The 54,888-nt window shown below is 64.0% G+C and carries 53 protein-coding genes, 1 pseudogene and 1 riboswitch (1 of these 55 only partly in view); of the genes and pseudogenes, 21 read left to right on the top strand and 33 right to left on the bottom strand.

The genetic code is table 11. The annotated features are described in order from the left end of the window. On the bottom strand, positions 1–753 hold the 5' portion of the coding sequence (locus AC0L2D_RS13290) for a DMT family transporter (protein WP_024504827.1). 141 nt of this gene lie to the left of the window's left edge; only the first 753 of its 894 coding nucleotides appear in the window; the start codon lies at positions 751–753; its stop codon lies beyond the left edge, outside the window. 91 nt (positions 754–844) lie between these two features. Between AC0L2D_RS13290 and AC0L2D_RS13285 the strand changes: the two genes are divergently transcribed. Continuing rightward, positions 845–1,771, top strand: a complete 927-nt coding sequence (locus tag AC0L2D_RS13285) for a LysR substrate-binding domain-containing protein (protein ID WP_337122489.1) — start codon at positions 845–847, stop codon at positions 1,769–1,771. 39 nt (positions 1,772–1,810) lie between these two features. Here the strand turns inward: AC0L2D_RS13285 and AC0L2D_RS13280 are convergent, their stop codons facing one another. After that, a complete protein-coding gene (locus AC0L2D_RS13280; RefSeq protein ID WP_473541279.1) occupies positions 1,811–2,398 on the bottom strand; it encodes a hypothetical protein in 588 nt (195 codons plus the stop codon). Positions 2,399–2,523: 125 nt separating this feature from the next. On the opposite strand from AC0L2D_RS13280, the gene AC0L2D_RS13275 reads away from it, so the two are divergent. After that, on the top strand, positions 2,524–2,757 hold the full coding sequence (locus AC0L2D_RS13275) for a DUF2093 domain-containing protein (RefSeq protein WP_013532341.1): 234 nt from the start codon (positions 2,524–2,526) through the stop codon (positions 2,755–2,757). Here AC0L2D_RS13275 and lpxK read toward each other — a convergent pair. From lpxK to AC0L2D_RS13245, 6 genes are all read right to left on the bottom strand, one after another. Beyond that, on the bottom strand, positions 2,754–3,779 hold the full coding sequence (gene lpxK, locus AC0L2D_RS13270; protein WP_473541277.1) for a tetraacyldisaccharide 4'-kinase: 1,026 nt from the start codon (positions 3,777–3,779) through the stop codon (positions 2,754–2,756). The genes AC0L2D_RS13275 and lpxK overlap by 4 nt on opposite strands. Position 3,780: 1 nt before the next feature. Continuing rightward, complete coding sequence (waaA, locus tag AC0L2D_RS13265; RefSeq protein ID WP_013532343.1) at positions 3,781–5,097, bottom strand: lipid IV(A) 3-deoxy-D-manno-octulosonic acid transferase; 1,317 nt, start codon at positions 5,095–5,097, stop codon at positions 3,781–3,783. Beyond that, complete coding sequence (locus tag AC0L2D_RS13260; RefSeq protein ID WP_013532344.1) at positions 5,094–5,885, bottom strand: lysophospholipid acyltransferase family protein; 792 nt, start codon at positions 5,883–5,885, stop codon at positions 5,094–5,096. The genes waaA and AC0L2D_RS13260 overlap by 4 nt, the downstream gene beginning before the upstream one ends. 5 nt (positions 5,886–5,890) lie before the next feature. Then, a complete protein-coding gene (locus tag AC0L2D_RS13255) occupies positions 5,891–6,136 on the bottom strand; it encodes a DUF4170 domain-containing protein (RefSeq protein ID WP_013532345.1) in 246 nt (81 codons plus the stop codon). A gap of 103 nt (positions 6,137–6,239) precedes the next feature. Further along, positions 6,240–7,043: a 3'(2'),5'-bisphosphate nucleotidase CysQ gene (locus AC0L2D_RS13250; RefSeq protein ID WP_473541274.1), complete on the bottom strand. Its 804-nt coding sequence runs from the start codon at positions 7,041–7,043 to the stop codon at positions 6,240–6,242. Continuing rightward, positions 7,030–8,373, bottom strand: a complete 1,344-nt coding sequence (locus AC0L2D_RS13245) for a TldD/PmbA family protein (protein ID WP_063171858.1) — start codon at positions 8,371–8,373, stop codon at positions 7,030–7,032. Before AC0L2D_RS13245 ends, AC0L2D_RS13250 begins: the two co-directional genes overlap by 14 nt. Positions 8,374–8,539: 166 nt before the next feature. On the opposite strand from AC0L2D_RS13245, the gene AC0L2D_RS13240 reads away from it, so the two are divergent. Beyond that, positions 8,540–8,956: a VOC family protein gene (locus tag AC0L2D_RS13240; RefSeq protein ID WP_013532348.1), complete on the top strand. Its 417-nt coding sequence runs from the start codon at positions 8,540–8,542 to the stop codon at positions 8,954–8,956. A gap of 23 nt (positions 8,957–8,979) precedes the next feature. Here the strand turns inward: AC0L2D_RS13240 and AC0L2D_RS13235 are convergent, their stop codons facing one another. Both AC0L2D_RS13235 and epmA read right to left on the bottom strand, forming a co-directional pair. Further along, the gene (locus AC0L2D_RS13235) at positions 8,980–10,230 is read right to left on the bottom strand and encodes an NAD(P)/FAD-dependent oxidoreductase (RefSeq protein WP_473541272.1); all 1,251 of its coding nucleotides are present in this window, start codon (positions 10,228–10,230) and stop codon (positions 8,980–8,982) included. A 112-nt stretch (positions 10,231–10,342) separates the two neighbouring features. Further along, positions 10,343–11,383, bottom strand: coding sequence for an EF-P lysine aminoacylase EpmA (epmA, locus tag AC0L2D_RS13230; RefSeq protein WP_473541270.1), 1,041 nt, complete (start codon positions 11,381–11,383; stop codon positions 10,343–10,345). Between the two features lie 117 nt (positions 11,384–11,500). Between epmA and efp the strand changes: the two genes are divergently transcribed. Next, positions 11,501–12,070 carry an elongation factor P gene (efp, locus tag AC0L2D_RS13225; RefSeq protein WP_013532351.1) on the top strand — a complete coding sequence of 190 codons (570 nt, stop codon included), beginning with the start codon at positions 11,501–11,503 and terminating at the stop codon, positions 12,068–12,070. A gap of 73 nt (positions 12,071–12,143) precedes the next feature. Here efp and AC0L2D_RS13220 read toward each other — a convergent pair whose 3' ends face one another. Then, positions 12,144–13,043 (bottom strand): HNH endonuclease, encoded by a 900-nt coding sequence (locus AC0L2D_RS13220; RefSeq protein WP_224673020.1) that lies wholly within the window; start codon positions 13,041–13,043, stop codon positions 12,144–12,146. A 224-nt stretch (positions 13,044–13,267) separates the two neighbouring features. On the opposite strand from AC0L2D_RS13220, the gene AC0L2D_RS13215 reads away from it, so the two are divergent. Next, complete coding sequence (locus AC0L2D_RS13215) at positions 13,268–13,810, top strand: dihydrofolate reductase family protein (protein WP_473541268.1); 543 nt, start codon at positions 13,268–13,270, stop codon at positions 13,808–13,810. A gap of 41 nt (positions 13,811–13,851) precedes the next feature. Here the strand turns inward: AC0L2D_RS13215 and AC0L2D_RS13210 are convergent, their stop codons facing one another. From AC0L2D_RS13210 to AC0L2D_RS13190, 5 genes are all read right to left on the bottom strand, one after another. Continuing rightward, a complete protein-coding gene (locus tag AC0L2D_RS13210; RefSeq protein ID WP_473541266.1) occupies positions 13,852–14,721 on the bottom strand; it encodes a patatin-like phospholipase family protein in 870 nt (289 codons plus the stop codon). Continuing rightward, a complete protein-coding gene (locus AC0L2D_RS13205; protein WP_473541264.1) occupies positions 14,718–16,088 on the bottom strand; it encodes a M16 family metallopeptidase in 1,371 nt (456 codons plus the stop codon). Before AC0L2D_RS13205 ends, AC0L2D_RS13210 begins: the two co-directional genes overlap by 4 nt. Positions 16,089–16,237: 149 nt before the next feature. Next, entirely contained in the window at positions 16,238–17,626 is a 1,389-nt protein-coding gene (locus AC0L2D_RS13200) for a M16 family metallopeptidase (protein ID WP_473541262.1), read from the bottom strand. A 135-nt stretch (positions 17,627–17,761) separates the two neighbouring features. Beyond that, entirely contained in the window at positions 17,762–18,316 is a 555-nt protein-coding gene (gene rsmD, locus AC0L2D_RS13195) for a 16S rRNA (guanine(966)-N(2))-methyltransferase RsmD (protein ID WP_013532356.1), read from the bottom strand. Next, complete coding sequence (locus AC0L2D_RS13190) at positions 18,313–20,430, bottom strand: pseudouridine synthase (protein ID WP_473541260.1); 2,118 nt, start codon at positions 20,428–20,430, stop codon at positions 18,313–18,315. Before AC0L2D_RS13190 ends, rsmD begins: the two co-directional genes overlap by 4 nt. A 182-nt stretch (positions 20,431–20,612) precedes the next feature. On the opposite strand from AC0L2D_RS13190, the gene AC0L2D_RS13185 reads away from it, so the two are divergent. Continuing rightward, positions 20,613–21,062: a nucleoside deaminase gene (locus tag AC0L2D_RS13185; RefSeq protein ID WP_013532358.1), complete on the top strand. Its 450-nt coding sequence runs from the start codon at positions 20,613–20,615 to the stop codon at positions 21,060–21,062. 36 nt (positions 21,063–21,098) lie between these two features. Here AC0L2D_RS13185 and AC0L2D_RS13180 read toward each other — a convergent pair whose 3' ends face one another. The 3 genes from AC0L2D_RS13180 to AC0L2D_RS13170 form a co-directional block, all read right to left on the bottom strand. After that, positions 21,099–21,770: a hypothetical protein gene (locus AC0L2D_RS13180; RefSeq protein WP_013532359.1), complete on the bottom strand. Its 672-nt coding sequence runs from the start codon at positions 21,768–21,770 to the stop codon at positions 21,099–21,101. Positions 21,771–21,982: 212 nt separating this feature from the next. Then, positions 21,983–24,946, bottom strand: a complete 2,964-nt coding sequence (ileS, locus tag AC0L2D_RS13175; protein ID WP_473541258.1) for an isoleucine--tRNA ligase — start codon at positions 24,944–24,946, stop codon at positions 21,983–21,985. 234 nt (positions 24,947–25,180) lie between these two features. Next, positions 25,181–25,987 (bottom strand): MipA/OmpV family protein, encoded by an 807-nt coding sequence (locus tag AC0L2D_RS13170; RefSeq protein WP_063171846.1) that lies wholly within the window; start codon positions 25,985–25,987, stop codon positions 25,181–25,183. Between the two features lie 194 nt (positions 25,988–26,181). Between AC0L2D_RS13170 and AC0L2D_RS13165 the strand changes: the two genes are divergently transcribed. Then, the gene (locus AC0L2D_RS13165) at positions 26,182–26,736 is read left to right on the top strand and encodes an HdeD family acid-resistance protein (RefSeq protein ID WP_013532362.1); all 555 of its coding nucleotides are present in this window, start codon (positions 26,182–26,184) and stop codon (positions 26,734–26,736) included. Between the two features lies 1 nt (position 26,737). Here AC0L2D_RS13165 and AC0L2D_RS13160 read toward each other — a convergent pair whose 3' ends face one another. Both AC0L2D_RS13160 and AC0L2D_RS13155 read right to left on the bottom strand, forming a co-directional pair. Beyond that, on the bottom strand, positions 26,738–27,718 hold the full coding sequence (locus AC0L2D_RS13160; RefSeq protein WP_473541256.1) for a bifunctional riboflavin kinase/FAD synthetase: 981 nt from the start codon (positions 27,716–27,718) through the stop codon (positions 26,738–26,740). Positions 27,719–27,724: 6 nt separating this feature from the next. Then, positions 27,725–28,585 carry a TIGR01459 family HAD-type hydrolase gene (locus AC0L2D_RS13155; RefSeq protein ID WP_473541255.1) on the bottom strand — a complete coding sequence of 287 codons (861 nt, stop codon included), beginning with the start codon at positions 28,583–28,585 and terminating at the stop codon, positions 27,725–27,727. A 230-nt stretch (positions 28,586–28,815) separates the two neighbouring features. Here AC0L2D_RS13155 and AC0L2D_RS13150 point away from each other — a divergent pair, with 230 nt between their 5' ends. Beyond that, positions 28,816–30,801, top strand: coding sequence for a TadE/TadG family type IV pilus assembly protein (locus tag AC0L2D_RS13150; protein ID WP_027163218.1), 1,986 nt, complete (start codon positions 28,816–28,818; stop codon positions 30,799–30,801). A gap of 128 nt (positions 30,802–30,929) precedes the next feature. Continuing rightward, positions 30,930–31,562: a LysE family translocator gene (locus AC0L2D_RS13145; protein WP_473541254.1), complete on the top strand. Its 633-nt coding sequence runs from the start codon at positions 30,930–30,932 to the stop codon at positions 31,560–31,562. An 8-nt stretch (positions 31,563–31,570) separates the two neighbouring features. On the opposite strand, the gene AC0L2D_RS13140 is transcribed toward AC0L2D_RS13145, so the two are convergent. Beyond that, complete coding sequence (locus tag AC0L2D_RS13140) at positions 31,571–32,395, bottom strand: DUF2189 domain-containing protein (protein WP_013532367.1); 825 nt, start codon at positions 32,393–32,395, stop codon at positions 31,571–31,573. Positions 32,396–32,695: 300 nt separating this feature from the next. On the opposite strand from AC0L2D_RS13140, the gene AC0L2D_RS13135 reads away from it, so the two are divergent. Continuing rightward, positions 32,696–33,919 (top strand): TadE/TadG family type IV pilus assembly protein, encoded by a 1,224-nt coding sequence (locus tag AC0L2D_RS13135; protein ID WP_027163217.1) that lies wholly within the window; start codon positions 32,696–32,698, stop codon positions 33,917–33,919. Here the strand turns inward: AC0L2D_RS13135 and AC0L2D_RS13130 are convergent. Further along, positions 33,903–34,157, bottom strand: coding sequence for a hypothetical protein (locus AC0L2D_RS13130; protein WP_064994135.1), 255 nt, complete (start codon positions 34,155–34,157; stop codon positions 33,903–33,905). The genes AC0L2D_RS13135 and AC0L2D_RS13130 overlap by 17 nt on opposite strands. A 59-nt stretch (positions 34,158–34,216) precedes the next feature. On the opposite strand from AC0L2D_RS13130, the gene AC0L2D_RS13125 reads away from it, so the two are divergent. Next, the gene (locus AC0L2D_RS13125; protein WP_024504847.1) at positions 34,217–34,675 is read left to right on the top strand and encodes a CAP domain-containing protein; all 459 of its coding nucleotides are present in this window, start codon (positions 34,217–34,219) and stop codon (positions 34,673–34,675) included. Positions 34,676–34,724: 49 nt separating this feature from the next. On the opposite strand, the gene AC0L2D_RS13120 is transcribed toward AC0L2D_RS13125, so the two are convergent. From AC0L2D_RS13120 to AC0L2D_RS13110, 3 genes are all read right to left on the bottom strand, one after another. After that, on the bottom strand, positions 34,725–36,257 hold the full coding sequence (locus AC0L2D_RS13120; RefSeq protein ID WP_013532370.1) for a DHA2 family efflux MFS transporter permease subunit: 1,533 nt from the start codon (positions 36,255–36,257) through the stop codon (positions 34,725–34,727). 305 nt (positions 36,258–36,562) lie between these two features. After that, entirely contained in the window at positions 36,563–37,744 is a 1,182-nt protein-coding gene (locus AC0L2D_RS13115) for an HlyD family secretion protein (protein ID WP_013532371.1), read from the bottom strand. Next, on the bottom strand, positions 37,741–38,220 hold the full coding sequence (locus AC0L2D_RS13110) for a MarR family winged helix-turn-helix transcriptional regulator (RefSeq protein ID WP_183453612.1): 480 nt from the start codon (positions 38,218–38,220) through the stop codon (positions 37,741–37,743). The genes AC0L2D_RS13115 and AC0L2D_RS13110 overlap by 4 nt, the downstream gene beginning before the upstream one ends. Before the next feature lie 195 nt (positions 38,221–38,415). Here AC0L2D_RS13110 and AC0L2D_RS13105 point away from each other — a divergent pair, with 195 nt between their 5' ends. The 6 genes from AC0L2D_RS13105 to AC0L2D_RS13080 are packed head-to-tail and all read left to right on the top strand — an operon-like array spanning position 38,416 to position 44,225. Then, positions 38,416–39,024, top strand: a complete 609-nt coding sequence (locus AC0L2D_RS13105) for a CDP-alcohol phosphatidyltransferase family protein (RefSeq protein WP_473541251.1) — start codon at positions 38,416–38,418, stop codon at positions 39,022–39,024. 51 nt (positions 39,025–39,075) lie between these two features. Further along, positions 39,076–40,860, top strand: coding sequence for a bifunctional alpha/beta hydrolase/class I SAM-dependent methyltransferase (locus AC0L2D_RS13100; RefSeq protein WP_473541444.1), 1,785 nt, complete (start codon positions 39,076–39,078; stop codon positions 40,858–40,860). Between the two features lie 5 nt (positions 40,861–40,865). Next, positions 40,866–42,191: a phosphatase PAP2/dual specificity phosphatase family protein gene (locus AC0L2D_RS13095; protein WP_224620293.1), complete on the top strand. Its 1,326-nt coding sequence runs from the start codon at positions 40,866–40,868 to the stop codon at positions 42,189–42,191. Next, on the top strand, positions 42,188–42,631 hold the full coding sequence (locus tag AC0L2D_RS13090) for a hypothetical protein (RefSeq protein ID WP_013532376.1): 444 nt from the start codon (positions 42,188–42,190) through the stop codon (positions 42,629–42,631). Before AC0L2D_RS13095 ends, AC0L2D_RS13090 begins: the two co-directional genes overlap by 4 nt. Continuing rightward, a complete protein-coding gene (locus AC0L2D_RS13085) occupies positions 42,628–43,290 on the top strand; it encodes a lysophospholipid acyltransferase family protein (RefSeq protein WP_013532377.1) in 663 nt (220 codons plus the stop codon). Before AC0L2D_RS13090 ends, AC0L2D_RS13085 begins: the two co-directional genes overlap by 4 nt. Continuing rightward, positions 43,290–44,225, top strand: a complete 936-nt coding sequence (locus AC0L2D_RS13080; RefSeq protein WP_013532378.1) for a phosphatidate cytidylyltransferase — start codon at positions 43,290–43,292, stop codon at positions 44,223–44,225. Before AC0L2D_RS13085 ends, AC0L2D_RS13080 begins: the two co-directional genes overlap by 1 nt. Before the next feature lie 25 nt (positions 44,226–44,250). Here AC0L2D_RS13080 and AC0L2D_RS13075 read toward each other — a convergent pair whose 3' ends face one another. Genes AC0L2D_RS13075 through AC0L2D_RS13065 form a run of 3 tightly spaced genes read right to left on the bottom strand, consistent with a single transcriptional unit; the run spans position 44,251 to position 47,052 of the window. Then, positions 44,251–45,237: a FecCD family ABC transporter permease gene (locus tag AC0L2D_RS13075; RefSeq protein ID WP_081714386.1), complete on the bottom strand. Its 987-nt coding sequence runs from the start codon at positions 45,235–45,237 to the stop codon at positions 44,251–44,253. Positions 45,238–45,266: 29 nt separating this feature from the next. Next, positions 45,267–46,214, bottom strand: coding sequence for an ABC transporter substrate-binding protein (locus AC0L2D_RS13070; protein WP_473541249.1), 948 nt, complete (start codon positions 46,212–46,214; stop codon positions 45,267–45,269). A 49-nt stretch (positions 46,215–46,263) separates the two neighbouring features. Continuing rightward, positions 46,264–47,052: an ABC transporter ATP-binding protein gene (locus tag AC0L2D_RS13065; RefSeq protein ID WP_473541248.1), complete on the bottom strand. Its 789-nt coding sequence runs from the start codon at positions 47,050–47,052 to the stop codon at positions 46,264–46,266. Positions 47,053–47,217: 165 nt separating this feature from the next. Then, a riboswitch (cobalamin riboswitch) is annotated at positions 47,218–47,424 on the bottom strand. Positions 47,425–47,659: 235 nt separating this feature from the next. Between AC0L2D_RS13065 and AC0L2D_RS13060 the strand changes: the two genes are divergently transcribed. Then, positions 47,660–48,493 carry an AraC family transcriptional regulator gene (locus AC0L2D_RS13060; RefSeq protein ID WP_473541247.1) on the top strand — a complete coding sequence of 278 codons (834 nt, stop codon included), beginning with the start codon at positions 47,660–47,662 and terminating at the stop codon, positions 48,491–48,493. Between the two features lie 5 nt (positions 48,494–48,498). Here AC0L2D_RS13060 and AC0L2D_RS13055 read toward each other — a convergent pair whose 3' ends face one another. From AC0L2D_RS13055 to AC0L2D_RS13045, 3 genes are read right to left on the bottom strand one after another with little or no spacing between them, the layout of a single operon-like run. Next, the gene (locus AC0L2D_RS13055; protein ID WP_473541245.1) at positions 48,499–49,638 is read right to left on the bottom strand and encodes an alanine racemase; all 1,140 of its coding nucleotides are present in this window, start codon (positions 49,636–49,638) and stop codon (positions 48,499–48,501) included. Continuing rightward, on the bottom strand, positions 49,638–50,915 hold the full coding sequence (locus AC0L2D_RS13050) for a D-arabinono-1,4-lactone oxidase (protein ID WP_473541243.1): 1,278 nt from the start codon (positions 50,913–50,915) through the stop codon (positions 49,638–49,640). The genes AC0L2D_RS13055 and AC0L2D_RS13050 overlap by 1 nt, the downstream gene beginning before the upstream one ends. A gap of 12 nt (positions 50,916–50,927) precedes the next feature. After that, the gene (locus AC0L2D_RS13045) at positions 50,928–52,115 is read right to left on the bottom strand and encodes an MFS transporter (RefSeq protein ID WP_127369381.1); all 1,188 of its coding nucleotides are present in this window, start codon (positions 52,113–52,115) and stop codon (positions 50,928–50,930) included. A 123-nt stretch (positions 52,116–52,238) separates the two neighbouring features. Here AC0L2D_RS13045 and AC0L2D_RS13040 point away from each other — a divergent pair, with 123 nt between their 5' ends. Continuing rightward, entirely contained in the window at positions 52,239–52,865 is a 627-nt protein-coding gene (locus AC0L2D_RS13040; RefSeq protein ID WP_473541241.1) for a TetR/AcrR family transcriptional regulator, read from the top strand. An 8-nt stretch (positions 52,866–52,873) separates the two neighbouring features. Here AC0L2D_RS13040 and AC0L2D_RS13035 read toward each other — a convergent pair whose 3' ends face one another. Next, positions 52,874–53,842, bottom strand: a complete 969-nt coding sequence (locus tag AC0L2D_RS13035; protein WP_224620299.1) for an ATP-grasp domain-containing protein — start codon at positions 53,840–53,842, stop codon at positions 52,874–52,876. On the opposite strand from AC0L2D_RS13035, the gene AC0L2D_RS13030 reads away from it, so the two are divergent. Together AC0L2D_RS13030 and AC0L2D_RS13025 are read left to right on the top strand one after the other, a co-directional pair. Then, entirely contained in the window at positions 53,841–54,638 is a 798-nt protein-coding gene (locus AC0L2D_RS13030) for a class I SAM-dependent methyltransferase (protein WP_013532388.1), read from the top strand. The genes AC0L2D_RS13035 and AC0L2D_RS13030 overlap by 2 nt on opposite strands. A gap of 164 nt (positions 54,639–54,802) precedes the next feature. Next, positions 54,803–54,888: pseudogene (locus AC0L2D_RS13025) on the top strand (co-chaperone GroES); the annotation flags it as partial.

Here is a 54,888-nt window from a genome sequence, read left to right as displayed (position 1 = left end):
ACGTGCCGCCGGCAGACGCGACAGCGCGGTCGCCCAGGCGGCATAGGCGATGAGGCTGGGCACGATGCCGAGAAAGATGACGGCGCCGAGGCCTGCTGTGTCGGCGACCGCCGCCTGCGAAAAGGCCGACGGCAGGAAGGGCGCCAGGCATAGTGCGCCGAGCACCATGTTCGAAGCCGAAATGGTCAATGGATGATGGCGGGCAAACAGCGGCTTCTGGACGATGGTGTTGACGGCCGAGCACAAGGCCGAACCAAGCACCAACAGAGCACCGGTGTTGAACGACAGGCCATGCCCGTCGGCCATGGCGATGATGCCTATGCCGGCGAAGGAAATCACCGTACCGATCCAGGCCACGCCTGAGAAGCGCTCGCCCAGCAATGCCATCGCCATGATGGCGGTGAAGATCGGGCTGACATTGATGATGAAGCCGGCGGCACCGGCCGAGACGGTCAGTTCGCCGAAATTGAGCATGACGGTGTAGAGCGCGACGAAGATGGCGCCGCCAAAGACCAGGCGCCACACTTCGTCGAGCCTTGGCAGCGCCGGGCGCTTGACGGCCAGGAAGATCGCCGCCGGCACAGCGGCGATGGCAAAGCGCAACGCACCCAGTTCCAGTGGGCCGAAGGCGGCGAGACCGGCTCGGATAGCGGGAAAGGCGGAGGCCCAACCAACCACCGTCAGCGCCACCGCGATGGCTGCCGTGGTGTCCATTCGCTGTGTCGAATTCAACGTGCCCGTTATCTCGCTCATCTCACCGCCCCGTATTTCTTCGGTCCTGAAAGGCAGAAAACGCCTTTTCACCCCGGTTGACAAACGACGAAATCGAGGATCACCTGTGAGTATGGATCACAGCTCGGACACAATGGTGCCGCTCGAAACGCTGCGCGCCTTCGATGCGGCGGCGCGGACAGGCAGCTTTTCAGCGGCCGCCGAAAAGCTCAATATCACCCATGGCGCCGTCAGCCGGCAGATCGCCAAGCTCGAGGACTGGCTGGGATTGAAAGTCTTCGACCGTGGTGCGCGCGGCGTCTCGCTGACGATCGAAGGCAACAGGCTGCATCTGCGCACGGCGGAAGCCTTTGCGCTGATATCGACCCATTCCGACCGCTGGGTAGAGCCGCGTGGCACGGCGGTGGTGCGGCTGACCTCGATTCCCTCGGTCAGCGGACTGTGGCTGATGCCGCGCATGGCGGCTCTGGAAAACAATCCCTCGAAGCTGCGCATCGTGCTCGATGTCGACATCCGCCAGGCCGACCTTGCCGATGAAGGCATCGACCTCTCGATCCGTTGTGGACGCGGCGGCATTCCGGGCCGCATCTCGGTGCAGCTTTTCGAGGAACATGTCTTTCCCGTCGCGTCACCCGATCTTGCCCGCGAGATCGGCCGCGGCGACCCTGCCCGGCTGCTCAAATATCCGCTGATCAACGATTCCGACGCGTCGGCCTGGCGCGCCTGGTTTGCCGCGCAAGGCATGGATTACCGCCCGCGCCCGCAGGACCGCCGCTTCGAGGACTACAATCTGGTGCTCGACGCCGCCGCCTATGGGCTGGGCATCGCGCTGGCCCGCCCGCCGCTGACCGGACATCAATTACAATCGGGCCGCATCACTCCCGTCGATGAGCGCACAGCCCTCAACCCGGTATCCTACTGGCTCGACCGGCCGATGGGGCGGCCGCGTGCCGCCGCCGCCGACCTCGCCCGCCGCATCGCGGCAGAGGCCGGGCTGGCCCAGGAAAAGATCGAGGCGTTTATCGAAGCCGAGCGATAGGCCTTCCGGACCTATATGGAAAACCGGCCGATTCGAAGCTCAGCGAAGCAACAACAAAACGAACCCAAGGATCACCGCTCCTAGCAAACCGGCCATTATCGAAACAAAGCCAATTTTCACCAGCAACTGCTCAGGGTTCGGCACCGCACCATGGGATTGATTGGCCGGCCTGTGCCTGCCCGCCGGCGTACCCAGGGCGGCAGCGTTGCGCGGGACTGGAGCCTGCGGCGGGATAAGCGACAGCAATGACAGCCCCGCAACCCTGGCGGAGGCATTGTCATTGGCGGTTGTCGAAGGCGGCAAGAAGGCTCGCAGCGTTTCGGCTTCGGGTTTTGCCTTTCTCGCCACGACTGTTGCCAACGCCGCCTCTTCGCCCGTCTCAAGCTGGGCAAGATAGGCATCGACGATGCCAGCGGATGCGATCTGCTGCGATTTGACGGCCATCGGCGCCACCGGCAAAATCAACAGCGCCGGCGCTGTCTGCTGCGCGAGCAGAGACGGCGCCGGCGGTTGGACCAGCGCCTTGACCAGTGCCGTCATCACTGGATCAGCCTGCCCCGAGGGCACGGCTTGCGGCGTCATCACTTCCCTAAGCAGGGCGGGAAGACGAGTGGAGGAAACGTCCATTGCGGCCCACCAACGACATTTTTCCGCTTCACAATAAGCGTTCAGCATTGTCTCAGGCTTGTCTCATGCTTGACCTCGCCGGGAATTTATGGCGATGAAATCCTCATGAACCCTGGCGTCCCCGCATGATGAACCGTTTCGAAGGCCCCGGCGGCAAGGAAGCCCGCATCCGCTACCTGGATGGCGACTTCCAGGTTACCAGCCCCGGCGCGTTCGTGCGCTGCGCGGTGACAGGCGAAAGCATTCCGCTCGACGAGTTGAAATACTGGAGCGTCGCAAGGCAAGAGCCCTATATCAGCGCCACCGCCTCGCTGCGCCGTGAAATCGAGATGCATCCGGAGCTGCGTAAGCGCAGTTAACCCTTCAGCTTGCGCTGGCGCCAGGCATCGAGCGTCTCGTAGATGATGCGCTCGGGAACGTGATCGAGTTCGAAGACCGTGTCGATCTCCAGCACCTCGAGCCGGTCGAGAAAGTCCTGTGAGGCGCCGTGGCGCAGCCGGGCGGCGTCCTTGGCGGTGGTGATGAGCACCAGCCCCTCAGTGCGTGCGGTCGCCGCCAACTCGGCAAGTTCGTCCTCCGCATAGAAATGATGGTCCGGAAACGGCCGCGTCAATGCCAGTTCGCCGCCGGCCTCGCGCACCGTGTCGAAGAATTTCTCGGGATGGCCTATACCGGCGAAGGCGAGGAACCGCTTGCCGGCAAGCCCTGCCTTGCCGCGTGGCTCTGTATGGGCCTCGAAGATCGCCCGGCCGGCGCGTGCCGCCTGGCGGACCACGCTGTCGGCGGCAGTGCCCTCGCCCATTTTCAACAACCCGCTGGTGAAAACCAGCTGGTCGACGATTTTGGCCCTGAGCGGCCCCCCTGGAATGACGCGGCCGTTGCCGATCCCGTAGCGCGCATCGACTACGACCAGCGCATAGTCGATGTGGATGCGGGCGCTCTGGAAGCCATCGTCCATGATCAGGAAATCGCAGCCATTCCGTTCCAGCAGCAGCCGGGCGCCGGCGGCGCGGTTCGGCGTCACCGCCACCGGCGCGTGTTCGGCGAGCAGCAGCGGTTCGTCGCCGACATGCCGGGCGCTGTCGTGGTCGATATCGACCACGTGCGGCTCGGCGAAGGAGCCGCCATGGCCGCGCGACAGGAAGCCTGGCTTGAGATGCATGCGCTTGGCCTGCTTGGCGAGCGCGATGGCCACCGGTGTCTTGCCGGTGCCGCCAACCGTGAAATTGCCGATGCACAGAACAGGTGCTTCGATCTTCCCACGCTTGGCCCGCCGCATGCCGCGGCCGGCGGCAGCCGCATAGATGGCCGACAGCGGCGACAGTGCCAGGACCCGCCAGTCCGGCTCTTCCCACCAGAATGGTGGTGCTTCCGAGGCCACGCTAGCGCCCGTTCGCGCCCTTCAGGCGCGACTTGACGACCAGCGGCTGGATGTAGGGCTCAAGCGATTTCAGCGTACGCGCCAGCGCACCGCGCATCTCGTCGACGGTCGCAATGCCTGCCGCCATCATCTCGTGGCGCGCCACTTCGTTGGTCAGGAGGAAATTGACGGCGCCGGCCAGCATGTCGCGATCGCGCACCAGCTTGGCGCCGCCGCTGTCGAGGAGACGCTGGTAGGCCTCGCGAAAATTCTGCACATTGCGCCCGGCGAGAACCGCCGTGTCGAGCATGGCCGGCTCCAGCGGGTTCTGGCCACCCTCGGAGGTCAGCGAGCGGCCGACGAAGGCGATTTCCGTCAGCCGGAGATAGAGCCCCATCTCGCCGATCGTGTCGCCAAGCAATATGTCGGTGTCGGCCGTGATCCTGTCGCCCTTGCTGCGCCGCGCGACCTTCAGGCCCATGCCGGAAATCTGCGCCGCAAGCGCCTCGGCTCGATCGGGATGACGCGGAACGACGATCGTCAGAAGACCATGGTGGCGCTTGTGCAGCGTCGCGTGGACTTCAGCCGCGACCACTTCCTCGCCGTCATGGGTCGAGATCGCCGCCCAGGTCGGGCGCGTGCCTATCTGCCGCCGCAGTGTCGCCAGCGCCCGTTCGTCGACCGGAGGCGGCGACGTGTCCACCTTGAGGTTGCCCGACACCGTCACCGGCCGCGCGCCGAGCGCGAGAAACCGCTCGCCATCGACATCCGACTGCGCCACGACGTGAGCCAGGTTCTCGAACAGCGCCTCGGCGATGTTGGCGCGTTTCTTCCACGATTTGAACGAGCGGTCGGACAGCCTGCCATTGACCAGCACCTGCGGCACGCGTCGCGCGCCAAGCTCGAGGATGGTCATCGGCCAGATCTCGGATTCGGCGATGATTGCCAGATCCGGCTGCCAATGATCGAGGAACCGGCTGACCGCCGGCTTGAGATCGAGCGGTACATATTGATGGATGATCCGGTCACCGAGCCGCTCGTCGGCGACCTGCGCCGAGGTGACCGTGCCGGTCGTCAGCACGATGTTGACGCCGTAGTCGAGAATGCTTTCGACCAGCGGCACGACGGCTATGGTCTCGCCGACGCTCGCGGCATGGATCCAGATCACCGGCCCGTCGGGGCGCGCGCGGCCGGCGACGCCATAGCGCTCGCGGCGGCGGTAGCGGTCTTCCTTGCCGCGCGAGGTGCGCCAGGCAACGTAGGGCCCGACCAGCGGATAGGCTGCCGCACCCGCGAATCGGTAAGCCGACAGCATGGCCCGTGCCCAGCGGCCGCTCATCGCGGAGCATCCACGAGACGGTAAGCCTCGGCGGTCGCGGCATTGAGCGCTGTCGTCACTTCCTGGCGCTTGCGCTCCATTTCGGCGTCATCGGCGCCGGCCGCCACGAAGATCGGCTGGCCGATGACGATCGACGAACGGCCGAACGGCAGGTTGATGGTGGTCTTGTCCCAGCTCTTCTCCAGCACCTTGCGGCGGCTGGTGGTGATGGCGACGGGCACAAGCGGCCGGCCCGAGAGGCGAGCCAGGAGAACGATACCAAGTCCTGCGTCTCGCGGCGTGCCGTGCGGAATATCTGCGATCATGGCGACGTTCTTGCCGACGGCGAGCGACTTTTTCAGGGCGATAAGCGCTTTTGCCCCACCCTTGTCGAGGTGCCTGGCATTTTCCCGCCCGCCCGAGCCGCGCACCGCCTCGATGCCGAATTTTTCCAGCATCAAGGCGTTGAGCTCGGCATCGGCGCTGCGCGAAACCATGGCGACCAGCGGCTTGCGCTTGGGATAATAGGCAGGCGTCAGCAGATGCTGGCCGTGCCACAAGGCGATGATGCCAGGCTCGAACTCGGTATAGGCACCGCCCGAAAACCGTGCCGATCCCTCGACGACGCGATTGGTGAGGCGCACGAAGCGGACGAACTGGGCGAACAGGCTGGCGATGGCGTTCTTGACGAATCGCGACTGCGCAAGCGGTTGGCGAATCTTGCGCCAGAAGGCCTTGGTCGTGCGGCTGCGTCCCCTGCCCGTGGGCGCGGCATCGCTTGCTGGCCCTTTCGCCAGGTCATGCTCCATCGAAGTCAACCGGCAGCCTTGTTGTCGGGGTCCAGCAGCCGGTGCAGATGAACGACGAAGTAACGCATGTGAGCGTTGTCCACGCTGGCTTGCGCCTTGGCTTTCCACGCCGTGTGCGCGGATTGATAGTCGGGATAGATGCCGACGATGTCGAGCCCGTCGAGATCGCGGAATTCGGTGCCGCCAAGCTTCTTCAGTTCGCCACCGAACACCAGATGCAAAAGCTGTTTCTTTCCGTCTTCCGCGGCCATGTCGGTCCTTCACATATCGTGAGTTTGTCACAGGTCTAGACCAAAGCCGCCGACTTTGGAACCTTTAGGGCGAGATGAATTCATCTCGCCGGGGAAAACGCTTTCACGTGTCCAGACCGGCGATGACGCCGGCGAGCACGGCCAGCAATTCACCGCTGCCGGCAGCAAGGGCGCCGTGACGAGTCACCTCGCCGGCATAAAGTGGAGCGCGGCCATGCTGGTCGAGCAGCTGGCCGCCGGCCTCGCGCAGGATGAGGTCGGCCGCTGCAATGTCCCAGTCATGCGCGTTCGGCTTGACGAAAGTGGCGTCCAGCGCGCCATTGGCGATCATGGCCAGCCGATAGGCGAGCGAAGGGCTGTAAGGCGCCCGCTTCAGCCGCGCCTGCCATTCGGCAGGCATCAGGTCGGTCAACTGCTTCAGCCCGGAAATCTCGGCCGTTTCGGCCAGCTTGCGAACCGCAATGCGCTTGCCGTTGCGGAAAGCACCCTGGCCGGGCAGCGCCCAATAGGTCTCCTCCATCGCCGGGCATTCCAGCACGCCGGCCAGCGTGCGGCCATGCTCGACGACGGCGACGCTGACGCACCAGGTGCGCTGGCCTTCCAGGAAACCGCGCGTGCCGTCGATCGGGTCGACGACGAAGGTGCGGCGTGCCGAAAGCCGGACCGGATCGTCAACTGTCTCTTCCGACAGCCAGCCATAATCGGGCCGCGCCGCCAGCAGCGTTTCGCGCAGATAGGCATCGGCGGCGTGGTCGGCCTCGCTGACCGGCGATGTGCCGCCCTTCATCCAGACTTGCGGGCTGTTGCCGAAGTAGCGCATGGCGATCAGCCCCGCCTCGCGGGCGGCATCGCGCAGCAGCGGCAAGTCTTCGGTGGCTCCGGCAGTGGTCAGGTCATGCTCCGGCAAGGGTCATGCCTTCGATCAGGAGCGTCGGCGCCGCGGTGCCGAAATTGCGGTCGAGGTCATCGGCCGGCACCATGTTGAGGAACATCGTCTTCAGGTTCGAGGCGATGGTGACCTCGGCGACGGGATAGGCCAGTTCGCCATTCTCGATCCAGAAACCGGAAGCGCCGCGGCTGTATTCGCCGGTGACCATGTCGACGCCCTGGCCGAACACCTCGGTGACGTAGAAGCCGGTCTTGAGCGATTTGATCAGCTCTTCCGGCGACCGCTCGCCGGGTTCGATGGCGAGATTGGTGGAGGATGGCGTAACGGAGGAGCCGCTGCGTGCGCCGCGGCCGTTGGTGACGAGGCCCAGCTCCCTTGCAGCCGAGGTCGACAGGAACCAGTGGTTGAGCACGCCCTTCTCGACCATCAACAGCTTTTCGCCCTCGACGCCTTCGCCGTCGAACGGACGCGAGGCCTGGCCACGTCGCCGGAGCGGCTCGTCGGTGACGGTGATGGCGGAGGCGGCCACCTGCTTGCCCATCATGTCGCGCAGGAACGAGGTCTTGCGCGCGACCGAGGCGCCGTTGATGGCGCCGGCGAGATGGCCGGCGATGCCGCGCGCGACGCGTGGGTCGAACACCACGTTGACCGGCCCGGTCGCCGCCTTGCGCGCGCCGATGCGGCGCACGGCGCGCTCGCCGGCCTTGCGGCCGATGTCCTCGGGCGCATCGAGATCTGCAAAATGCTGGCGCGAGGAGAATTCATAGTCGCGCTCCATGCCGGTGCCCTCGCCGGCGATAACGCTGGCCGAGCGCGAAAAACGCGAGCCGACATAGTGGCCGAGGAAGCCGTGTGAAGTGGCCAGCACCAGGCCGCCCAGCCCGGCACCGGCGCTGGCGCCGGCCGAATTGGTCACGCCCTTGACGGCAAGCGCTGCCGCTTCCGCCGCCAATGCGGCTTCCTTCAACTGGTCTGCCGACACTTCGGTGGCGTCGAACAGGTCGAGATCGCGCGTCTGTTTGGCGAGCAATGCCGGATCGGCCAGCCCCTGATAGGGATCCTGCGGCGACACTTTCGCCATCGCCACGGCGCGCTCGGCCAGTGTTTTCGGGTCGGACGCCGCCGTCGCCGAGACACTCGCCACCCGGCCGCCGACGAAAACGCGAAGCGCCACATCCTCGCTTTCGGAAGCTTCGGTAGCCTCGACCTTGCCGAGACGCACCGACACACCGGTCGAGCGGCCGCGCACGGCCACCGCGTCGGCGGCATCGGCGCCGGCCTTTTTGGCAGCCTCGACCAGGGCCGCGACGCGGTCGGTCAATTTTGCTGCGTCTGATATGTCGGTCATGCCTGAAATCCTGCTGGTGCGGCCGGTGTGCGGCCGTTGCCCACCCATCTATTGTTCCGGTCCGGCTTGTGCAATGGCATAGGCTTCAATCAAAATGCGGGGCGGACGGTTCAAACCGCGAACCCTGTGACGCAAAATCGGTTCGCAGCCTGCACGGAGCATTTCGATGACGCCTTTCCATCTCGCCTTCCCGGTCCGTGATCTCGATGAAACCCGCGTTTTCTATGGCGAGGTGCTGGGCTGCGCGATCGGCCGCTCGTCAGCGACCTGGGTCGACTTCGACCTCTACGGTCACCAGATGTCGGCGCATCTGCGGCCGCAGGCCGCACAGGCCCCCAGCGACGGCAAGGTCGACGGCATTGTCGTGCCGATCCCGCATTTCGGCGCGGTGCTCTTGATGGACGACTGGCAGCGCCTGGCGACACGGCTGGAGGCGCGCGACGACATCGACTGGCTGGAACGGCCGATGGTCCGCTTCAAGGGCGAGCCCGGCGAACAGGCAACGCTGTTCATCCGCGACCCCTCGGGCAATGCCTTGGAATTCAAGGGCTTTCGCTCGCTGGAGCAGGTTTTCGCGCACTAGCTCAGATCGAGGGCATCCATCGATCAACGGCCGAAACGGCCCGCCGCGAAAGGTGCGAGCCGAGCCGGATCGCCGCGTCCGCCGATCAAGTCGGCGACCAGCCGCGCGGTGATCGGAGCCAGCGTCAGGCCGAGATGGCCGTGCCCGAAAGCATGAATTACGCGGGAGCTGCCGCGCGAAGCGCCGATGACCGGCCTGGAATCCGGCAGGGACGGCCGGAAGCCGAGCCATTGCGAGGCAGGCGAGCCGAGCCTGGGAAAAATTTGCCTGGCGCCACGGTCAAGCAGCGCCAGCCGGCGCGGATTTGGCGGCGCGACCAGGCCGCCGAGTTCGACGGTGCCGGCGACCCGCAAGCGGCCAGCCATCGGCGTCAGGTAGAAACCAAGATCGACGGGACAGACAGGTCGGTTGAGCAGCGGCGCGTCGGTCTGGAATTCCAGATGATAGCCGCGCTCGGTCTCGAGCGGAATCCTGTCGCCGGCCTGCGCGGCCAGTGCGCGCGACCGTGCACCGGCGGCGATCACCACCGTGCCAGCCTTGATGCGAACGCCGGGTCCGCTGAGCTGGACACCGTCAGCCTCGATCTGCAGCCCGGTGATCTCTGCCTGCTTCACCGATGCACCACGGGCACTCACCGCGCCTAGCAACCGCCGCATCACCATTGCCGGATCGGTGACATTGATCGAGTCGGGAAAATACACGCCATGCGCTGCTGTCGCCGGCAGGCCCGGCTCAAGCACCGCCACCTCTTCGGGAGTCAGCACCTCTTGGTGGATGCCAAACCCAGCGCGCATTGCCCGGCCGCCGGCGCCAGCGGCAAAATCGCTCAAGCGGCGATAGAGGTAAAGACAGCCTTTGCGGCGTATCTGGTCCTCCAGCCCGGCCTCCCCGACCATGTCTTCCCAGGCTGGAAGGGCGTCGGCCAGCAGTCCGGCGAGCGCCAGTGCATTGGCCCGGGTGGCCGCCGGCAGCGATTGCCGCATGAACCGAACGAGCCATGGCGCCAGCTGCAGCAGCGCCGGCCAGCGCAGCGAAAACGGGCTGTCGGAATCAAGCAGCAGCTTTGGCAATGCCCGCAGCACCGCAGGAGTGCCGACCGGCATGCAGGCATATTCGGCGATCGTTCCAGCATTGCCGAACGACGCGCCGGAGCCCGGCTCGTTCGGATCGATGAGCAGGACTTCGCGGCCGTCGGCGACAAGGCGAAGTGCCGTCGCCAGCCCGACAACTCCGGCGCCGACGATGGCGATTTCGACCGTTTCAGAAGCAGCCACTGTAGATCTTCCCGATTGACCCTGAAATCCAGTACCGATCATGTGGTCTCTTGGTTCGGGGTCACGGTCCAGTCTTGATCCCTGGAATCGAATAGGCCAGATCTTTCCGCCCTCAGGCGACAGGCGTCCAGATCACGTCCTCGATTTTTTGCGCGCCGGTCGCCAGCATCGCCAGCCGGTCGAAGCCGAGTGCGATGCCGCTGGCCGGCGGCATGATGGCAAGGGCTGAGAGAAAATCCTCGTCCAGCGGATAGCGCTCGCCATAGACGCGCTGCTTCTCGTCCATCTCGATAACAAAGCGCCGGCGCTGCTCGTCGGCGTCGGTCAGTTCGCCAAAGCCGTTGGCGAGTTCGACGCCGCAGCAATAGAGCTCGAAACGCTCGGCGACGCGCGGGTCGCGCTGGCTCGGCCGCGCCAGTGCCGCCTCGGCGACGGGATATTCGCACAGGATGGTCGCGCGGCCCTGCCCGAGAAATGGCTCGACCTTTTCCACCATCACCCGGCTGAACAGATCGGCCCAGCTGTCGTCGGGCGCGGTGCGCAGGCCGACATGGGTCAAGGCGGCGTGCAGCGCGTCGCGGTCGGTGCTGCCGTCGGCGGCGACCGTGGCCAGCAGGTCGATGCCGGCATGGTGGGCGAAAGCGTCCGCCACCGTCAGTCGTTCCGGCTCGGCAAACGGATCGCAGTCGCGGCCCCGGAAAGAGAAAAGAGTCGCCCCTGTCCTTGTCGCGGCCAGCGCCAGAAAGGCCGCACAATCCAGCATCAGGCTCTCATAGGCCTCGCCCACCCTGTACCATTCGAGCATGGTGAATTCGGGATGATGCAAGGGGCCGCGCTCGCGGTTGCGATAGACCGGACCGAAGCTGAAAATCCTGGTTTCACCGGCGGCGATCAACTTCTTGCAGGCGAATTCCGGCGAGGTGTGGAGATAGAGTGGCGCCCTTGCACCGTCCGGCCCGACCGCTTCCGTGGCGAAAGCCGCCAGATGCGCCTCATTGCCGGGCGAGACCTGCAGCGCCGCCGTTTGCACCTCGACGAAATCATGGGCGGCGAACCAGTCGCGCAGGCCGGCGGCGATGCCATTGCGCAGCATCAGCCGCGGGCGGCGGTCGGCGTGAACGTCAGGCGTCCACCAGGGCGAAGCTTCGGTCATGCGGCTCGGAACATGGTGGAAGGGGGCTGGCGGCGGCGGCCAAGATGCGGTAGGCCCCCATCCAGCGCCGCACTAGCCGGCAAACGCCAGTCAACTCTTCTTGCAGGATTTAAAACCGTGGTGAAAGTCATCGCCAGTTCGCTCCGCAAAGGCAATGTCGTCGACAAGGACGGCAAGCTTTATGTGATCCTCTTTGCCGAAAACATCCACCCAGGCAAGGGCACGCCGGTAACGCAGCTCGACATGCGCCGCATCGGCGACGGGGTGAAGGTTTCGGAACGCTACCGCACCACCGAGCAGGTCGAGCGCGCCTATGTCGAAGAGCGCGAGCACACCTTCCTCTACCGCGACGGCGAAGGCTTTCACTTCATGAACCCGGAAACCTACGACCAGGTGGCGGTGTCGGAAGCGGTGGTCGGCGACATGGCGCCTTACCTGCTGGAAGGCATGGCCGTGCAGGTGTCGCAGTTCAACGGCATTGCAATCTCCCTGGTGCTGCCGCAGCGCGCCACCTTCGAAGTGGTGGAAACCGAGCCGACGACCAAGGGACAGACGGCCTCGTCGTCCTACAAGCCGGCCGTGCTGTCCAACGGCGTACGCACCCTGGTGCCCCCCCACATCGCGCCGGGCACCCGCGTGGTGGTGATGACGGCGGATGGGGCTTATGTGGAGCGGGCGAAGGACTGAGGGGGTTCTTCCCGCCCAAACGACCAAACGCCTCCAAGCAAAGCCTTCCCATGGACGGGGCAGCTTTGACCGCTTATTGCTTGAAGCAGTGCTCGCGGTGCCATTGCAAGAAATGAGGATGCGGGCGTTCGAGCTGTCGGCGAGGCGGAAGCGCGCGGCGCGTCTTGTTTATAAAGCCCTGCACACTGTCTAAGTCATTGACCTGTCTGGAGATCAGGATTTCCAAATCGTCCGACAGGCTGATCAATCCACGGTCGAACATCCAATGCGCAGTGCCGGACAGTGCGATCCCATTGTTGACGACATCAGGCCCGTTCGCCTCGACCGGTCGAATATGTGCAGCAGAAACTTCTGCCCGGCCGCCGCCATTTATCAGCTTGAGACCCGTGATTGCGCAGCGCTCGTCATAAGCGCGTAAGACGACGCGACGGAAAATGCGGTCCCGCACGATTCGCGATCCGATGTAGCTTACGCGATCACGACTCTGCTCGAATTCGAATGGCGCCTGCTCATCCTGAAAGCCGGCAGATATGCCGACCTCATCAACGCGCGGCAGCAACAACTCATTCGTATCCAGGCCCAGATCGATGATGCGGTTGAAGTCATTTGCGCTAAGTGCACGGACTGCAGATTGGGCACGGCCCGAAATCCGTCCTTCATCGTTGAGCAGGCCTCGCTCGACGAGACCATCAGATCCATTAAATGGAACAGGATTGACGAAATCGAGGTAGGTTCCGGGCTCAATCAGCGCGAGGTACATGTCTGATATCACAGGATCAGGGATGATCTGCTGGACTTTCGCTACAGCGTAATAGCCCCGTGTATCGTTTACCTTGCTGGGCTCGTAGTAGATGATCCACTTGCCGACACACGCCTCAACGCGGCGCAGATACGGACGAGGAAACTGGTATTGCTCTGCGGGGCGATCATTGTACCGCGAATCCGAGCGATGAATGAAAACCCCGAATTCCATGATCTTCCTGCAATGCGCTCTTGGGAATAATAACTACTTCAGATGTGGCATCAAAATCCGAACTTTGCGGTTTAGTCCAGGCCGGTCGCACTTCCCCGTGGTATCGGTCTTTCGCAGGCTCGCGCTGAAAGCGCCACCCTGCAACGAAGCGCAGCGATATATTTTATGAAGCGTGTCGCAATGACCCTGCGCGGTCCGTCCTTTGAGCGAAGAAGGAGAACGCCATGCGAAAACTTATCGTCACCGAATTCATCAGCGTCGATGGCATTGCCGAGGTCGAGAAGCTGCCAAGCGTGACCTGGAACGACGAGATGAACAGGTTCAAGGAGGACGAGCTTGCCGATAGCGGCGCCATGCTTTTGGGGCGCACGACCTATGAGATCTTTGCCGGCTCCTGGCCGACGGAAACCGGAGATTTTGCCGACCGGTTCAACGCGCTGCCAAAATATGTCGCCTCAAACAGCCTGAAGGCGCTCGACTGGAAGCCTGCCGAATTGCTGAAGGGACCGCTGCCGGAAGCGGTCAGGACGCTGAAGCAAGGCAGCGGCGGCAACATCTATGTGCATGGCAGCCTCAGCGTCGCGCAGGAATTGCTGCGCCATGGCCTGGTCGACCGCGTCAGGCTGCTCAGTTATCCCGGCACCGTCGGCCAAGGCAAGCCGCTGTTCCCAGGCGGCGAACCGGTGTCGCTCGAACTGATTTCTGCGATGCCGTTCAGCAACGGCGTTGTGGCGCTGGAGTATGCGCCGGTGGCGGCGAAGTCGTAAATCGGTTGGAGCCTTTCAGATCGAATGGGGAAGATGCATCCTCACCCGACCTGCTTGCCCCGTCTCCCCTCGATGGCGGCGCTATTCCGCGCCTCCACCGCCTTCTCCACCTGCCGCTTCAGTTCGTCCTTGATATCCACCGTCTCGTTCATCAGCGCGTCGATCTTCAGGAAATCGAGGACGCGGTATCTCGACACTGCCGGGCGGACCAGGATGTCGGGGCGGCATTGCTTCAGCTTGTTGGCGATGATCGACTGCATCATCAATTGCGTGGCGCCGAACATCAGGTCGACGGAGGTCGGCTGTTTGCGGTCGGCCTCTTCCGGTGCGCCGACGACGTCGACGCCGATGATGATGTCGGCGTCGTTCTCGATCAGGTCGAACGGCACGGGGTTGTAGATGCCGCCGTCGATCAGCAGCCTGCCGTCTCGCATCACCGGACGGAACACGGCGGGAATGGCCGCTGACGCCGCCAGCGCGGAGTGCAGGTCGCCGTCTTCGAAGACGGCCAGCTTGTGACCGAAATAGTCGGTCGCCGTCACCTTCAGCGGGATTTTCAGCTCGGCAAAGGTTTCGGGGATGGCCTCGGGCAGAAAGGCTTTCAGGATGCGCTCGACATTGAACTGGCTGACGCGGATGCCGTTCTGCATGGCTTCGGCTATCGTGCCCGGCCGCGCCCGCCACATGCGGCTGGCCACCTCGGCGCGGCGGCCGAGGATAGAGCGGGCGTAGTCGTGGATGTCCTTGCCGGCCATGCCTGATGCCATGCCGGCGCCCATGATGGCGCCGATCGACGAGCCGGCAATCGCCACCGGCTTGATGCCGAGCTCGTCCAGCGCCTCGATGACATGGATATGCGCCAGCCCGCGCGCGCCGCCGCCGCCGAAGGCGATGCCGAAGGTGGGGCTCATCCCTTGCCGGCTCCAGCCAGTTTCGGGCCGATGATCATGATGGTCGGCTCGGTGGTCAGCAGCTTTTTCGCCGCCGCCTTGACCTGTTCGAGCGTCACCGCGTTGATGTAGCCGGCGCGGCGCTGCATGTAGTCGATGCCGAGATCGTCGAGCTGCAACTCGACCAATGTCGAGGCGATGGCGCTGGACGAGTCCAGATTGTTGATGGCGTAGGCGCCGATCATGTATTTCTTGGTCGCCGCCAGTTCCGCTTCGGTCGGGCCTTGTTCGGCCAATTGCTTGACGACATCGCGGACGATGCCAAGCGTCTCGGCCGCACGGTCGGACCGGGTGCCGGTGCTGACGATCAGCGCGCTGGCGTGGTCCTGGTTGATGAGCGAGGAGTTGACACTGTAGGCCAGTCCGCGCTTTTCGCGCACTTCCTGGAACAGGCGCGAGGTGAAGGTGCCGCCGCCGAGGATCTCGTTCATCAGCACGGCGGGGAAGAAATCCGCCGCCTTGCGCTTCACGCCGGGAAAGGCGAGCTGCAGGGAGGTCTGCGGCAGGTCGTAGTCGACCTCGATATGCTGCGCCAGCTTCGGGTCGATATCGGCCACAGGCCTCAGCGCCTGGTTCTGCGGCAGGTCGCCGAACACCATGTCGAGCTTCTTCTTCAGCGTCTCCGCGTCGATGGCGCCGACCACGGCGACATGCAGGCCGCCGCGCGCGAACACCGCTTTGTGCAGGGCTTTCAGATCATCGGACGTGATGGCGGCGATGCTTTCCTTGGTGCCCTGATCGGAGCGGGAATAGGGATGGTCGCCATAGAGGGCGCGCGCCCATTTGTTCTGCGCCACCGTGTCCGGGTCGTTTTCGCCGGCGATGATGCCGGACAGGATCTGGGAACGGATGCGGTCGATCGGCAACTGGTCGAAGCGCGGCTCGTTGACCGCCAGCCGCAGCAGGTCGAAGGCCTGGTCGCGCTGCTCGGCCAGCATGCGCATCGAGCCGTAGATGCCGTCGCGGCTCTCGTCGAAGCTCATCTCGGCGCCGGCATCGTCGAGCTTGATCTGGAAGTCTTCACTATCGAGCGGGCCGGCGCCTTCGTCGAACAGGCCGGTCATCAGATTGGCCAGTCCTTCCTTGCCGACAGGATCCTGCGTCGAGCCGCCGCCAAAGACGAAGCGGATGGCGACGACCGGCACGGAATAATCCTCGACCAGCCAGGCGGTGATGCCCTTTGGGGAGGTGACGGACTGGATCTCCATGGCCCGCGCGGTGAGCGCCGGCAGGATGAGGAAGAGGATGGAGAGAAAGAGGGTGGTGAGGGCACGCCATGCGGCAATCGTCGGCAGCGACCAATCGCGGAAGCCGGCGCTCCCCCTCACCCAGCCTCCGCTTTGCTCGGCTGACCTCTCCCCGACGGGGAGAGGAGCTTGCCAGCGCTGGCGCCAGCCTCTTCTCCCCAGCGGGGAGAAGGTGGCCGCGAAGCGGCCGGATGAGGGGGCTGCCTCGCTCACGGGGATCGAATTCATCATCAATTCCCCGCCTGTTGCTGCGGCAAGAGATAGCCGGTCGTCGACCGGGCGAGCACCAGATAGCGCGCGGCGACCGCCTTGACCTCGTCTGCGGTGACCTTGCGGATGCGGTCCGTCCATTGCTGGACGTCCTGCACATTGCCGCCGGTGGCCAGCGTCGAACCGTAGATGTTGGCCATGGAATCCTGCTTGTCGCGGGCAAAGATCATCGACCTGACATAGCGGTCCTTGGCCTTTTCCAGTTCCGATGGCGTCACGCCATCCTTGACGATGCGCACCACCTCCGCATCGACTGCCGCTTCGACGTCGGAAATCCTGGCATCGCCGCGCGGCGCGCCGTAGACGGTGAAGTTGGTGTCGTCGAGCATGGTGCCCTGGAAAAAGGCGCCGGCGCTGGATGCGATACCTTGCTGGACGACGAGCGCCTGGTACAGCCGGCTGCGATTGCCGCCGCCGAGGATCTCCGCCAAGAGGTCGAGCGCTTCCGCCTCGCCCGGCTTTCCCGAATGATAGGACGGCACCACCCATCGCGTGGAAAAGCTCGGCACGCTGACGCGCGCGTCGGAGAGCGTGACCGTGCGCTTGGTGTTCTGCTCCGGCTCGACCGGGCGGATGCGGGGCGGCAGATCGGGGCCGCGCGCCACCTTGCCATAGGTCTTTTCGGCCAGCGCCCGCACCGTGTCCGGTTCGACATCGCCGGCGACGATCAGCACGGCGTTGTTGGGCCGGTAGTATTTGTCGTAGAAGGCGGTGGCGTCGACGCGGTTCAGCTGCTGCATCTCCTGCATCCAGCCGATGACCGGAATGCGATAGGGCTGGTTCTGCCACAGCGTCGCATCGACCTCCTCGTCCAGCACAGCCTCGGGGCTGTTGTCGATACGCGAGCGGCGCTCCTCGAGGATGACGTCGCGCTCGGTCTTGATGACATCGTCGGTGAGGATGAGGTTGCGCATGCGGTCAGCCTCGAAGCTCATCATCAGCTCGAGCGCCGACGGCGCCACCGTCTCGTGGAAAGCGGTGTAGTCATAGGAGGTGAAGGCGTTGTTGGATCCGCCGATATCGGAGACGGCGCGGTCGAACTCGCCGGCCGTATGGTTGGTCGTTGCCTTGAACATCAGATGTTCGAAGAAATGCGCGATGCCGGATTTGCCGGGCGGCTCGTCGGCGCTGCCGATCTTGTACCAGACCATGTGGGTGACGATCGGCGCACGGTGGTCGGGAATGACGACCACCTCCATGCCGTTGTCGAGCAGGAAATCCGTGACCTTGAACTCGGCCGGAACCGTGTTGGGCAAGACGGGGCTCTCGGCCAGCACCGGGCTGGTCGTGACAAAAGCCAAGGAGGTCGCCAACAGCGTTCCCCGCAGCCATTCAATCCTGGATGTCATCAACGGCTCCGGTTCTGTCGACAGACGATAGGCAAGGTGCTGGCGACAAGCAAAGTGATTTGTTGATCATGTTGCCGGCAAAGGCGGCGGCAAAGAGGCCGGCCCATGGATGCCCGGCCAAGGATACGAGGCGTATCAGGACGCCTCGATGAAGCGGATGACGGTCTCGCCATAGTTGCGTTCGTCCAGCACCGAAAAGCCGGGGCCTGGCTCGAAGGACGCCACCGCGGCCTCTTCGACCACGCACAGCGCGCCGGGGCGAAGCCAGCCGCCGGCTTTGGCCGACTGCAAGGCGCGCTCGCCAAGGCCCTTGCCATAGGGCGGGTCGGCGAAGACAAGGCCGAACGGCGCCAGCGTGCCGGCCTCGCCGAGGCCGGTGGCATCGCGGCGGAAGATCTTGGTGCGGCCGGTCAGCCCGAAGGCCTCGACATTGTCGCGGATCAGGCCACGGCCTTCCGCCGATTCCTCGATGAAGACACCGTAGGAGGCACCGCGCGACAGCGCTTCGAGTCCCAGCGCGCCGGTGCCGGCGAACAGGTCGAGCACGCGTGCCCCGTCCAATTGCTCGGCAAAGCGATGCGCCAGCACGTTGAAGACCGCCTCGCGGGTACGATCGGTCGTCGGACGGATGGCGCTCGAGCGCGGCGTCGCCAACGGACGCCCGCGAAACTCACCACCGACGATTCTCATCTCGCTTTGGGGCCTCGGGGACCGTTGCGCGGACGCTCACCGCCGCCAGCCCCGCCCGGACGTTCGCCGCGCGGCTTGCCGAACGGCTTTGCACCGGCCGGTTTGCCATAGGTCGGTTTGAACGAGGCCTTGCGCGCCTTGGCGTCAGCCGCCTTGGCGGCGTCAGCTTCGGCCCTGCCCTTGCCGATCGGTCGCGCGCCTGGCGCCATCCAGACATTGGCCTTGCGCTGGCCGGGCGGCTCGATCGGCCGCTGCTCGCGCTCGGACTTTTTGCCACCGCCCGGCTTGCCACCAAAAGCACCACGCGGCTTGTCGCCGAAGCCACCGCGCGGTTTGTCGCCGAAATTGCCGCGCGGCTTGTCGCCAAAGCTGCGTTCGGGACGCGGGGCGCGTTCGCCAAAACTCTTCTCAGCGTTTCTGTCGGGGCTTGTCGACAATTTGCCCAGAGCCTCATCGCGGCTGCCTTCGCGGCGCTTGCGATTCTTGATCAACCCGCCCTCGCCGATCGGGCGGCGCTCGCCATCGCGGGTGAATTTCGGCCGTTCCGGCTCCGGCTCGCGAACTTCGGTGCGCCGCACCGGCTTGTTGGAAAACGGCTTGGTGACATCGGCGTCGAAATTGGCGCCGGATTCCTCGACCAGGCGCTCGCCAAGCTGGTCGCGCAACACCCTGCCCTTGATTTCCAGCACATGGCCCTCGGCGAGGTCATCGAGTTGGAACGGCCCGTAGGAGATACGGATCAGCCGCGTCACGTCGAGGCCGAGTGAACCCAGGATGTTCCTGACTTCGCGGTTCTTGCCCTCGCGCAGGCCGATCGTCAGCCAGGCATTGGTGCCTTGCTCGCGATCGAGCGTCGCTTCGATGGCGCCGTAAAAGACGCCGTCGACGGCGATGCCTTCGCGCAGGCCGGCAAGCGCGCTTTCCTCGACCTTACCGTGGACGCGCACGCGGTAGCGGCGCAGCCAGCCGGTGGCCGGCAGTTCGAGCACGCGCGACAGGCCGCCATCATTGGTGAGCAGCAGCAGGCCTTCGGTGTTGATGTCGAGCCGGCCGATGGTCATCAGCCGCGGCAATTCAGCCGGCAGCACGTCGAAGACAGTCTTGCGGCCCTCGGGATCGCGGTTGGTGGTGACGACGCCGGCCGGCTTGTGGAACAGGAACAGCCTTGTGCGCTCGATCGGCGGGATTTCCATACCGTCGAGATGGATGATGTCATCAGGCATCACGTTGAAGGCCGGTGAAGTCAGGGCGCGGCCATTGACCTTGACGCGGCCGGCGGCGATCAGCTCCTCGGCATCGCGGCGCGAGGCGAGGCCGGCGCGGGCCAGCCGCTTGGCGATGCGCTCGCCTGCCTCTTCCGCAGCCTCGGCGGGACGCGGGCGTGGCTTGAAGCTGCCGCCTGACGCGCCTTGCGGCCGATCGTTGAAATCCCGCTTCGGGCGATCGCCGAAGTCACGCTTGGGGCGGTCGGCGAAGTCACGCTTTGGGCGATCGCCGGCGTCACGGGGGGCGCGGTCACCGAAATCGCGCTTGGGACGGTCGAAGCGCTTTTCGCCGCCCGCTGCCGCCCCAGCCGGCCGGTCGCCCCGCGGTGCATAGGGTTTGCGTGGCCCTTCGCGCTTCTCGTAGGGCTTGCGCTCGCCTTCAGCGGCCACCGGGCGGTCGCCGCGCGGTGCGTAGGGCTTGCGCGGTCCTTCGCGCTTTTCATAGGGCTTGCGCTCGCCTTCGGCGGCCATTGGGCGATCGCCGCGCGGCGCATAGGGCTTGCGCGGCCCTTCGCGCTTTTCAAAGGGCTTGCGCTCGCCTTCGGCGGCCGTTGGGCGATCGCCGCGCGGCGCATAGGGCTTGCGCGGTCCTTCGCGCTTTTCAAAGGGCTTGCCTTCGGGACGCGGGCCTTTGCTGAAAGGCTTGTCGCCGCCCTTGAAATCGCGCTTCGGCCGCTCGCCATCGGCAGCCATCGGCCGGTCGCCACGCGGTGCGTAAGGTTTCTTGGCGCCAAAGGACGGTTTGCCGCCCTTGCCCGCGGCGCCATCGCGGCTGCGCGGTCCCGCGGCTTTCGGCCCACTCTTGGCCGGCCCCTTCCTGGGTCGGAATTTCTTGTCGTTGTCGTCCATGTGGCCTTTATCCGTTTGCGCTGCTACAGCGTGGCGCATCCTTTCGGGCGCGCAACGAACGCTGTAGCACTTTTGATGTGGCGCATGATCATTTTCGAAAACCGAGTCCCGATTTTCGAGGTCATGCGCTCCATAACAGGATCACCGTCAGGTGGCGAGGAGATAATCGGAGTGGAAATCGCGTGAAGCGGCCCGATTTCATGGCGCTGGCGCTGAAGGAGGCCGAAGCTGCCGCCTTGCGAGGCGAAGTGCCGGTCGGCGCCGTCATCGCCAACGGCGCTGGTGTTGTCGCCAGCGCCGGCAACCGCACACGCGAACTTGCCGACCCGACCGCGCATGCCGAGATGCTGGTCATCCGCGAAGCCTGCCGCAAACTGTCGGCCGAGCGGCTGACCGGGCACGATCTCTATGTGACGCTGGAGCCTTGCGCCATGTGCGCCGGCGCCATTTCCTTCGCCCGGCTGCGCCGGCTTTATTTCGGCGCCGCCGACGACAAGGGCGGCGCTGTGGTCAATGGCGTGCGCTTCTTCGCCTCGCCGACCTGCCACCACGCGCCCGACATCTATCCGGGCATGGGCGAGACCGAAGCAGGCCTGCTGCTTAAAGGATTTTTTCGGGAGCGGCGCGGCTGAAGCGGGCGCTACGCCCGGCGACACAATTCGGTGTTCTTACAGCCAATCGAACCAGCCGCTGCCCTTCTTGCCTTCCGCCTCTTTCTTGAGACGGCGTTCCTTCTTGTACTCGTCCTCGCCAAGCTCGTTCTGCGGCGCGGTGCCGGCCGCGACACGATACTGCACTGGAGGCTCGCTCAGATATTTGCGGGTGTTCGGATCGCCCTGCTTGCTGTCGGCGAGGCGACGCTGGATCTCGGCGGCACGGCCTTTGTCGGAATCGGCCGGTGTCCATGCCGGCGGGTGGCTCGAGCCTGACTCCGCCATCGCCCTTTTCACCGAGGCCGGATCGGTTTGCACGTCGTCGACGATCTCCGACTGATAGGCCGGGTCGTTCTGATGGGCGGTGGCATCGGCCCGCAAGCGGGCGCGGCGCTGCTCGGGCGATTCGGGCCATTCGGCGCTCGCCGTCTCGATGCTGTCCTGCGGGGCCGGCAGCGCTTCCTTCTGGCCGGGCGCCGGCTTTACAAGCGTCGGACGCGGCTTGTAGTCGATCTGTTCCTTGCGCTTCGGCGCAAATGAAAAGGCGCCTGAAATATCGCCGGCCAGCTGTTCGCCGGCGGTCTTGTCGGTGCCGTAGGTCGGAGAGCCCATGCAGCCGGACAAAGCGAGGCCCGACGCGACAAGCGGCGCCAGCAGCGCCAGGCGCGCATTATATCTCTCGGTCATGCCAAAAAGTCCCACTCTAGACAGCCTCTCGATTGCCACCAGCCTTCTGGCCGGTCCCCATCGTCCAAGCACTTGCGACGGAAATCCGGCGACAATTTGTCTTCCGGAGTTTTCGCGTGTTTACCTCAACCACTCGTTAAGGGCAACGCGCGGGCGTTTTTCACCCGCCCGGCGTGGCATTTGTGCACCGATCAAGCTGGCCGGCCGGCCTGTCAAAGCCGGCCAAGCGCCTTCAATTCATGCAGCACCGCCGCATCCCTGGCCGAAACATCCGGGTATTCCGGATCCTGGCCGATATCGGCGGTGTAGCGCCATGAGCGTGCGCATTTTAACAGGCCGCGATCCTCGGCCTTCTCGACCACCACGGCGACACCCCTGACGTCGTCGATCGCGAAGGCACCAGCCGGTGCCTCGCCATGCGCGATGACCAGATCGCTGGTGATCGCCATCTCGGCCATGTCGACATCTGAAATCGCCGCTTCGAGCGCTGCATCGTTGATGGTGACGACCGGCACCGCTTCCAGCGACGATCCGATCACCTTCTGGGCGCGCGCGATCTCCAGCGCGCCGGTAACGACGCGCCGCACCTGCCGCACCTGGCGCCACTTTTCCGCCAGCGCCTCGTTCTTCCAGTCCGCCGGGATTTGCGGAAACTGGTCGAGATGCACCGAGACCGAGTCGGGATGACGATCGAGCCAGGCCTCCTCCATGGTGAAGGGCAGCATCGGCGCCAGCCATTTCACCAGGCAATCGAAGAGATGGCGCACCACCTGCACGGAAGCCTTGCGCTTCAGGCTCGACGGCGCGTCGCAGTAGAGCGCGTCCTTGCGGATGTCGAAATAGAACGCGGACAGCTCGACCACCATGAAATCGAGCAGCATGCGGGTGATGCGCTTGAATTCGAAGGCGTCGTAGCCCGAGCGCACGACCTCATCGAGCTCGGCCAGCCGGTGCAGCATCAGCCGCTCCAGCTCCGGCATCTTCTCCAGCGGCACCTCTTCGCCATCGTCATGGGCGAGTGTGCCGAGCATCCAGCGGATGGTGTTGCGCAGCTTGCGGTAGGCATCGATGTTGGTCTGCAGCACGTTCTTGCCGAGCCGCTGGTCCTCCCAGTAGTCGGTCGTCACCACCCACAGACGCAGGATATCGGCGCCCGACTGCTTGATGACGTCCTGCGGCACCACGGTGTTGCCGAGCGACTTCGACATCTTGCGGCCATCCTCGTCCATGGTGAAACCATGGGTGACGACAGTATCGTAAGGCGCCCTGCCCCTGGTGCCGCAGCTTTCCAGCAGCGAGGAATGGAACCAGCCGCGATGCTGGTCGGAGCCTTCGAGATAGACGTCGGCCGGCCATTTCAGGTCAGGGCGATCCTCCAGCGTGAAGACATGCGTCGAGCCCGAATCGAACCAGACGTCGAGGATGTCCATTACCTGCTTCCATTTGGAGGCATCGTGATTGCCAAGGAAACGCTCCTTGGCGCCAGCGGCGAACCAGGCGTCGGCGCCCTCCTTCTCGAAGGCGTCCATGATGCGCTGGTTGACCGCTTCGTCCTTCAGCACATTGCCGTCGACATCGGCGAAGACGGCGATCGGCACGCCCCAGGCGCGCTGGCGCGACAGCACCCAGTCCGGGCGCTCCTCGATCATGGCGCGGATGCGGTTCTGGCCGGCGGCGGGCACGAAACGGGTTTCGTCGATGGCCTTGAGCGCCCGGCTGCGCAACGTCGAGCCGTCGCCGAGGTCCTTGTCCATATAGACGAACCATTGCGGCGTGTTGCGGAAGATGATCGGTTTTTTGGACCGCCATGAATGCGGATAGCTGTGCTTCAGCCGGCCACGCGCGAACAGCGCGTTGCGTTTGATCAGCTCGTCGATGACGGCCTGGTTGGCGTTGCCCTTCTTGCCGTTGTCGTCGATGACGCGCGCCGGCCCACCCTCGCGGTCCGGTCCGAAACCCGGCGCGTCCTTGGTGAAGAAGCCGCCATCGTCGACGGTGAACGGGATGGCGGGATCGATGCCGCGTGCACGCAGATCCACCGCCGCGTCCATCCAGGCGTCAAAGTCCTCGCGGCCGTGTCCGGGCGCGGTGTGGACGAAGCCGGTGCCGGCATCGTCGGTGACATGGTCGCCGGCGAGCATCGGAGCGGCAAATTCGTAGCCGCCGCCCAAGCCCTTGAGCGGATGTGAAAGCGTAAGGCTTCCAAGCTCTTGCGCCGAGACGCTGCGGAGACGATTCAAGGTGACCTTGGCCTTGGCCGAGGAGTCTTCGGCCAGTGCGTCGGCAAAGATCAGCTTTTCGCCCGGCTGCGGGCCGAACGCGTTCTCGGCTGCCGTGACCTCGTAGAGGCCATAATTTATACGCGGCGAATAGTTGACGGCGCGGTTGCCTGGGATCGTCCACGGCGTCGTCGTCCAGATGACGACGTGGGCCTGCAGCAGATCGAGGGCGCCCTCCGTCAGCTTGGTCTGGCCATCGTCAATGGGGCGGACAAGGCTGGCGACCGGAAACTTCACCCAGATCGTGTCGCTCTCATAGTCGTGGTACTCGATCTCGGCCTCGGCCAGCGCCGTGCGCTCGACCACGCTCCACATCACCGGCTTGGAGCCGCGATAGAGCTGGCCCGACATGGCAAATTTCAAAAGCTCGCCGGCGATGCGCGACTCGGCATGGAAAGCCATCGTGGTATAGGGGTTCTTGAAGTCGCCGATGACGCCGAGGCGCTGGAACTCGGCCCCCTGCACTGTGATCCAACCCGCGGCGAATTCGCGGCATTCCTTGCGGAACTCGTTAACCGGCACCTCGTCCTTGTTCTTGCCCTTGGCGCGGTACTGCTCCTCGATCTTCCATTCGATCGGCAGGCCGTGACAGTCCCAGCCGGGCACATAGTTCGAGTCGTAACCGCGCATCTGGAACGAGCGGGTGATGACGTCCTTGAGGATCTTGTTCAGCGCATGGCCGATATGGATGTTGCCATTGGCGTAGGGCGGGCCGTCATGCAGCACGTATTTCGTGCGGCCGGCAGCGCTCTCGCGCAGCTTGCGGTAGAGATCCATGTCCTGCCAGCGCTTGACCAGCAGCGGCTCCTTCTCCGGCAAGCCGGCGCGCATCGGGAAGTCCGTCTGCGGCAAATAAAGCGTCTTGGAATAGTCGATCGTTTCAGTTGTGTCGGTCATTGGTCTGCCATGTGCATTGCCCGGCGGGCGTACAAGCTCGGGCGTGAACTATCATGTTATGAAAAAAGCGCGAGGGGCGCGCAGAAACTCCCGGCGGCTCCGGCGGCGCTCAGGCCACCCGGAACACCGGGCCTGTAATTCGTATCGCGATCGCGAAAAGGCGCGAAAAGCTGGTCATGGCTGGGCTTTTAGCCGAAGCCACGGCAGGAATAAAGCGTCTCTCGTTCGATTCACCTACATCGTGAAATCGAAGCGGTAGGTGGTCGACACGCCGACCGTGAACTGGTTGCGGTCGCCACGCTCCTTGACCAGGCTGGAATCGGCCGCCGGTCCCATCAGGCGTGAATATTCGCCAAACAGGCTGGCGGTCATCGGCTCGGTCACCTTCCAGGTTATGGCGCCGCCAAGACCGGTCGATTTCAGCCCGCCACCGGGATGGTATTCGCTCAGGCCGGAGGCCACCGCTTCCTGCGCGTTGACGCCATAATAGGCGTCGAAATAGTTGCCAGAGGCGAAGGAAACACGCGGTCCTCCCGAAATCCTGACGGTCGGCGTCACGTCGTAAAAGGCATCGGCGGCGATGTCGGCGACAAAGCCGTTGTGGGCGCGAATGCCGTGGCGCAGCTCGGCGCGGGCGCGCAGCCAGTCCGTCGGATAGAATTCGAAGAAGCCGCCGACTTCGCCGCCCCAGCGCACCGGATCGAGGCCCTTCAGTTCATCGGCGTTGTCGTCGTCGCGGGAAAACAGGAACTTGCCGGTCAGGCCGGCGCGGACACCGCCATCGTCGACCAGCGCCAACGAGATGTTGTCGTTGCGCGAGACAAAGCGTGCCGCCGGTCCGGCCTTGCCCAATGAGATGATGGGTTGGGCGCTCAGCATGTATTTCCTGCCGCCCTCGAAATTGGGCGCGACCAGGCCGGTGGCGCCAACGGTCAGATACCAGTCGCCGGACAGCCAGCTGCCCTCGCCCGCATTGGCAGCGCCCACTCCACCCAGCACCGCAGCGGCCAACACAAGAGAGATTCTTCCGACCGGACTCATGGCCACTCCACTAACACGACACACACGATTACCGATGACAGCTTTGACGGCCGTTTGGTAAAATTTGATTTAAACCCGAGACATACGCTCGCGCTTTGCCGGGATCCCCCTGCCGGTCATCGACTGGACGTTGGCCCGCGCCCGGATTACCTTCCATCCGCAGTATTCCGCAGCCCTCGATGGAGACCGCGACAATGACCCTGCATGGCGATGCCCTGAAAATCGCGATCGAACAGACACGGACAAAATGGGGATGGTTTGTCGCGCTCGGTGTGCTGCTGCTCATATTCGGCGGCATTGCCTTCGCCAACCTGTTCGTCGCCACGGTGGCTTCCGTCTACGTCGTGGGATGGCTGATGCTGATGGCGGGCATCATCGAGATCGTGCACGCGTTCGGCGTCAAGACCTGGAGCCGCTTCTTCTACTGGCTGCTCAGCGGACTGCTGTACGCCGTTGCCGGCTTCTTCGCTTTCGGCAATCCGCTGCTTGCCTCGGCGGTGCTGACGTTCCTGCTGGCGATTGCGCTGGTCGCGTCAGGGGTGCTCAGGGCCTGGGTCGGCTACAGCCATCGGCCGGAACGCGGCTGGGGCTGGATCGTCGCTGCCGGTGTCATCACCGCGCTTGCGGGCCTGATCATCGCCATGGGCTGGCCGGTCAACAGCCTGTGGGTGCTCGGTCTGTTCCTGGCGATCGATCTGATCTTCCAGGGCTGGACCTTCATCGCCGTTGGCCTAGCACTGAAGAAGTAGCTTAAAATGCCATCGCAGCGTCGAGGTCGGAGAGCGGCCTGACGCCGGCAAGCAGCGCGCGTGCCTCGGCTTCATCGCGCTTCATCTGCGCGACCAGCGCGTCGAGCCCCCCGAACTTCACCTCCGGACGCAGGAAACCGAAGAAGGAAACCTGACAAACCTCGCCATAGAGGTCACCAGAGAAATCGAAGACAAAGGTTTCCAGCAGCGGCGCGCCGTTGTCGTCGACTGTCGGGCGTCGGCCAAAGCTGGCGACGCCGTCGTGGAGCGTGCCGTCGGCGCGGCGGAAGCGGACGGCATAGATGCCCTCCTTGAGTGCGGCTTCAGCCGACAGCCTCATATTCGCGGTTGGAAAGCCAAGGGTGCGGCCAAGCTGCTGTCCGCCGACCACCTCGCTTTCGACGGTGAACCGGTAGCCGAGCAGACCGGCGGCTTCAGCCACCTCACCCTCGCCCAGCAATACGCGGATGCGGCTGGACGACACCACCTCGGCGCCCTCGTCCCGGAACGCGTCGACGAGCGTGACGCCGAAGCCATGACGCTCGCCGGCCGCCATCAGGTAGGCCGGGCCGCCCTGACGATCCTTGCCGAAATGGAAGTCGAACCCGGTCACGGCGTGAGTAATGCCGAGGTTCGTCTCCAGCACATCCGTCACGAACGCTTCCGCCGACAGCGAGGCGAAGTCGCGCGTGAACGGCTGCTCGACCAGCGCGGCAAAGCCTAGCAGCGACAGCAGCCGCGCCTTCATAGGCGGCGGCGTCAGCACGAACAACGGGATATCAGGCCTGAAGATCTTGCGCGGATGCGGTTCGAATGTCAGCACCAGGGCCGGCACGCCGCGCCGTCCTGCCTCCGCCGAGGCTCGCTCGAGCACCGCCTGATGGCCGCGATGGACGCCATCGAAATTGCCGATCGCCACGACGCCGCCGCGCAGGTCGGCGGGAAGCGGCGCGGTTGCCAGGATGCGCTGGAAGGCTGCCATCGTCACCTACCGAAGTCTGGGAATGACGGCCACCGGACCATAGCCATGCTTTTCCAGGAAGGCCGCCAATCTTGCCGGATCCGGTTGCAGGGCATCGCCATAGTCGCGGGCATGGATACCGCCGGAGACATAAAGAACATCGAAGCCATTGTCGGCGGCGCCCTTCACATCGGTCATCATGCCGTCGCCGATGGCCAGCACCTGGCCGCGCTCGACCGGCTGGCCAAGAATCTCGGCAACCTCCTTCATCGCGAGATTGTAGATCGGCGCGTAAGGTTTTCCGGCGATCAATGTGCGGCCGCCGAGCTGGGCATAGTCACGCGCCAGCGCGCCGGCACACCAGATGATGCGTTCGCCACGTTCGACCACGATGTCGGGATTTGCGCAGATGAAAGGCAGGTTCTTGGCGCGCAGCCGCCGCAGGAGCTCCGTGTAATCCTCGGGCTTCTCGACCTCGTCGTCGAACAGGCCGGTACAGACGACGCCGGACGCCTCGAACTCCTCGACAAGCTCGACATCGAGACCCTCATAGAGGGTGAAGTCGCGGTCGGCGCCGATGTGGAAAATCTTGCGCGGCCCTTCGGCGATCAGATCCCGGGTCACGTCGCCTGAGGTAACCACCCGGTCGTAGGCTGACTGTGGAACACCGATCGCGTTCATCTGCGCCACGACATCGGCACTTCTGCGCGGCGAATTGGTGATCAGGACGACGGGGATTTTCGCCTCTCGAGCCCTTGCCAATGCGGAGGCTGCCACAGGGAAATGCGTTTCGCCATTATGGACCACGCCCCAGACGTCGCACAGGATTGCCGAATAGGCCTTCGACACGTCTTCGAGCGAGCCGATGATTTCAGGCGAATCCGCCATGCCGTTTCCTTCAGTCATGATCGTTGCGACCGCCACGACAGACGGTTCGCCGCAGCCGGTTCGGATTAGCCGAACCATTCCGGCCTGTCACCAGCTTTCGCCAGGCACGATTGGTTAGCGGTTGGTGAAGCGCTGCCCCGGCAATAGAGCGATTTCCCAAACCCGGCCTTCAGCGTTTTGTGACAAGCTGGCATCGATCGAGAATCCGCCGGCGGGGGCCGCTCCAAGACATGCATGGACTTTGGCGTCAGTTCTGCCGCGACCAACGCGGCAACTATGCTCTTATGACGGTCGTCGCGATGGTTCCGCTGATGGGCGCCCTGGCAATGGCCGTCGACTTCACCGAGATGAGCCGCGAAAAACAGGCGGTTTCGAACGCGCTCGATGCCGCAAACTTCGCCACGGCGCGCCGGCTGACGGAGGGTGCCACCGACGACCAGTTGCGGGCCTATGCGCTCGACTTCTTCAATGCCAACCTCAACAAGATCAATCCCGCCAATACGACGCTCACCGTTACCTTGCCAAGCAACACCACCGGCGGCGGCTTGCTCAAGATGACCGCGCGGCTGGACTACAAGCCCTATTTCTATCCGGTCTTCGGCCAGCTCGTCGGCAAATCCGAAACCGACGCCAACCAGAGGATCAGCTTCAACATCACCTCGGAAGTGCGGCTGAAGAACACTCTTGAAGTCGCCCTGGTACTCGACAATTCCGGGTCGATGACCAAGACCGGAACGGGCTCGGGGCAAACGCGCATCGACCTTCTCAAGACCGCGGCAAAACAGCTGGTCGACACGCTGGCCCAGCAGGCGGCGATGATCAAGCAGGTCGACAGGCCGGTGCAGTTCGGCCTCGTGCCGTTTGCCGCCTCGGTCAATGTCGGGCCCGGCAACGGCAATGCGCCCTGGATGGATACCGAAGGCCTGTCGCCGGTATCGAACGAGAATTTCGACTGGTCGACGCTGAACGCAGCCGACAAATACGCCCAGCAGACCAACGGCATCTGGTACAAGCGCGGCACCGGATGGGGAACCGACGAAGGCCAGATGCTGACCCGGTTTTCGCTCTATCGCGACATGAAGGTCGTCACCAACCATGAGCGTGTCGTCAACAGCAAGCGCGTGGTGTGCGACGAATACAACCCGAACAACACCTGCAAACGCGACCACGACGAATACGACTACATCGACACCTATGGCCCGTTCGCCAGTTGGCAGGGCTGCGTCGAGGCCAGGCCTTATCCCTACAATGTCAACGACGCGGCGCCTTCCGGCGGCTCGGCGAACACCGGCATAGGGGTCGGCGATCCGGCGACGATGTTTGTGCCGATGTTCGCCCCGGACGAACCCGGCAACCATTGGAGGCTCACCCAGGATCCCGACGAGGCCGCGCCGACGACCTATGGCGCCATCAACAGCTGGTGGAATGACGACCCGACGAGCAGCACCGGCCAATCCCGGCTGCGCAACATGTCCAAATATTTCCAACCGAGGCCGATCAATGCGCCGGCGCTGGCCGCCGGCAACGGGCCGAACTACAGCTGCTCCACCAACCCGATCACGCCGCTGACCGATGTCAGCGTTACCACTGGGCTTACCGCGATCAAGGCCGCGATCGACCTGATGAAGCCCGATGGCGGCACCAATGTTCCCGAAGGCATGGCCTGGGGTTGGCGGGTGGTTTCGAGCGGCGAGCCGTTCACGCAAGGCCGCCCGGAAACCGAGAGAGGCAACGACAAGGTCGTCATCGTGCTGACCGACGGCGCCAATACCTACTACACGCCGTCCTCGCTCAGCCATTCCGACCCCGCCGATTCGAAATCGACCTATGCGTCCTTCGGCTATCTCAACCCAGGCTACAACGGCACTTCGGTGGGCCGCCTGTTCATGGGCACATCGAGCGCCATTGGCCAGTTCGACTATTCGAACGGCAACTACACCAACGCGCTCAACGAGCAGATGGCGACGCTTTGCAACAACGCCAAGGCAGCCAATATCATGGTGATGACGGTGGCGCTCGACCTGTCGACGACCAAAACCGCCGATCAGCAGGCGATCGAGGCGCTGAAATCCTGCTCGTCGAACTCGCGCTTCCGCAAGGATCCAACGGACGCGAGCAAGCCGGCAAAACTGTTCTGGAATGCCACCGGCGCCAGCTTGTCGAACGATTTCAAGGAAATCGGCAACGAATTGTCGAACCTGCGCATCGTCGGCTGATCCTCAGGCTTCGGGGGCTGGCTGGAACAACGGCTGGCGCCGCCATGCACTTGCGCGCGCCTGCCGGGACAGGCACATCTTGGCCGCCTGGATCGCGCGTCCATTCGCGGCGCGCTGGGGAAGAACAGATGCCCGAAACAGCCAATCATCTCGCCTTCGCGCTGGTCTGCCTCGGCATGGTGCTGACGCCTGGCCCCAACATGATCTATTTGATCTCGCGTTGCCTGTCGCAGGGGCCGAAGGCGGGGCTCATCTCGCTTGGCGGCGTGGCGCTCGGCTTTGTCTTCTATGTACTGGCGGCGGCATTCGGCATCACCGCGCTGCTGCTCGCCGTGCCCTACGCCTATGATGCGCTGCGCTTTGCCGGCGTGCTCTATCTCCTGTGGCTGGCCTGGCAGGCGGTGAAGCCGGGCGGACGCTCGCCATTCGAAGTGCGCGAATTGCCGAGGGACCGGCCGCGCAAGCTTTTCGCCATGGGCCTGATGACCAATCTGCTCAATCCGAAGGTGGCCGTGCTCTATCTGTCGCTGTTGCCGCAGTTCATCAGCCCTGGCAAGGGTCACGTCCTGTCGCAGCTCCTGGTGCTCGGCGCGACACAGATCTCGATCAGCCTCAGCGTCAATGCCGTCATCGCGGTGACGGCCGGTTCAATCGCCACCTTTCTCGCCGGACGGCCCTTGTGGCTGGTCATCCAGCGCTGGATGATGGGAACCGTGCTGGCGGCTCTTGCGCTGAAGATGGCGACAGACGCGCAGCGCTGAGAGCTAGCCTACATCGGTCGCCTTATCTGCTGTGCCCGCTCCGGCTCGACCACCTTGCGGTAGAGATGCCAGGTGGCATGGCCGAGCACCGGCATGACGACGGCGAGCCCGGCAAACAGCGGGATCGAACCGATCACCAGAAGCACGGCGACCAGCAAGCCCCACAGCGCCATTTGCAGCGGGTTGGCCATCACCGCCCGGGCCGAGGTCTCGATGGCTGAGACGGCGCCGACGTCGCGGTCGAGCAGCAGCGGGAAGGCAACCACAGTGGTGGCCAGCACGATTACGGCAAAGACAAAGCCCGCGGCATTACCGGCAAGGATCAGCGTCCAGCCCTTACTGGTGGTCAGCACGTCGCGGATGAAGCCGCCGATCGAGGCCGGCGGCTGGTCTCCGAACAGGCCAGTGTAGATCGATTGCGCGGTGTAGAGCCACAACAGGAACAGCGCCACCAGCATGACGCCGATGACGGCGATCGACGGGATCGCGGACGAGCGCCGGACATCAAACGCGTGCCGCCAGGAGGTGTTCATGCCGAGCTCGCGCCGGCGGCTGATCTCGTAAAGGCCGAGCGCCGCAAACGGCCCGACCAGAGCGAAACCCGACATCAGGGGATAGATGAGCTGGATGGCATTGGCGCCGGACGTCCACTGCGTCAGGATCAGGCCGACGATGGGATAGATCAGGCACAGGAACACGTAGTGCGATGGTTTTGCCCAGAAATCCTCGAACCCGAGACGCAACGCATCCCAAAGGTCCGACGTGGTGATGCGGCGCACCGTCGGCTGCACATGCATTCCACGTGCGTCCGCCATGACATGAAAGCCGGCCATAACCTTCCTCCCGTGTGTCGGGGCGGTCACCGCCTGGATGGCCGCCAGAGCTGCCACTTCAAGATCGACAAGCATGATAGCAGAGTTGGCGGCGATTGTCGCCGGGTCAATGGCCTGGGGAGCAACTCCTCGTTGTGTTCAACTCTCCGTATGGCCTCTCATATGGCGTACCTTGGCAGACCTTCGTTTTGGCCAATCATTGTGCTGCATTTTAGCATTTACGCATTTTAGCATTTACTTAAATTACTCGTAGGGATCCCTGGCGTATCACCTGAGCTTTACGAGTTTCGGCGAGGGACTATGTTCGCATTGAAAGCCTTCTGGTCTTCGGAGCGCGGCAACTTTGCCATAACGACCGCCTTCGCTATGCTGCCAATAATGATTGGTTTGGCCGGCGCCGTCGATCTGATCGGCACGAGCCATGACGCCTCGCAACTCCAGAACTCGCTGGACGCGGCTGGGCTCGCCATCGGCACGAAGTTCTCTCCCGATATGGCGGCTGGCGATGTCCAGCAGCTTGGGCTGCAGTTCTTCGCCGCCAATATGAGCGCGGCCGACCAGCAGGAATATTTGGGCAGCGTCTCCGCTTTCGCGGCAACGGCAAGCGGCAGTCCAAGCGCCTACTTTATCTCGCTGTCGTCCAGCATAAGCCGCCCAAGCTTCATCAGCGCCTCGGCCCCCTGGCAGGCCTACCGCTCGGCCTCGGTCAAGATAAAACCTGGCGCACAGGCCTGCGTGCTGGCGCTCGATCCGCATGCGTCCGCCGCCGTGAACCTGCAGGGCTCAACCAACGTCTCGATGGACAATTGCGTGATCGCGGCGAACTCGGACGCGTCGGATTCCGTCAACAGGGGTGGTTCCGCACTGGTTTCGGCCGGCTGTGTCTCAACCGTCGGTGGCACCAGCGGGCTGTTGCCACCCAGCGCCAGTCTCGCCTGCGGAACGCCGCACGAACATAGGTACGCGTCCTTTGATCCATTGGCCGACGTCGTTCCTCCCCCTTACACATTGTGTTTGCCTGTCCCGAACGGCAAAACCTACACGCTGTCGCCCGGCACTTATTGCGACAAGACATTATCGGGGAACATCACGCTTAATCCGGGCGTCTACATCATGCGCGGCACCACCATAAAGCCAGGGGGAAACGGCAGCCTGACTGGCCAGGGCGTGACCATTTTCCTCATGGAAAGCGCTCAGATCTACATAAATGCCAATGAGAAGGTGAACCTTTCCCCGCCCACCAGCGGCCCTTATGCTGGCATCACCATTTTCCAGGATCACGGCAACACGTCTGCCCTGACATTGAATGGTGGCGCAAATTCCGTGCTCAGCGGTTTCATCTACGCGCCGGACGCGCCCATTTCCTACGCCGGCAATTCTGATATGAGCGCCCAGGGCGACTGTCTCAGGCTTGTCGGCAATACGATACAGATGACCGGGAACTCGTCCGTCAAGTCCGACTGCGCGGCGGCGCTTGGAAATCGCACAATGTATGCCGATCGGATGATCACTCTGGTGAAATGAGAGACAACCTGACGTGCGGCGGCGCCAGCGGTAGCGTTGAGAAAATGGCGATAACGCACGGCCGGATCGGTTTCGATGCGAGGCGCAATCCGGCCAGCCTGGGATAGGCAGCGCCGTCGATCGCCTGGTGAAATTCCGCCCAGCATGCCACGCCGATCAGCGTTGTACCGGCCAGCGTCAGTCTGTCGCCCCCTCTTCGATTTTCGCCGCCATGCCCGGCAAAAGCCATGATCGCCATTATCTCAGAGGCATGACCATAGGATCGAAACCCACCCGATCCCGAAGCTGAACAGGCGCATGGTGCTGACCGGCCTCGCAGCCCTGGCGGGGCTCGCCGCCTGCAGCACCGTTTCACTGCCAACCGGTGAAGGCGCCGGGGTCTCCTCCTCCGCCACCAGCACGCTGGCCAGCATCCGCGCCTCGGCCGGGCTCGCGCCGCTGGTCCCCGACCGGCAGCTCGAACAGGCCGCCCTGCAGCAGGCAGGCTACATGGCGCAGCGCCGCCGCATGAGCCACACCACCGGCTGGGGCAAGGATTTCGCCTCGCGCGTCAGGGACAATCGAATTTCCGGTGCCGCGGCGGAGAACATCGCCGAGGGTCGTTTCGACCTCGAGAAGCTGTTCGACATCTGGGTGCATTCACCAGGCCATCGCCGCAACATGCTCGACCCGCGCTTCACACGCTTCGGCCTTGCCTATGTGCGCGACGGCAGCGACAGCAAGCTCCGTTACTGGAGCCTCGTGCTCGGAAAATAGGAAAACGTGCCGGTGCGGTGCGCCACACCCAAGACGATTTGATGGAAAGCTAGTCCATATGCGCCGCCGGCGCGCCGCCGGCTGGCGCCTGCTTCGGCTTGCGCAGCAGGAAAACAAACGGGATGGCAAGCAGCGTCATCACCATGAGTATTTTGAAGTCGTTGACGTAGGAGATCATCATGGCCTGGAGATTGACCATGCGATCGACCTGCGAGAGCGCCGTTGGGTCGCCGCCTGCGGCCGCCGGCGAGACAGCCCACAGATTGGGGTTGAACGGATTGATGAAGGCCGAAAGCTCGGCATGGTTGATCTGCGTGTTGCGCACCATCAACACCGTCACGACCGACACGCCGATCGACGAGCCAAGATTGCGCACCAGGCTGAACAGAGCCGTGGCATCGGTGCGGAAGCGCACGTCAAGCGTGGCGAAGGCGACGGTCGACAGCGGCACGAACACCATCCCCATGCCCAGGCCCTGGATGACGCCGGAGCTGATGATCAGCCAATTGTCCATCTGCGGGGTGAAGCTGGACATGGTGTAGAGCGACTGCGCGGTCAGCAGGAAGCCGATGACGACGAGAATCCTGGCGTCAATCCTGCTCATGAGCCGCCCGACGACGAGCATCGAAATCATGGTGCCGACGCCGCGTGGCCCCATGACGATGCCGATGGTGACGGTCGGATAGCCGAAGATGGTCGACAGCATCGGCGGCAGCAGCGACATGCTCGCCAGGATGAGCACACCCATGACGAAGATGAATGCGAGCCCGGTCACGAAATTGCGGTCGAGGAAGATCTTGGGATCGATGAAGGGGTGCTCGGCCGTCATGGTGTGAATGATGAACACCCAGAAGCCGGTGAGCGAAAGACCAAGTTCGATCCAGATCTCGACCGAGGAAAACCAGTCGACCTCGCCGCCGCGGTCGAGCAGCAGCTGAAGCGCGCCGACGCCGAGCGATATCATGGCGAAGCCGAAGAAATCGAAGCCGCGCACGCGCCGCGCGATAGCCGGCAAATAAGCGGCCATACCGAGAAAGGCGACGATGCCGACCGGCAGATTGATGAAGAACACCCAACGCCAGTTGAAATTCTCGGTCAGCCAGCCACCGAGTGTCGGGCCCAGAATCGGACCCAGCATGATGCCGGCGCCCCAGATGGCCATCGCCTGGCCATGGCGTTCCCTGGGATTGATGTCGAGCAGGAAGGTCTGCGACAGAGGCACGATCGCGGCGCCGAACACGCCTTGCATCAGCCGGAAGAACACCATGGTCTCCAGGCTCCAGGCGATGCCGCACAGCATCGAAAACACGGTGAAGCCGACCACCGCCGTCAGGAACAGTTCCTTGCGGCCGAAGCGATCGGCCAGCCAGCCGGTGACCGGCGTCATGATGGCGGCGGCAACGATGTAGGAGGTCAGCACCCAATTGATGTTGTCAGGCGAGGCGCCGAGATCGCCGGTCATGGTCGGCAGCGCGACGTTGGCGATCGTCGTGTCGAGCGCCTGCATGATCGTCGCCAACATGAGCGCGACCGTGATCAGGCCGCGATGCGGCACTTCTTTGAAGGGTTCGGGCGTGCTCATGGCGTGGAACTTCCAGCAGGTAACAATAACGTGTACAAGGGGTTTCCGGGCGGCAACGCCTTCCGTTGAGAGACCCTCGTCGCGGTGGGACGCGATTGTCGATGTGGGGGTTACATCGACTGAAAGTCTCTAATCAGCGGATGCTTGCCGCCCGGAAACATGAGGACCGACGGGTCCGCGTCGGAGATTTCAGACTTCGGCCAGGCCGCTATGCGGCGTGCCCAAACGCTGATCCTTCCAGCTCCTCCCATCAGACCAATCCTGCTATTCACCTCCGCCGCTGGTCCTGCGGCATTCTGTTGACGTTACTGCGCGGCCTCGCCGGCCGTGGCGTGACCGAAGATCGAAGGCAGGCCACGCGCCACGCCGGTGTCGACGGTAACGGTGGCGCTCATGCCGGTGCGCAACGCCATCTTGGCGTCCGCATCGGTCAGTTCGAGACGAACCGGGATGCGCTGTGTGACCTTGACCCAGTTGCCGGTGGCATTCTGGGCCGGCAGCAGCGAGAACTCGGCTCCCGTGCCGGCGCCGATCGCCTTGACCGTCGCCTCGAAGGTGCGCCCCGGATAGGTGTCGACCACGATCTCGGCCTTCTGGCCGGGCTTCATGTGGGTGAGCTGCGTTTCCTTGAAATTGGCATCGATCCAGGTGTCGCCGGTCTCGACCAGCGAAAACAGCGGCGTGCCGGAACCGACATACTGGCCGACCTTGAACGACGAGGCCTGGCTGACGATGCCGTCAGCCGGCGCCTTGACCGTGGTCTGCGCCAGGTCGTAGGCGGCCTTGTCGCGCGCGGCGAGCGCGGCCATCACGGTCGGATGCTTGTCGGTTTCGATGTCGGGATTGCCGCCAAGGGCTGCCTTGGCGCTGATGATGCCTTGCTCGGCAACGGCGAGCTGCTGCTTGGCCTTGTCGAGATCGTTCTTGGCTTCGTCCAGCGACGATTTGGCGTTGATGCCCTTCTGGGCAAGATCGGCGGCGCGGTCGAACTGCGACTGGGCGAAGGCGACCTGGCTGGCATCGGACTTCTGCTGAGCCATCGACTGGCCATAGGCGGCGCGCAACTGCTCGACATTGAGACGCGCGCCCGCCACCGCCGCGTCGGCCTGCGCCAACGCGATCCGGTAGGGCTCGGGGTCGATGGCAAACAGCTCGTCACCCTGCTTGACCAGCTGGTTATCGAAGATGTCGACCTTGACGATGCGGCCGGCCGTGTCGGAAGCGATCGACACCTTGGCCTGCTGCAGATTGGCGTTCTCGGTCTCCTGATAACGGCCGCCGGTAACCCAGACATAGCCGCCGCCAACAGCCAATGCCGCAGGCAGCGCGACCATGAGCAGGAAGCGGCCCAGCCGGCGCTTTTTCTTCACCGGCGCCGGAGCCGGCTGCACCGGGGGAGCAACGGTTGCCGGGGCCGCGGCCGGCTGCGCCGGCGCTTCCATTTCCAGTTCGGTCACTTTCTCGTCTATCTTGGCTACCGCGTTCATGCTGCTGCGCCCTCTGTGTTCTTCACTTTTTCAATGGACGGCGTCTCGTCGTCGGTCAGGTTGCGGACCATCGCCTCAAGTCCCTCGACGAGGACGCGACGGGCTTCCGGTTTCACGCCGACCAGCGATTCCTCATAGACTTCTCCGGCAATGCTCTTGATCACGGCGTAGGCATCGCTTGCCTTGGGCGTCAGGAAGATCATGCGGACGCGACGATCGGTGGCGTCGGGACGACGCTCGATCCAGCCGCCCTCCTCCATGCGATCGACCAGGCGCGAAACGCTGATCGGCTCGATTTCGAGAAGTTCGGCCAGCCGCGCCTGCGCGACACCGTCTTCCTTGGCAACGCGGACCAAAAGCCGCCATTGCGCCGAAGAAAGCCCCAAGCCACTGGCCCTCGCCTCGAAGCGCTTGCGCATCAGGCGCTGCACGTCGTGGATCAAGAAGCCCAATCTGTCGATGCCATCGGAAACCATGAGCGGGATATATAATAAGCGTGCTCACTATTCAAGGTGCCGCAGTGCACACAAAGCCGACAAATGTGCATGACAGCTTTGCCGGGCCAATCATGGTTATCGATTTGCGAACGCATGATGGCCGCGCCGCCTCTCCGCTGGTCGCGTCTGGCATATTGATGTACAGCCGCTGAACAGGATCGGGGGATCAACGCAATGCCGACGCTTTACGCTCTCAAGCCGGCCTTCCAGGGTCGACTGCGGCCGCTGGTCAATCGGCTGGCGGCTATCGGGGTCACCGCAAACAGCATAACCATCCTGGCGGCCGCGATGTCGATAGCCGCCGGCGCGGCCATTGCGATCCGGCATGAATGGCGCTGGCTGCTGTTGCTTATCCCCGTGGTGATGTTCGTGCGCATGGCGCTGAATGCCGTGGACGGCATGCTGGCGCGCGAGCATGGCCAAGCCTCGACGCTCGGCATGTATCTGAACGAGTTGTGCGACGTCGTTTCGGACCTCGCGCTGATCTTGCCTTTTGCCGTCTTTCCGGAATTTGGCGCATGGGGCGTCGTCGCCTTCGCAATATCGGCCGTGCTGACCGAGTTTGCCGGCGTGCTCGGCATCGCCGCCAAGATCGGCCGCAACTATGCCGGGCCGTTCGGCAAGAGCGACAGGGCGCTGGCGCTTGGCGTCGTCGCTGTGCTGTGCGCCGCAGGGCTGTGGCCGGTATCGATCGCGCCATTTGTGTTTCCGGCCATGGCAACGCTTTCGCTGCTGACCGCCATAAACCGGATACGCGCCGGGCTTATTGGCAGCGCCAGCTGAGCATCGAGGCTCGCCATGCCGCCAGTGGGGCCGCCAGAGGGAAAGACCATGATGCACGACCCGATCGCCGCCGCGGCCACGGAAAGCCTTGCGCGGCAAGCGCAGGAGCGGGTCTTCCGCAGCCATGACGGGACGGAGATCTTCTACCGCTTCTGGCCGGCGGCCTCCGCCGATGCCAACGGCGCGGTGGTGCTCTTCCATCGCGGCCACGAGCATGGCGGCCGCATGGCCCATCTCGTCGATGAATTGCGGATGCCGGACCACGCCTTCTATGCCTGGGATGCCCGCGGCAATGGCCGTTCGTACGGCGAGCGCGGCTATGCCCCGTCCTTCTCGGCGCTGGTGCGCGACATCGACTGCTTCATGCGCGAGATCGCTGAAAGGGATGGCTTCGCCACGCGCGATATCGCGCTGATCGCGCAGTCCTTCGGCGCCGTTCTGGCCGCCGCCTGGGTGCATGACTATGCGCCGAAGCTGCGCGCCATGGTGCTGGCCTCACCGGCCTTCTCGGTAAAACTCTACGTGCCCTTCGCCAAGGAGGGCATAGCGCTCTGGCAGAAGATCAAGGGCCGCTTCTTCGTCAATTCCTACGTCAAGGCGAAATTCCTGACCCATGATCCCGTGCGCATCGCCTCTTTCGAGAGCGATCCACTGATCACGCGGCCGATCGCTTCCAACATCCTGGTCGAACTCTATCAGCATGCAGCCCGCATCGTTGCGGACGCCCGCGCCATCACCGCGCCGACGCAGCTTCTGCTTTCGGGCAGCGATTGGGTCGTGCGCCACGGCCCGCAGCACGAGTTCTTCGTCAATCTCGGCAGCCGCATCAAGGAACGTCATGTGCTGCCGGGCTTCTTCCACGACACGCTGGGCGAACGCGACCGGGCGCAGGCCCTCGACCTGATCCGGCCGTTCCTGGCCAGGCAGTTCGCGGCACCGGATGCGCCGGTCGACCTGAAGCAGGCGGACATTGCCGGCTACACACGCGACGAGGCCGACCGGCTTGCTTCACCGCTCGCTTTGATGTCGCCCAAGGGCCTCTATTGGGCATTCAGCCGCGCCTCCATCCGCATGGGCGCCTGGGTTTCCCAAGGCATGAAGACCGGCATTGCCACCGGCTTCGATTCCGGCTCGACGCTGGATTATGTCTACGAAAACGACGCGCGCGGCCTTACGCCCCTTGGCCGCGTCGTCGACCGTGTCTTCCTGGAAGCCATCGGCTGGCGCGGCATCCGCCAGCGCAAGCTGCATCTCGAAGAACTGATCGGCTCTTGCCTGGCAACGCTCAAGACCACTGGCCGGCCAGTGCATATTCTCGACATCGCCGCCGGCCACGGCCGCTATGTTCTCGATGCCATCGTGAAGAGCCCCGACCAGCCGGCGAGCGTGCGTCTGCAGGATTATTCCGACCTCAACGTGCAGCTTGGCCGCAAGCTGATCACGGAGCGGCAATTGCCGGCTGACGTCACGTTCCAGCGCGCCGACGCTTTCGATGCCGACATGCTCGCCAACGCCGATCCGGCGCCGGACCTCGCCATCGTTTCCGGCCTCTACGAGCTATTCTCGGACAATGCGATGATCGCCCGCTCGCTCGGTGGATTGGCCAGCGCCATGCAGCCGGGCAGCCTGTTGCTCTACACCAACCAGCCTTGGCACCCGCAGCTCGAGATGATCGCCCGCAGCCTGACCTCGCATCGCGGCGGCGAGGCCTGGGTGATGCGCCGGCGCACGCAAGGCGAAATGGACCAGCTCGTCGAAGCCGCCGGTTTCGAAAAGCTCGACCAGCGCATCGACCAATGGGGCATCTTCACCGTCTCGCTCGCGCGGCGCCGCTGAGCAGCATGGTGTCATCGCCTGCATCCGTGGCGCGTGCCGAACCCTATAGCCGGGTGGTCGTCAGGGCAGCCCTGTGGCTGGCCTTCCTGGCGCCGTTCTTCTATCTCAGCTACGGCTTCGCCAACTGGCTGGCGTCGCGGCGCGACGATGTCGGCAGTATCGTGTTCTCGTGGGAGCACGGCATCCCGTTCCTCGCCTGGACCATCGTGCCCTATTGGTCGATCAACCTGTTCTACGGCCTGTCGCTGCTGCTCAACAACGACAGGCAAGGGGTCGACCGTCTGGCCGGACGCTATCTCACCGCGCAAATCGTCGCCGTTATCTGCTTCATCCTGTTCCCGCTGACCGCTACATTCGTGCGACCGGCGACGACCGGCCTGCCGGGCTTCCTGTTTGCCGTGCTCGGCGGTTTCGACAAGCCGTTCAACCAGGCGCCCTCGCTGCACATCGCCCTTTTGGCGATCATCTGGGATCATTGGCGCCACCGGCTCGGCGGGTTGCTCCTGCCGCTCTGGCATGGCTGGAGCTTCCTCATCGGCGCCTCGGTGCTGACGACCTGGCAGCATCACTTCATCGACATCCCGACCGGCGCGCTGCTCGGGTTCTTTGCGCTGTGGCTGTTTCCGCGTAGCGGCGCATTGCCGTTTGCGGGCTTCCGGCTGACCAACGATGCGAAAGCGCGGCGGCTGGCGCGGTTCTACGCGCTGGGCGCCGTCCTCGCGCTGGCCGGTGCCGCGCTCGGTGCCTTCCTTTGCGCTGTCGCGCTCTTCCTGCTTTGGCCGGCGCTGGCGCTGGCCATCGTCGCCTTCGCCTATGCTGGCGCAGGCGAAAAGGTGTTCCAGAAATCCGCCGATGGCAGCATCACGCTTGCAAGCCGTGTCCTGCTCTTGCCTTATCGCCTCGGCGCCAGGGCAAACATATGGGCCTGGACGCGCAATCTTGCCCCCCAGGTGGCGATTGCCGAAGGTGTCTTTCTCGGGCGCTTTCCCACGGCAAGCGAGGCCAACAGCTTCGGCACGGTCATCGACCTCGCCGCCGAACTCGAAAAGCCGGCGACAACCGATTGCCGCTGGATCAGCTTTCCGATGATCGACCTGTTGCCGCCGCCACTGGCGATACGGCAACAGGCAGCCGGCGCGCTGGAGAATGCACGCCGCGACGGCACCGTCCTGGTGTGCTGCGCGCTCGGCTTCCAGCGCAGCGCCGGCGTCGTCGCCGAATGGCTGGTGGCGACCGGCAGGGCCGGGACGCCGACGCTCGCCCGCGAGATGCTCGCGGCCGCCGGCCGGCCGGTCCACCTTGCAGAGGCCACTGGGCGGGCGGCGTCATGACAGGCAATACCTATCAGGACCGCACCGACCGCTTCGCCGGCATGCTGATGCGACAGGCCGCGTGGCCGGCCGCAATCGTGCTGGCCGCAAATGTCCTTGCGCCTCTAGCCGCGTCGGCGCGCGGTGCCTTCGAGACCTTGCCCGCGGCCATCGCTTTGTCGATCGCCGCCGCGAGCGCGGTTGCGGTGCTGGCGCTGTCGGCATTGCTGGCATTCGACGCGCTGCTGTTCCGACTGATGGCGAGCCATGACGACGAAGCTTCCGGCGGTGCCGCGGTAGATGACATGTTGGCGCGCATGCGCCTGAAACCGGCTCCGTTCGCGACACGCTTGCTCGATGACCGCATGGCCGGCACAAGCCGCTTGCTGTTCAAGCAGCGCGCTGCCCTGGCTCTGTTTGCCGCAGCGCTTCTGGCGGCAGGGTTTTGGGCGCCGCGATGAACAAGCTTTCGCTCAAGACCTTCACCTTGCTGCAGACGGTAACCTCCGTCGGCCTGTCGGCTCTGGCCCGGATGGTGACCGGGGTGCGGCCGATCTGGAACGGCAGCCTGCCCTCCGAGCGGCAGCGCATCTATTTCGCCAATCACACCAGCCATGGCGACTTCATCCTTTTGTCGGCCTGTCTCAGCGAAAGGGAGCGCGCGATCACCCATGCTGTTGCCGCAGGCGAATATTGGGGGAAGTCGCGGCTGCGCCGCTTCATCGCGCAGGACATGTTGTCGTCCGTGCTCATCAACCGGCAATGGACGAGACCTGAGGAAAACCCCATCGAGATCATGCTGTCGGTTCTCGACCAAGGGCACTCGCTTATCCTGTTTCCCGAAGGCACACGCAACATGACAGACGAGCCGCTGCTGGCGTTCCGCTCCGGGCTCTACAATCTGTCGACGGCGCGGCCTGAGGTCGAGCTGATCCCGTGCTGGATCGAGAACATGTCGCGCGTGCTGCCCAAGGGCCAGTTCCTGCCGGTGCCGCTGCTGTGCCGCGTCGTTTTCGGCGCGCCTGTCGCGGTTGGCCCGGGCGAAGAACGCCGCGCCTTTCTCGAGCGCGCCCACGCCGCGCTTCTGGCGCTCAACCCGCGTCCCGAGCGAGACGATTGATGCGCCACGAAATCTCCATCCTGATCATCGGCCTGCTGGCGGTTTTGACCACCGCCAGCATCGTCGCCACCATCCTTTCGGCGCGAGCGCCGAAGCCGCTGAGCTCGACGCTTGTCAATCTCACGCAGCGCATCAACGCCTGGTGGGTGATGGTGGCGCTGATGACGGTCGCCTTCTTCTTCGGCCGTTACGGGATGACCATCCTGTTTGCGCTGATTTCCTTCGCCGCGCTGCGCGAATTCGTGACGCTGACGCATACGCGCCGCAGCGACCATTGGGTGCTGCTCGGCATGTTCGGCATCATCATCCCGTTTCAGTACTGGCTGGTGTGGACCGCCTGGTACGGGCTCTTCGTCATCTTCATTCCGGTCTACTGCTTCCTCTTGATGCCGGCCATCACGGCGCTGCATGGCGACACCGAACGCTTCCTCGAGCGGATCGCCGCGCAGCAATGGGCGGTGATGATCTCGGTCTATTGCGTCAGCCACGTCCCCGCCCTGCTGACACTCGACGTGCCAGGCTTCGAAGGCCGCACCTTGCTGCTGATCGCCTTCCTGATCATCGTCGTGCAAGGCAGCGACGTGCTGCAGTACATCTTCGGCAAGCTGTTTGGTAAACACCGGTTTTCGCCGAACGTCTCGCCGTCGAAAACCTGGGAAGGGCTGATCGGCGGACTGGTGTCGGCGAGCCTGCTCGGCGCGCTGTTGTCGTTCGTGACGCCCTTCTCGCCGCTGCAGGCGGCAGGCGTGGCCTTCGTCGCCTGCTCGATGGGATTCCTAGGCGGGCTGGTCGCCTCGGCCATCAAGCGCGACCAGGGCGTCAAGGACTGGGGCCATCTCATCGAAGGCCATGGCGGCATGATGGACCGCACCGACAGCCTGGTCTTCGCCGCCCCGGTGTTCTTCCACATCGTGCGCTATTTCTGGACCGTGTGATCCGGCGACCGGTTGCCAAACGCGCTCAAAGCCGGTTGCGGATCAGCATGGTGACGACGAAGAACGCACCGACCGAGCTGGTGATGATGCCGATCGGCAGTTCCTGCGGCGGCAGCAGCGTTCGGGCCAGAAGATCGCTGGCCAGCAAAAGCACCGCGCCGAAGACGGCGCAGCTGGCAACCAGGCGCAGATGCAAGGGGCCTGCCAGCGGCCGCGACAGATGCGGGATCATCAGCCCGACGAAGCCGATGACCCCGGCGACAGAGACCAGGATCGCCGTCGAGAAGGCGGCGACGAGAAACGTCATTCGGCGCATGCGCGCCACTGGCACGCCAAGGCTTTCGGCGGCGTTTTCGCCGGCCAAGAAGGCATCGAGCCGGCGGTGGTTCCACAGCGCGTAAGCCAGAATGGTGCCCGCACCCAGCGCGCCCAACCAGATATTGTCCCAGCGCGCCAGGCCAAGGCCGCCCATCGTCCAAAACAACACGGAGTGGGCGGCGCGCTGGTCGCCGGCAAAGACCAGGTAGTTGGTCAAGGCGGTGAACATGAAGGACACGGCAAGGCCGGCGAGGATCAGCCGCTCCGGCCCTTGGCCCCTCACCCGCGCGACCAGCAGCAGGACGACGCCGGCGGCCAATATGCCGCCGGTGAAGGCCGCGACCGGCAACGTCCAGATGCCAAAGCTGTCGCCGAAGACGGTGATGACGGAAACAGCACCGGCGGCGGCGCCCGACGACAGGCCGAACAGGAACGGATCGGCGAGATCGTTGCGGGTCACTGTCTGCAGCAGCGCGCCGACTACGCCGAGGCCCGCGCCGACGCAGATGGCCAGGATCGTGCGCGGCAGCCGCAGATCGACGACGATCTTGCCGACCGGCCCGGACACGTCGTGCCCGCCTAAGCCGATTGCGCGGCCAAGCGCTGCTACAACGTCGGCCAGCGGGATCAGCGTCGAGCCATAGGCGATCGACAGCAGAGCGAGAGCGGCGATCGCCGCCGCTCCCGCCAGCATGGCCAACGCAAATGCCGGATGGCGCAAGCTCAAAATGCTTCCGGGTGCATGGCCTTGGCGATCTTGTCGATCGCTTCGATGTTGGCGGGTCCAGGCGTCAGCTCGGCGTAGCGGAGGGCGACGAAGCGCTCGTTCTTGACCGCGTCGGTCTCCTTCATGGCCGGATGCGCTTTCAGGAAATCGAGCAGCTTCCTGTAGCCGCCACCGTCCTGGTAATCGAGCAGGATGAGGAATTGCGGATTGCGCGACGCCACCGTTTCCCAATCTGTGTTGCCCCAGCTGGTGTCCATGTCAGCCATGATGTTGTCGCCGCCGGCGGCAGTTATCATGGCGCTGGGGATGGCGAACTTGCCTGCGGTGAACGGCTTGTCCTCGCCGGAATCGTAGAGGAACACCCGCGTGCCCTTGGCGCTGCCGACCTTGGCGGTGATGTCGGCGAGCTGCGCCTTCCAGCCAGAGACAAGCTTTTCCGCCTCTGTCTCCTTGCCGAAGATCTTGCCCAGCTTTTCGACGTCGCCATAGAGCAGGTCCATCGAGGCGGCGGGGCGGCTCTTGTCGAGATGGACGCAGCTTTCCGTCAGCACCAGCGTCTTGATGCCGTGCGGGGCAAGCGTGTCGGGCGTCACCTCGCCACCCGGCTTCATGCCGTAGTACCAGCCGGCGAAGAAGAAATCCGGCTCGACGGCCACGAGGTTTTCGAGCGTCGGATATTTCGGCGCCAGCTCCGGGATCGAACCCTGCTCTGCCTTGAATTCGGAACCGACCTTGTACCATCCGGTGATGCCCGTCAGGCCGACGATTGACGGCTGCAATTTCAGCGCGAAAGCCATCTCGGCCATGTTCAGATCATGGATGACAGCGCGCTTCGGCGGCGCGTCGAAGGTCAGCGGCTTGCCGCAGCTGTCGACGGTTACCGGGAAGGCGAAGGCGGTCGAGGTCAGCAGCGAGACGGCAAGCGAAAAAGCGAGGCGTTTCACGGGTATGCTCCTTGTGGGTGGGATCGGGTCGACTATGGAACGGCTTCAATCACGACGGCGGCGCGGCACGGTTCGGAACCTCGAACACCGTCAACTCTCGATCCTCGGTCGGATGGCGCAGGCGCAGCACATCGATGCCGAAAATCTCGCGGATCAGCTGTTGGGCCAGCGCTTCGCGCGGTGCGGCGAGCGCTTGCAGACGGGCATGGTTCATCACCGCCACCCTGGTGGCGAAGGGTGCTACCAGCGCCAGATCGTGCAGCACCGCGATCACCGTCATCTCAAAGCCTGCCACGAGGTCGAGCAGTTCGCCGCGGGCGCGCGGGTCCAGATGGTTGGTCGGTTCGTCGAGGAACAGGATTTTGGGCTGCTGGGCGATGGCGCGCGCCAGTTGGGCGCGCTGGCGCTCGCCGCCCGACAGCGAGCCGACGGTGCGGCCAAGCAGCGGCAGCAGGCCGGTCCGGCGCAGCGCATCGACGACAATGTCGCGTTCCTCGCGCCTGCGCCTCAGTCCGGCGTGCGGGACCCGGCCAAGCTCGACATAATCGATCACCGCCAGCCGTGGATCGGGCTGGTCGGTCTGGCCGACAACGGCGATATGCAGCGCCCGCTCGGCGGCCGAAATCCTGTCCAGCCGCCGCCCGCCAAGCTTCACCTCGCCGGAACTTGGCCGCAGCATGCCCGACAGCATGCGCAGCAGCGTCGTCTTGCCGGCGCCGTTGGGACCGATGATGGCAAGGCGATCGCCAGCGGCCACCGAGAAGCTGACCGCCTGGACCAGATTCCGCCCATTCGCCATGGCACAGAGGTCATGGGCTTCGAGAAGCGCTGCGCTCATCGGCTGCAGCCCGCCGGATTGCGGGGACGGCAAAGCGTGCGCATGGTGATGCGATGATCGATGGAGCCGTCCAACTTTCCGTCACTTTCCAAAACTGGCGACGGAAGGAAGCTGGCGAAGCGGCCGACAAGACCGGGACTCGCGTTTCCTCCCGGCACACCCCGTCCGGTCAACTCAGTGATGGCAGGTCTCCTGGCTCGCGGGTCGTTGCGCCATCCTGCCTTCCCAGCCTTGCCGGCCAGTGGCATTCACGGATTTTGCTAGCCGCTTACAGTTGCGGGGGCAGCCACGGCCTCGACCTGAACAGGCCTCACCGTGTTCCCTTTTCACCCCTCGCCTTTCGGCTCGGGGACCATCACCACTTCAGCGTAGATTTCCACCAAACGCTTCGCAATGGATTTCTCGGACGAAGTGGTGGGCCAGCTAACGGAAACAGGCATTGCACGCTCACTTTATGTAATAACATAACATTCTTAGGAGATGACGCGGCCCGCTGTCAAGCGAAAGCCCATGGGATCGGCGCAGATTGCACGGAATGCGCAATTTCGATCAAACTGGCCGCGCCAGGAAACGCCAAGATGATCCGGCCAATGCGAAAAGGAGCCCCATGAACCCGACCGAGAAAGCGCTGTGGTTCGTCGAGAGCCATCTGCCGGAGGCGATCTCGCTTGACGATGTCGCGCAAAGCAGCGGCGTGTCGCGTTTTCATGTGACGCGCGCCTTCGGCGCCGCAACCGGCCGCTCGGTGATGGGTTACATGCGCTCACGCCGGCTGACCGAGGCGGCGCGCAAGCTGGCCGGCGGAGCGCCCGACATCCTCGCCGTCGCGCTCGACGCCGGCTACAACTCGCATGAGGCGTTCACCCGTGCCTTCCGCGATCAGTTCGGCACCACGCCGGAACTGGTGCGCGCGCAAGGCTCGACCAACAACCTCGACCTCGTGGAGCCGATCCTGATGGACCAGTCCTTCCTCACCAATCTCGAACCACCGCGCTTCGAGACCAGCCGGCCGTTCCTGATCGCCGGCCTCGGCGAACGCTACAGCTGTGAAACCAGCGCCGGGATTCCGATGCAGTGGCAGCGTTTTGCACCCTATATCGGCAACATCCCCGGCGAGATCTCAGGCGTTTTCTACGGCGTGTGCCTTAACGGCGACGACGCGGGCAATTTCGACTATGTCGTCGGCGTCGAAGTGTCCGGCTTTGCGGATCTGCCGAAGGACTTCTATCGGGTGCGGGTGCCGGCGCAGAAATATGCGGTGTTCTCGCACCGCGAGCACATCTCATCCATCCGCCGGACGATCAACACGATCTGGAACAGTTGGCTGCCCGACTCCGGTCACGAAATCGCGGATGCACCGGAATTCGAGCGCTATGGACCGGAGTTCGATGCCCACAGCGGCAATGGCGGGCTGGAGATCTGGGTACCGGTGAAGGGGTAGCTCGATCACGCCATCGGCAGCGCCGGCCAGCGATCGATGACCTTTCCGCCGGAAAACACGGCGATCGACCCGAATTGCTGCAGCACGGCCTCGCTCTGCGTCGGCCTTAGAAACGCGTAGTCGCCTGGCCTTGCGGTCGCATCGGCAGGCAAGCCCATGAATTGCTGGTTGGAGGACAGGCCGAGCAGGCCGTTCGTCTTCATGCCTTGGGGGAAGACCGGCTCGGCCATCCACTTGCCGCCATAGAGATAGCAGCCCTTGCGCGGGAAGCGGCCGAGCGCCTGCAGCAGGCGGGTGACGGCCGGCGGGCCAGGCAGCATCGGCTCGACCACTTTCAGGATCGGCGTAGCGATGAAAGCCGCCGGCTGGAAGCCGTCGAGGCCTGGCGTATCGAAGTCGCTGGGCAGCACGAAGGCCGAGCCCATCGACACTTCATTGGCCGCGCCGCCACGATGAAGCAGTGCGGTCTTGCTGCCGCCGATGTTGAGGATACGGCGCTGGTCGGCGCCGAGACAGGCGACGAACGCCGCAGCCTGCGCCGACGCCTCCGCCAATGCCTTTGCCGGTCCGCCGAAAAGGCCGGGAATGAGCGGCGCATGCGCCTCGTAGGCCATGACGCCTTCGCAATGCAGCCGGGCCGGCAACGCGCTCAACGCCTTCGACAAGGCCGCGGGATCAGCAAAGCCGCCGCGATGCAGCCCGACATCGATCTCGAAAGCGATGCGCAGGCCGATGCCGAGTTCGTCAGCGAGAGCACCGTATTCCGCCAGTCTCTCCTCGCTGTCGATCAGCCAGCAGACACGCGACCAGTCGGCATCATCCTTCACCAGCGCAGCCCTTGCCGCACCGATCGGCATCGGCTTGCCGTAGAGCAGATCGGCATCCGGAAACGCCTTCAGCACCGCCTCGCTGATCGGCGGGTGGAAGGTCATGAAGCGCTCATGGCGAAGCGCCTTGCCTATATGCGCAAGCAGCGGCAGGCAGGCGAGCGATTTGTCGACCAGCCGCACGGCCAGGCCGGGATCCAGCCTCCCTTTTACCAGGGCAATGTTTCCGTCCAGCCGATCGCGGTCGAGCAGCAGGCAGGGTCGGAAGATGCCGGCGGTCTTCAGCGCATCCGAGAGGGTGGAAAAATAGGTGCTCATCATTCGATGCCGAACAGGCCGGCCATGTAGGGCGACACGAAGCGGTTTTCCGGATCGATGTCGCGGCGCACCGCCATGGCATCATCCCAGCGCGGGTAGAGCTTTTTCAGCTCCGCCGCTTTCAGGCTGTGCATCTTGCCCCAATGCGGCCGGCCGCCATGTCTGCGGAAGATCGGCTCTGCCGCCCGCATGAACGGCAAAGGATCGTTCGCGGCATCGTGGTGGATGGCGATGGAGCAGGTCGGCCTGTTGTAGAAGGGCGATAGCCAGAACTGATCGGGCGCGACCGAGCGCACCTCCATCGGGAAATAGACCTCGGGAAAACGCTTCTCGGTCAGCTCGATGATCTCGGCCAGCGCCTTCGGCCCTTCCTCGAACGGCAAATGATATTCCATCTCGTTGAACTTGGTCTGCCGGTCGCTGGCATAGACGTTGAGCCAGTCCTGCACGTAGTCCTCGGCGGGAAATTTGGCGGCCGCCGATCGGATCAGGCGGCCACGCAGCGATGGCAGCCAGGCAAGTGAAGTGCGCAGCCTGCGCAGTGTCCTCAAACCCGCCTCGTCCTCTTCCGGCGGCCGCGTGGTGGGTGCGGCATCGCTGAAATCGCTGGCGATGAACTGCGCATAGCCGGAAAACGGAATGTAGTAGAATTCGGCCGAGCGATGCGCGGCCATCATCGCCTCGAAATCACGCAGCATCTCGGTGATCGGCAGCACATATTTGCGGCGGCGCAACCGGTAGGTCGCGATGTTGTTCAGCGTCACTTCGGTGAGCACGCCGAAAGCGCCGAGCGCAACACCGATGGCGTGGATCATGTCCCGATCCCCTGCCCGCTTGAAGTCGCGGACCTTGCCAAGCCCGTCGACGATCTGCACCGTCTCCAGCTGCGTGTGATAGGCGCCGAGCGTCGGTCCCGAGCCGTGCGTGGCTGTGCCCAGCGCGCCGCCGATCGCCTGGCGGTCGATATCGCCCATGTTGGGCAGGCCCTGGCCAATGCCTTGCAGGATGTGCATGAGCGGGCCGAGCCGGGTCCCTGCCCGCACCCGCGCCTGATGTTTTTGCGCGTCGTGCGAGACCAGCCCTTCCAGTCTCTCCAGGGACAGGATCGTGCCCTGCGATTTCACCAGCGGTGTGAAGGAATGACCGGCGCCGGCAACGCGCACCGGGCCAGGCGCGCTCCGGACGAGATCACCGAGTTCACCGGCATCGCCGGGGCTGGCGATCAGCTTGGGCTCGGCACTTACGAAGCCCGACCAGTTGCTCCAAGTGTTCGACATGGCGCTCCCCGCTCAGGCAACCGCACGACGGCGACGTGACACAAGAACGAAGAGACCGAGCAGCGCCACGCTTGCCACCGCGCTGGCGGCGGCGAATTCCGGCACCGGCCGGAAATCCTTGCCATCGATGAGCAGCGACGCCGCAATCGGCCCGATCGCCAGGCCGAACAGTTGGGCTGCCGGCACCAGCAGCACGGCGGTGCGCGTCTCGTCGGCGGTGATCGCCAGACGGATCTGGTAGGGCACGATGAACAGCAGGATAAAGCCCATGGCCAGGGCAGCGACCCAGAACGTCGTCAGGCCGGGGCTGCTGGCAAGAACCAGGGAACTGACAAGCGCCACGACGCCGATCGCCGCGATGGCAAGGCGATAATCGATGCGCGCCTCGAACGCGGTCGCCGTCATCGCCCCCAGGACCTGCACCGCGAGGCTGGCCGAGACGATCAGGCCGACGGTACGGCCATCGATGCCGTATTGCGCGCCTAGCGGCTCCAGGAAGGCCCAGACCGCGCCGAAGAACATGAAGTAGCAGAAGACCGACAGCAGCGCGGTCATCGAGGGAACCGTCAGCACATTGGCCAGATTCTCTTCCTTGGGCAGGTCGGCATAGTCACCGGGCACGGTGAAAGCGACCGCCAGCGACACGACGCAGACGACGGCAAGAACGATGAAGCCACCCTCCGACCCTGCGGCCGGAATGACATAGAGCGCCAGCAACAGGGCGAGCGCGCATTGCGCCAGCGTCTGCATGGTGACGAAATAGCCGCCGATGCGCTCGGCGCGCCGCGAGCGGGCGATCAGTTCGGTGGCGATGGCGACCAGACCGCCCTCGGCGAGCCCGGCAAGGGCGCGGGCCGCAATCAGCATGTTGGCGCTCGCGGCATAGGCCGTCCACACATTGGCCAGCGCCAGCAGCAGCAGAAGGACGGCACTTTTCCAGCGCATATTGTGGGCCGAAAGCAGCATCGCCACGACGGCCGAACCGATGGCAATGGCGATCATCTCGGCGGTGGCGACCAGCGCCAGTTCGTCGCCGCTGACATGGCCTTCGGTGTAGAGAGCTCCGAGCAGCACCGGCTGCAGGCCGAGGATGAGCAGGCCGACCGAACCGATCCACAGGGCCGAGGCGAGCTGCCAGCCGGTCGGATTGCCGACCAGCCAGTCGCCACTGCCTGCGTGGCCGATATCTGTCGAAGCCAAAGGCGCCTCCCAACGTCCTTGCCGCGCGGCAAAAAAGCTGACAACCTGTCAGTATTTCCGAAACTGATACTTGATCATATTTCTTGTCAACCGGAATCTAAAAACCGTGCGAAAGATCGGTGCATGACGGAATTGAAGAGAATGGCGACCGAGCCGAGGCGCAGGCCCAAGCAGGAACGCAGCCGCGAGCGCATCGACGCGATCCTGTCGACAACCATGCGGCTGATCGGTGAAAAAGGCATCGACGCCGTCACCATGAAGGAAGTCGGCATGCTGGCGGGCGGACCGATCGCCACCGTCTACCATTATTTTCCCAACAAATCGGCGATCCTGGCGATGCTCTATGAGCGGTTTTCAGAGGTCAGCCGCGCAAGGCTGACGACGATCATCGCCGATGTCCGCGAGCCGAAGGACGTGATCGTGGCCGCCGACCGGCTGCTCGATGACTATCTCAGCCGTGTCGCCGGCGATCCGGCCATCCAGGATCTGCAGAACGCCATCCAGGCCGACAAGGCGCTCAAGAACCTCGACCTCGCCGAAACGCGGCACCAAGCCAAAATGTTCTGCGACCATGTCATCGCCCTGATCGAGCCGGAAAAGCGCGAGCAGTTCGAACGCATGGTTCTGCTGATCTTCCAGCTTGCCGGCGGTGTGGTGCGCCTGGCGCTTGCCGAGGGCGAAGCGGAAAGCCGCCGCACGATCGAAGATTATCGTTCGATCATTCACACGCAGCTGCGGCTGTTTCTCTAGAGCCGCGCCTATTTCGCCCGATGGACGAGGCCTTCGAAGCCGTGTGTCAGATCCGAAGCGCCGGCCGCGAACATCTTGACGAGGTTTTGCGGACGGCCGGGAGTCTTGTTCGCATCGAGGAGGATGGCCCTGCCCTCATGCATGACGAAATCGAATTTTCCATAGTCGAAGCCGAGTTCACGCCGGCGCTCACGCAATTCGTCGGGCACCGGGACGGGCTCGCGCCGGATCGTCTCCGATGCCTTGACCAGGCCGTTCGGGGAGACGTAGCGGGTGCAGCGCTCGCGCTCTCCGCAAAACACCCAGAAACGAACAGCAAAACCGTCGGGTTCTCTCTCCGGAATGAACTTTTCCACGACGAGATCGTCGCAATCAAAGACGCCGTCTGGAACGTCGCCGAGAGATCCGTGGATCTCATAGGGGTGCAAGATTGGCAAATGCGGAAACGGCGGCTGTTTGCCCGCGCGCTCGGATCGCCGGTTGAGGAGCGTCTCCGGAATTCCCCGATTGTTGAGATTGCTTTTGACGATCACCTGACCTTGCCAGCTGTCGGTTTTGTCGATCAATGCACCACTGATCCGCCGTTTGGATATGTCGGCGGCGCCGATGTTGAGGCAGAATGCAAAACTCCGGGCATAGTCGACATAGTCCGTGGGCGTCACCGTGGCATCGACATGCAATACCGCCATATCGGCGCTGACCGGCTTCGACAGGCCTTGCTGAACCCGAACCGAATGGCCGCGCCTTTTCAATTCCGCAAGAATGTCGAACAGCATGTATGGGCTGCTCCTGCGCAGCAGAATATCGCGCCTGCCCAGGAACCTGTCATGCTCATGCGTTATCACGGCGATACGCGCCACTATCCACCTCCTGGACTGTCTGTAGATGCCTTGAAATGTCTTGGCTTGTCCAACGACCTCTATTAAGCCCCGGTGATATCCAAAATCCAGGCGTGCAGGGGGCCAATGGAATTGCATGACAAATCATTGGGACGATTACCACCGCCATTGGAAACTTCTGGAAGCGCCGCTCCGGCCGACAGCGGAAACCGTCGCTATATTCGATCGCGAACTTGATCTCGGAAATGCCGATGTCCTTCTCTTGGGGGTTACCCCGGAATTGGCAGTTCTGGGCAAGTCGATGTTGGCGGTCGACCAGTCGGCGGCCATGATTTCCGGCGTATGGGCTGGCGACGACGGCTCGCGACGGGCAATTGCCGGCAACTGGCTTAACCTGCCCGTGGACCGCGCAAGCATCGACGCTGTCATCGGCGACGGATGCCTGTCGGCGGTCGCTTCCCAGGCGGCGCGCAGTTCGTTGTTTGGCGAGGTCGCCAGGGTGCTGAAGCCTGGCAGGCGCGCAGCGATCCGCGTCTTCGCACGACCGGAAACGGCGGACGATCTGTGCGGCATCGAAGCTCTGGTTCTGGCCGGCGGGATCGAGAATTTCCACGCGCTCAAATGGCGGATTGCGATGGCGTGTACGACCGACGACCGCGATTTTACCATCAAGGTGGCAACGATCCGCGATGCATTCGGCAGACTGTTTCCGGACCGCGAAGCTCTTGCCGCGCGAACAGGATGGAGCATGAGCTCGATCAACACGATCGACGTCTATGCAGGCTCGGACATAAGCTACAGCTTCGCGACGCTGGCCACGCTGACCAACGAGGCAGCCAACTGGTTCGGCGACGTGCGCGTCGTGCCGAGCGGAAGCTATCCGCTGGCGGAACGGTGCCCGCTTCTGGTGCTCGGTTCGGCCAGGCACCGGTAAGTTCATCATCATGCGCCAAGAGGCGCTCCGAGCGCCTTGACTCCGGCGCGCCGCCAGCCTATTTCAGCGCCACGTTAGCACTCGCCTTTGGTGAGTGCTAACCACATGTCCGGCGCCGCCGGATGGAGGAACTGTTTCTCACCGTTCTCATCGAGGAAGAAAAAATGGCAAAGTCGAAGTTCCGCCCGCTTCATGACCGCGTGGTCGTTCGCCGGGTCGAATCCGAATCCAAGACCGCTGGCGGGATCAT

This window comes from Mesorhizobium sp. WSM4833, assembly GCF_055811095.1.
The sequence above is the reverse complement of the archived record's forward strand: the minus strand, read 5'-3'. Positions and strand labels throughout refer to the sequence as shown.

Bases quoted from the DNA above. Each gene is read 5' to 3' on its own strand.
- AC0L2D_RS13285 (WP_337122489.1), top strand. From the start codon at position 845: ATGGATCACAGCTCGGACACAATGGTGCCGCTCGAAACGCTGCGCGCC.
- AC0L2D_RS13280 (WP_473541279.1), bottom strand. From the start codon at position 2,398: ATGGACGTTTCCTCCACTCGTCTTCCCGCCCTGCTTAGGGAAGTGATG.
- AC0L2D_RS13275 (WP_013532341.1), top strand. From the start codon at position 2,524: ATGATGAACCGTTTCGAAGGCCCCGGCGGCAAGGAAGCCCGCATCCGC.
- waaA (WP_013532343.1), bottom strand. From the start codon at position 5,097: ATGAGCGGCCGCTGGGCACGGGCCATGCTGTCGGCTTACCGATTCGCG.
- AC0L2D_RS13260 (WP_013532344.1), bottom strand. From the start codon at position 5,885: ATGGAGCATGACCTGGCGAAAGGGCCAGCAAGCGATGCCGCGCCCACG.
- AC0L2D_RS13255 (WP_013532345.1), bottom strand. From the start codon at position 6,136: ATGGCCGCGGAAGACGGAAAGAAACAGCTTTTGCATCTGGTGTTCGGT.
- AC0L2D_RS13245 (WP_063171858.1), bottom strand. From the start codon at position 8,373: ATGACCGACATATCAGACGCAGCAAAATTGACCGACCGCGTCGCGGCC.
- AC0L2D_RS13240 (WP_013532348.1), top strand. From the start codon at position 8,540: ATGACGCCTTTCCATCTCGCCTTCCCGGTCCGTGATCTCGATGAAACC.
- epmA (WP_473541270.1), bottom strand. From the start codon at position 11,383: ATGACCGAAGCTTCGCCCTGGTGGACGCCTGACGTTCACGCCGACCGC.
- AC0L2D_RS13220 (WP_224673020.1), bottom strand. From the start codon at position 13,043: ATGGAATTCGGGGTTTTCATTCATCGCTCGGATTCGCGGTACAATGAT.
- AC0L2D_RS13215 (WP_473541268.1), top strand. From the start codon at position 13,268: ATGCGAAAACTTATCGTCACCGAATTCATCAGCGTCGATGGCATTGCC.
- AC0L2D_RS13210 (WP_473541266.1), bottom strand. From the start codon at position 14,721: ATGAGCCCCACCTTCGGCATCGCCTTCGGCGGCGGCGGCGCGCGCGGG.
- AC0L2D_RS13200 (WP_473541262.1), bottom strand. From the start codon at position 17,626: ATGACATCCAGGATTGAATGGCTGCGGGGAACGCTGTTGGCGACCTCC.
- rsmD (WP_013532356.1), bottom strand. From the start codon at position 18,316: ATGAGAATCGTCGGTGGTGAGTTTCGCGGGCGTCCGTTGGCGACGCCG.
- AC0L2D_RS13190 (WP_473541260.1), bottom strand. From the start codon at position 20,430: ATGGACGACAACGACAAGAAATTCCGACCCAGGAAGGGGCCGGCCAAG.
- AC0L2D_RS13180 (WP_013532359.1), bottom strand. From the start codon at position 21,770: ATGACCGAGAGATATAATGCGCGCCTGGCGCTGCTGGCGCCGCTTGTC.
- ileS (WP_473541258.1), bottom strand. From the start codon at position 24,946: ATGACCGACACAACTGAAACGATCGACTATTCCAAGACGCTTTATTTG.
- AC0L2D_RS13170 (WP_063171846.1), bottom strand. From the start codon at position 25,987: ATGAGTCCGGTCGGAAGAATCTCTCTTGTGTTGGCCGCTGCGGTGCTG.
- AC0L2D_RS13165 (WP_013532362.1), top strand. From the start codon at position 26,182: ATGACCCTGCATGGCGATGCCCTGAAAATCGCGATCGAACAGACACGG.
- AC0L2D_RS13160 (WP_473541256.1), bottom strand. From the start codon at position 27,718: ATGGCAGCCTTCCAGCGCATCCTGGCAACCGCGCCGCTTCCCGCCGAC.
- AC0L2D_RS13155 (WP_473541255.1), bottom strand. From the start codon at position 28,585: ATGGCGGATTCGCCTGAAATCATCGGCTCGCTCGAAGACGTGTCGAAG.
- AC0L2D_RS13150 (WP_027163218.1), top strand. From the start codon at position 28,816: ATGCATGGACTTTGGCGTCAGTTCTGCCGCGACCAACGCGGCAACTAT.
- AC0L2D_RS13145 (WP_473541254.1), top strand. From the start codon at position 30,930: ATGCCCGAAACAGCCAATCATCTCGCCTTCGCGCTGGTCTGCCTCGGC.
- AC0L2D_RS13140 (WP_013532367.1), bottom strand. From the start codon at position 32,395: ATGGCCGGCTTTCATGTCATGGCGGACGCACGTGGAATGCATGTGCAG.
- AC0L2D_RS13135 (WP_027163217.1), top strand. From the start codon at position 32,696: ATGTTCGCATTGAAAGCCTTCTGGTCTTCGGAGCGCGGCAACTTTGCC.
- AC0L2D_RS13130 (WP_064994135.1), bottom strand. From the start codon at position 34,157: ATGGCGATCATGGCTTTTGCCGGGCATGGCGGCGAAAATCGAAGAGGG.
- AC0L2D_RS13125 (WP_024504847.1), top strand. From the start codon at position 34,217: ATGGTGCTGACCGGCCTCGCAGCCCTGGCGGGGCTCGCCGCCTGCAGC.
- AC0L2D_RS13120 (WP_013532370.1), bottom strand. From the start codon at position 36,257: ATGAGCACGCCCGAACCCTTCAAAGAAGTGCCGCATCGCGGCCTGATC.
- AC0L2D_RS13115 (WP_013532371.1), bottom strand. From the start codon at position 37,744: ATGAACGCGGTAGCCAAGATAGACGAGAAAGTGACCGAACTGGAAATG.
- AC0L2D_RS13110 (WP_183453612.1), bottom strand. From the start codon at position 38,220: ATGGTTTCCGATGGCATCGACAGATTGGGCTTCTTGATCCACGACGTG.
- AC0L2D_RS13105 (WP_473541251.1), top strand. From the start codon at position 38,416: ATGCCGACGCTTTACGCTCTCAAGCCGGCCTTCCAGGGTCGACTGCGG.
- AC0L2D_RS13100 (WP_473541444.1), top strand. From the start codon at position 39,076: ATGCACGACCCGATCGCCGCCGCGGCCACGGAAAGCCTTGCGCGGCAA.
- AC0L2D_RS13095 (WP_224620293.1), top strand. From the start codon at position 40,866: ATGGTGTCATCGCCTGCATCCGTGGCGCGTGCCGAACCCTATAGCCGG.
- AC0L2D_RS13090 (WP_013532376.1), top strand. From the start codon at position 42,188: ATGACAGGCAATACCTATCAGGACCGCACCGACCGCTTCGCCGGCATG.
- AC0L2D_RS13085 (WP_013532377.1), top strand. From the start codon at position 42,628: ATGAACAAGCTTTCGCTCAAGACCTTCACCTTGCTGCAGACGGTAACC.
- AC0L2D_RS13080 (WP_013532378.1), top strand. From the start codon at position 43,290: ATGCGCCACGAAATCTCCATCCTGATCATCGGCCTGCTGGCGGTTTTG.
- AC0L2D_RS13075 (WP_081714386.1), bottom strand. From the start codon at position 45,237: ATGCTGGCGGGAGCGGCGGCGATCGCCGCTCTCGCTCTGCTGTCGATC.
- AC0L2D_RS13065 (WP_473541248.1), bottom strand. From the start codon at position 47,052: ATGAGCGCAGCGCTTCTCGAAGCCCATGACCTCTGTGCCATGGCGAAT.
- AC0L2D_RS13060 (WP_473541247.1), top strand. From the start codon at position 47,660: ATGAACCCGACCGAGAAAGCGCTGTGGTTCGTCGAGAGCCATCTGCCG.
- AC0L2D_RS13055 (WP_473541245.1), bottom strand. From the start codon at position 49,638: ATGAGCACCTATTTTTCCACCCTCTCGGATGCGCTGAAGACCGCCGGC.
- AC0L2D_RS13050 (WP_473541243.1), bottom strand. From the start codon at position 50,915: ATGTCGAACACTTGGAGCAACTGGTCGGGCTTCGTAAGTGCCGAGCCC.
- AC0L2D_RS13040 (WP_473541241.1), top strand. From the start codon at position 52,239: ATGACGGAATTGAAGAGAATGGCGACCGAGCCGAGGCGCAGGCCCAAG.
- AC0L2D_RS13030 (WP_013532388.1), top strand. From the start codon at position 53,841: ATGACAAATCATTGGGACGATTACCACCGCCATTGGAAACTTCTGGAA.
- AC0L2D_RS13035 (WP_224620299.1), bottom strand. From the start codon at position 53,842: ATGCAATTCCATTGGCCCCCTGCACGCCTGGATTTTGGATATCACCGG.